Here is a 57,450-nt window from a genome sequence, read left to right as displayed (position 1 = left end):
GCGTGCAGGTCCAGCTGGTCGAGGAAGCTTCGCCGGAAGGCGCAGAATCCGTAGCAGAGATCGGTCAGGGACGCGTGGTAGAGCTGGTTGGCGGCGGCCACGAGCAGGCGGTTTCCCATCCGCCGGAAGCGGGTGATGTCCAGGGAGCCGCCGCCCTGTACGAATCTCGAGCCTTTGACGAAGTCGTAGCCGTTGTTCAGGAAGTGCAGGTAGTGCGGGATCTCGGCCGGTGACATGCTGCCGTCGGCGTCCATCATGACGATGTAGTCCCCGGTCGCGGCGAGGAAGCCGGTGCGCAGGGCGTTTCCCTTGCCGGGACCGCTCTGCCGGACGCTGCGCACGCTCGGCAGGCAGAGCACGGCCATGGAGACGGTCGCGTCGTGGGAGTCGCCGTCGACGAGGATCACCTCGTCCACGCAGTCCGGGATCTGCTCGAAGACCCAGGGGATGTTCCGCGCCTCGTTGCGGGCCGGGACGATCAGGCTGACGGTGGTGGGGGTGCTGCCGGTCTCCTGGCTTGTCTTGGTTCCCCGGTCGGTGTCGATCTTATGGGGGATGAATGGGTCGCTGTTCATGGGCACAGCCTCTGTTACGGCATACGTTTACGACATATACGTACACATTCAGCCGTTTTGGCCGCAAGGTCAAGACCGTGGGCGGTTCTTTCGGAAGGAGGCGTGTCCGGCCGCCTGTCCGGTGCGGGGTTCACTCCTGCCAGACCCTGACCCAGTCCACCGCCATCCGCGCCGAGTCCACCGAGGGCGGTGGCGACTGCGGTACCCCCACGGCCAGAGTGATCAGGACCTCCATGGGGACCTGGGGAACACGCTCCGCCCCCGTCACCTGGAACCGCTTGACGCCGTCCACATACCAGGTCAGCGCGTCGGGCTTCCACAGGAGGCCGAAGACGTGGTGCCCGGCAGGGAAGTCGACCGGACCGAAGCCGCCTGCCGCCAGCTGGTCGGAGCCGGCACGATCACGCCAGTGCGCGTACATCCTCACGCGCTGCGTGCTGCCGCGAAACTCCATGATGTCCACTTCGGGGGGCGTGTACCGCGATGCCGGCATCAGCCAGAAGTCCGTGAACATGCCTGTCTGCGAGGGGATGCGGACGGACGCCTCGAAGTAGCCGTAGGTGAAGGTCCGCCGGGGGCGGGCGTCCCAGTGGTCCCTGCCGGTGGAGATCATGCCGGAGACCCAGGGATAGGTCCTGCCGTCGCTGCCCCGTGCGGACCGCCGCTCGGCGTTCAGCGTCACGACGCCGTCGCGCACCGAGACCTGGCCGGGGAGGTACCACTGCTGCTCGTCGTTGCTGCTGTTGGTGCATCCCCTCTCGTTCCAGTCGTAGCAGGTGGTCCAGCGCCCGGAGTCCAGACGCGCACCGCGGAAGTCGTCGTGGAAGACCAACCCCCAGTCGCCCGGGGCGGGCGGGCTGGGCTCCTCCGTCCCGCTCGGGCCGCAGGATGCCGTAAGCACCAGCGCGATGGCGGCCAGCGCCCGCCCCGCACGCATGGCAGGCACCGCTACCACCGGTCCCCGGGCGTCGTCGGCGCCGGCTGACGCAGATCCGAAGCTCCCTCGCTGCCGAACGGGCCGTTCATCGCGGCGACCCGGTCGTCTCTGCCGGGCCGTGCGTGTGCGGCGCCGCGTTCCGGCGCCTTCTGCCGGGGCGCGGCGCGAGCGCCAGCACGGAGGTCACTGCCGCGAGGACAAGCACCGCACCGACGAGGGTGAAGGCCCCGGCCAGGAACAGGACCTCCGCCACCAGGACCGACAGGGTCAGGCTGAGCACCACGGCCAGCACACAGGACTCCAGTACGGCGACCCGCTGCGGGTCGCGCACCGCTGCTGGCGGCCGGGCCCATCGGACGGCCGCCAGGCCGGGGCAGACGACCAGGAAGACCGTGACCACGGCCACGCGCAGGAACAGGCCCGGCGGCAGCGCGGTGAACGCCGCGGCCACCCAGCCGGACAGGGCGAGCCCCACTCGGCGGAAGCTCATGACAGCTGCCTCCTCACCGGAGGGTCGTAGCGGTAGACCACCGCGTCACGGTTGCGGTAGGCGAGGGTGAAGCCGGGCGTCCTGGGAAGCACCGCCTGAAGCCTGCTGATGGTCCGGGCGGGCAGCAGTCCGTTGAGACGGTTGTCGGCGAGCGCAGCCCTGTTGAGGATGACGAAGGTCGGTTTGATCGTGCTGTTCCCGGTGATCTTCAGAAGAGCTGCTTGCAGATCCCCGGGCTGCTGCCGGTCCGTGATGAATCTTTGCAGGTCGATCTGGGTCCCGAGGTGATCGTCGTAGTGCATGTCGATGCCCGGACTCGATCCGCCGAGCGAGACGAACTGCGATCCTGACGGGGCGGTGGCGACCGCGTACCTGGCCGCGGCCAGCTCCTGGGGAGTGAAGGAGTAGATCGCCTCCTTGCCGTAGTAGGCGAAGACCAGACTCCCGGCCAGGGCCAGCAGCACGGGGTACACGGCGAGGGTGCGCAGGCGCGGTCGACCGGTCCGTCCGAAGAGCAGGGTGGCGACCAGGAAGGCGGCGGCAGGCAGGGCGAACAGATAGGCCCGGAAGAGCATCTCGCCGCCGTAGGCGTTCGCGGCGAGGAGCGGGAACGGCGAGAGCGCGACCAGGGGCAGCCCGGTCCGGCGGGTCCATGGAACGCGCAGCAGCGCGATCGCGGCCAGCAGCAGGACAGCCGCGGTCAGAGACCGGTCGACCCACGCCACGAAGACCTGCGCCGGGGGAGAGGTACCGAGTCGGTGAAGCCCCGAGGTGACATTGGTGTCCGGTGTGACCAGCGCCCGCAGCATGCCCGCGATGTTCTTCGACATGTAGGGCCGGGCCACGGTGGAGTCCCATACGGCCGTGATCGCGAGCGCTCCCGCCAGGACCGGCACGGTCACTCTCCGGTTGCGGCGCGGCAGTGAGAGGAACGCCAGCGCGGTGATCAGCATGATCGGGGTGAGCTGGTGCGACGAGGCGACCACGGCCACGATCAGCAGTACCGCGATCAGCCGGCCCCGCGGCCAGCTTCGGTCGTGCGGCTGTGGATGTGGCAGCGCGGACGTCGGCAACTGCCGCAGAACCAGGGCGATCACGGTCACGCAGAGCAGGAAGGCGAAGGCCTGGGGGGCGAAGTAGTCCTGTCCCACCCAGGAACAGACGTAGTAGATCCACACGCCTCCCCAGATCAGGCGGCGGTCACGGGTGACACTTCGGTAGAGCAGAAGCAGCGGACCGAGCAGCGCCACGTTGAAGACGGGCTGCGCCCACTGCGCGTAGCCGAGGCAGGATTCGAGACCGGTGGCGCGCAGGAACAGGACGTTGAGCTGGAAGAAGCCCGGCCACTGGTTGTAGATGTCGAACCCGGTCGGGTTCGGCACGTCGCCGTTGTGCCGCAGCATCGCGTCCACCACCGCCACGTGCTTCCAGGCCCAGGAGTAGCGCAGTTCCGGGTACAACAGCGACGGGGTGGCGTGGATCATCCCGATCAGCCCCAGCACGTAGGCCAGAAGCCGGCCGTTGCCGGTCCGCCTGTCGCCCAGTGACAGGCAGAAGCCGAGGGTGAGCAGCGCCAGAGCGACCCAGAACAGTACGGGAAGCACCTGCAACAGCCCCAGGTCGTCCATGCCGCGCAGGTTCACATGGCGCAACGCGAGCAGCCAGAGGACGATCGCTGTCGGCAACACGAGGTGGATCGCCCGGCGGCCGGGAAGCCGCCCGCCCGTGGCGCCCGTGCGCGACATGCCTGTTCTGGGCAGTAGGGAGGCGATGGCCCCGGAACGCGCAGGTTCCCCTGTCACCGTCGCGCGATCGCCCATCGGGCTGCCTCCTCACGTACCGATGCGGGCCCGCGTGGAGACCGCCGTACCCTCTTCAGCACCAGTCAGCGACCCGCCGCCAGCAAGAGCATGTGATGTCCGGTTCGTTCAAGATTAGGCGATTCATCCCGGTTTCTACTCGTCAGGGTTCGTGCACAACCGGGCCGCGACAACGGGTGGGTCGAGCGGTGCTGCCGCCAGATGGGCGCGCTGTCGGCGACGACCGGCGCGTAGCCGCTCGGCGTCTCATCCCCGCGCATCAGCCGCGTGCTGGTACCCGGGCAGCCAGTGCGCCCGACACCACCACAGCGTGGCGGCAACGGTGGTCTGCGCGACGAGCCACGCCGCGCCCACTCCGGCGATGCCCATGGGACCCAGCAGGACGTAGGACAAAACGGTGGCCAGCGTGCACACCGTGGCCAGGATGCCCATCAGCAGACGCAGCCGGCGCTGGGCCCGGCAGATACTGACGGCGGCGACCACCACCAGGTTCGGCAGGGCGGATACGGCGGTCAGCCGGAGCAGATCGGCGCCGTTCCTGGCGTACTCGGGACCGAAGATCCGCAGGATCAGCGGTGCCGCCGCGCACAGCGCGGTGGCAGCGCAGGCCAGCAGCACAAGGGTGTGCCTGAGCACCAGCCTGCAGTGGGCGGCCAGCTGGGAAGGATCGTGGGCCGCCTCGACGATGAGGGAGGCGCCCATGTTGCTGTTCAGCTGGTAGAGCGAGAAGGCGACCAGCCAGGCGAGGGAGAAGTAGGCGGCCTGGCTCGGACCGAGACGGTTGAGGACGATGATCGGCAGGGACGCGGTGGCGGCCAGCCAGAACAGGGCCGCCGTCCAGTCGGCGACCAGGTAGCGCCCGGTGGGCCCGCTGGTGTCCGCGCGGTCGTCGCGCACGGGATCCCCACGCCGGGGCAGGAACCGGGCGAACAGCAGGACGTTGGCCAGCGCGATGGCGACGACGACCGCGAGGGCCCAGGACCACAGGATGCCGGTGGCAGCGAGGGAGGCGAGTGCCACCACGAGCACGATCTTCACCAGCGCGAAGACGACGTTCTCCAGCACCACCCAGCCCGGCCTGCGCAGACCCGTCAGCACGCCGTCCTGCAGCACGAAGATCGCATAGCCGGCGGTCGCCACGACGAACCCGCAGGCGACCAGGGGATGGCGAAGGAACATCAGGCCCGGCGACAGGGCCGGGATCAGGAACACGAACGCTACGGCGAGGACGGTGGTGCTCCCACACGCGGCCAGGTAGGCCGTCGCAACCAGGCGGCGGCTCCTGAGCCCGGCGCCCGGAGTGAACCGGACCAACATGTTGGTCATGTTGAGCTGCCCCGCTCCGGCCAGCAGCATCATCGCCGCGACCGCCGAGTAGTTCCGGCCGACGGTGTCGTCACTGTAGGAGTGGGCGGCCAGCGCCCAGTACAGGGCGCCGAGGGCGGAGGTGAGCATCGAGCTGAAAGTCAGCACGTGCCCGTTGCGCAGCACCATCTCCAGCGACCAGAGCTCCACGGACCGCACCCGCGCGGGCGCGGTGCCCGCGCCCCGCTTCAGCAGACGGGAGACGAGCGCGGCCATCATCGTGACCGCCCCGTACGGCCCCGCCCGGCGGCCCGACGCCCGGGCGGGGCGGACGGCCACCCGGCCGCCGGCTCGGAGCCGGGCACGGTCACGGCCGCACGAGCTCGGGCGAGGCGGACGAGCCGGACGGGCATTCCGGCCCGGCCGGCCTCGGGCACGGCAAGCAGAGCCGTCAGGGCCGCGTCAGCGGGTGACAGTGCCGGCACGCGACACATCGTGCAGTGGCCCGGCGCGTGTCCGAGCAGCCGCGCCACCGCGTCGGCCAGCCCGGCCTGGTAGGGCCGCCGCAAGACCGTCACTCCCGCCGCCCGCACCTCGGGCGCGGCGTTACCCGGAGCGAAGCCGGCGTGGGCCCACCGCAGCAGCGGGATGTCGGTGGCGCTGTCGCCGACGGCCAGCACCGGGCGCACCCCCGCCGGGGCGCCGAGCAGGTCCAGCAGTGCCGCGAAGCCGGTCGCCTTGTCGACGCCCACAGGAACGAAGTCGGTCTGTGTCTCGCCCTGCACCGCGACGAAACCGGCGGCATGCGGACTGTCCGCCAGCTCTCGCACGGTCCGGGAGTCGAGCGCCACACGGCCCGCGCCCCACCCTCTGGACGCCCGCACGCAGTACCGGTACTGGGGGTCGACGCTCACGGACGGCAGCCCGGACAGCACCCGCACCAGCGCCGAGCGATCGGGACCGGTCACGAGCGGGACGCAACGGTCCCACCCGGCGTCGTACACCACAGCGCCGTACTCGGCGACGCCGCCGCGCAGCCCGTACGCCCGGCAGCGGTCGCGCAACTCCGGCACGGAACGCCCGGTTGCCAGCAGCACCCGGTATCCGTGCCCGCGCAGACCGCGCAGGGCCAGCATTCCGGCCGGCGAGGAGGCCGGGGCGCCGGCCAGGTCCGACTCCAGGACGCCGTCCACGTCCAGCGCACACCATTGCCCCGGTGACCGCGCGGTCCGGTCCATGTCCCCGGTCTCCCCGACGGTGTCGAGGTAGAGCCCGGCGAGGTACTCCTGCAGGGCCCGCGAACGCGCCCGTCTGGCCTCGGCCTCCCCAGGTTCCGCGGCCGCCCCCGAGTGGGCGAGACGCTCGGCGTTCCAACCGTGGGCGGCCCCGTACACACACCACCGTGCGGCCGGCACCCGGCTGCCGGTGAGGCGCTCGTAGTCGGCCAGCATCCGGTCCGCGTGCTCCGGATGACTCTGCGCGGCGCCCGCGAGGTCGAAAGCCGCGTCATACGCGGCCAGGTCCAGATGGCTGAAGTGCCCTTCGTCGAAGTCGGCCTTGCTCCATCCACCGGGGCCGGGCCACCAGCGCCCGCACATCATTTCCCCGTCCACCAGCGAAGCGGACGGGGTGTGCAGCAGGTCGCGGAGCAGCGGATCGATCAGCAGCGCCCGCAGCGGCACCGCCAGTCGGCCGCACCGGACGGCGAACACCCGCGCCGCGATCTCCCATGCCGGTTGACGTCCCGTCAGCAGCGGTCCCCGGTCGGTCGGCAGCGGCAGCCGGGAGCGGCGTTGGACGACATAGCGAACGACATCGTCGGCCGGGATCTGTCGTGTGGGGGCGAGGTCCGGCAGCAGATCCGGCTCCCCGGGACGGCGCACCCTCAGGAGCACTCCGTCATGGAACCCCTGGATGGGTGGCACCAGACCATCGAGCGCGTCGGCGACCGCCAGGGCATGGCGCCCGAAGTATCCGGTCCCCGCCCCCTGGGCGACCAGCTGCACATCTGTGTCGCCGGTGCCGGAGCGCAGCCGGGCGGTAAGGGGTACCTCGAGGTGCGACCAGCGAGACGGCAGGCTGGGCTCGTCCGCCGACACGGCGAGCACCTCCTGGTCCGGCAGCAGTGCCGCCAGCGTGCGGCGCAGTTCCCGGGCCCGCATGCGGTCACGGATGTGCCACTCCTGCGGCGGCAGCACAACGTGGGGGAAGTCGTGCACGAGTGCGGGAAGCGACCGGTCGCCGAAGGCGGCCGTGAGCAGGACCACCCGTTCGGTGGGAAAGCCGGCCCGCAACAGCCCTCGTGCCACCCTGACCAGACTGGCGCCGGTGATCGGCGGATCGTCGATCAGCAGGGCCAGCGTGTCGTCCCGCGCGGCGGAGCGCAGCTCGGCTGCGTCCGCGCGGAGGGACGGGCCCGCGGGCCGCGTCGTGCGGACCTGGACACGGGTGTATCCCTCGGCGCGCAGGAGGGCCCCGGCCAGCGGCGCCAGATAGGTGCCCGAGGTGCGCACCCCGATCACCAGGAGGGCGCGGCGGCGATCGGGGTACCGGCGTACGAAGCGGGTGACGAGCTCGGCGATGTCGCGGGGGTGCTGGTCGAAGCTGCGGAAGCAGGACGGCGGCCGCAGGACACAGCCGTCGAGCAGGGCCGCGACGGGCCTCGGCACCTCGCCACCCAGTCGCTCGAGCAGTACGGCGGCCCGTTCGCCGCATCCGCCCCGGTCGGTGTCGCCGTCGGGGAGCCGCGCCGTCACCTCGTCCGCCAGGGCGTCCGTGAGCTGCCACATCACTGACAGCCAGGCCCGCAGCCGACGGATGGCGAGCGTCAGCCCGGACGCCGTCACGGTGCCGTTCAGCGCGTGCCTCAGCACAGTCCCCGCACCCGTCCCGTCGAGGTGCACAGCGGCCCGGCTGAGCAGCCACGACGTGCCGGTCAAGCGGTCCTCGCAGACCTGCGTGATGCCTGCCGCGTAGAGGTAGGCGTCCAGCGGATCGCCGCGTCCGGCGGCATCGAGCAGCCCGCGGTGCAGTTCCGGCACATCGGCGTGGAGGTCGGGCACCGCCCGCCGGGGGAGGGCGTCAAGGGGATGGCTGCCTGGAATGGGGACCACTCCTCTCCTCCCCGCACCCGCGTGGGGCGAGCGCGGCGTGCGCGGCCCTCGCGCTGCCTCCGGTTGGCGCCCGGTGGGTGGGGAACGTCAGACGTCCTGGAAACGGATCACGCGCTTGACGGCTGTCCGCAGCCCGTGCTCGGCCCTTGAGACAGGAAGCCGTTCACGGAAGTAGCGCGGGGACGAGCAGGCGACGGCCCCGAACCCCGCCTTGAAGTGCGCCAGTGAGGAATCCGGGGTGGACTCTCCCATGTCGTAGCACCGGCAGCCTGCCTCGCAAGCCTCTTCGATCGCCAGCTGGTGCAGCAGGAAGTTGGCCCGAACCGGATGGGCCAGCTCCCGGTTCATGGCCCCGCGCCAGAACTTGGCCTGGCCGCCCTGCCGCAGTACGACGATCGCCGCTGCGGGTTCCCCGCCGTGCCAGGCCACCCAGATCGCGCAGGCTTCGCCGAACCTGGCGGCCACCGCGGCGAGCCGTTGGCCGGGAAACTCCCTCCTCCTGCGCCACCGGGCCAGCGCCAGCGGCTCGTGCTGCTGCCCGGCCCAGCGCTCGATCGACTGCTCGTACAGCTGGTGGAAGACCGGGACCAGCCGACCGGTGCGGTCCACCTGCACGTTCAGGGACACACGCTCGGCCCGGCGCACATCGCGCCGCGCACGGGTACGGAAACGCTGATCCCAGACGGTGCCGAAGCCGCCGTCGAGGCTCAGCACCTGTGTCATGTGGGGCTCCAGCCGGAACTCCGCCGGGACAGCCTTCTCCCACGTCTCCGCATCCCCCGGCCGGAAGCGCACGCCGACCCGGAGAGCGGGCCGGTCCGCCAGGTCGGCGAACAGCACCCGTGCCTTCCGCAGACCGACGCCGCCCGGGGTCACCGGCCCGCCGATTCCCCACCCGACCGGCCAAGACTCCACCGCGTCCAGCCGCTGGGGCCGCCGCGCCCGGCTCACCAGCGGAAGCACCATACGGCTGCCGTCCTCGAACGCGTAGAGCCGGCTGGAGTCCCGGTACGACCCCGTGGCGCACAGACAGTCGAGCCAGGCCGGTGTCTGGGTGGCGTGACTACCGCCGTCCTGTGCGGCCAGCTCCCACCAGATCTCCCGGGGCGCCGGCGTCGTCACACGCGCACTGCCGGCGGCGGTGTCGATCAGGAGTTCAGCGGGTGCGTTCACGACCTTCTCCTGCAGAAGGGGTGGTCCCGCAAGAAGGATGCTCACGGAGCGAAGACGCACCGACCTCCACGTTCAGATCCTAGATGAGGTGAATCGGGCAGGCATCCCAGGCGATCGCCACCCCGGCGCAGAGCCCGGACGGTGCGGACCCCCGCTCGCCCGCCGCGTTCACCGCCCCGACGCTCCCACCGCCCGGCCACGGAGTCCGCGCGCGGACGTCTCGTCCGCGGCCACCTCGGCCAGTACGGGCACGACGTTCTCACCGATCCAGCGGCGGCTGCGCCCGTACCGGCCCGACTTCGTCACGTTGCCCGCGACATGCCACAGCCAGGTCAGCAGCGTCATCGCGATCTCACCCTCGGCGTCCGCAACCAGTGCACCCGCCTCTTTGAGGAGACGCTGGTCGGCGGGCAGCAGGGAGCCGCGCCGCACCGTGTCGGCGACGATCCGCCCCAACTGCCGCCCGCCGAGCTGATGCCGAAGGGTCAGGACGAAGGTGTGGCAGTCGAGCGCCGCCGGACCATCGGGCAGGGCACCGGCCCAGTCGATCACCCCGCACAGAGTCCCCTGCGGCCCCGTCAGCAGCACGTTGCCGGGGTGAAAGTCGCCGTGCGTCCATGCCACCAGCAGCCGGCGGCCCTCCAGCGCGCGCACCAGGCGGTGGCGCAGCACCGTCACGCCGTCCGCGCCTCTGCCCCGGCGGCACCACCCCACTTCCGCGGTGAGGGCGGCCAACTGAGGATCAACCCAGTCACCCACCCGCCCCGTCACGTCCTCCGCCCGTCCGGTGGCCTGGTGCACCTCACCGATGGTGCCAAGCGCGGACACCGCGACCCGGCGGGCCAGTGCCGGGCGATACCGCAGCAGTCTGTCGCCCTCGACGCCGGGCAGAGCGCGCTCCACCACGAGGGGTAGCGGCCCTTCAAGGCGGCACTGGTCCACGACGGGCAGCAGCCGCCGCCATGCGCCAAGACGCTCGTCACCCAGCAGGCACCGGACGGCATCACATTCCCGCGTCAGCGACGTGACCGCGCGAGAACTGCGAGGATGCTTGACCACGACGGGCCCTACGCCGTCACCGTCCAGGCGGAACACCAGCAGGTCGGAGAACGTCCGTCGCGCACCCCTCGGATCCCCGTAGGCGACGCCGCCGACCCGGAGGGATGCCGTGAGCCGACGGGCGGTCAGAACATCGGCAGGGCGGGTCAGCAGCCCGACCGGGCGCAGCGGCAGGAGGCCGCGCAGCTCCGCTGAAAGGGTCATCCGGCCCTCCTTCCGGCCAGCCGACCGTAGAACCGCCAGGGCCCTGTCTTCATCGTCGCCGCTGCCCGCCCCAGGGGCGACTCGACAGCGAAAGGGCCCGCGAGCGCCGGCGTCACCGTTCCTGCGGACATCGGACGGCCTCCTGGCCACGGTGAACACGGGATGCGGTCCAACAATGTGCACGGCCTGGGCAGCAGGTCATGGCACATGACTCCGGAACCGACTCGGCACGACGCGCCAGCGATCGCTACGTCCTGCTGAGCCGGAAGCGCGTGCCGGCCGGCGCTCTGGACCGGGCCGCGACGGTGCGCATCGCCAGGACGCCGCTTGTGCAGTAGCCGGTCACGCGATCGGTCCGCCGCCGACCTCGGGCTGGGTGGTGAGCAACCTGAGTAGGCGCCGGCATCGCTCGGTTCACCTTCGGTCGCGGTGCCCGCGCCCCTGCGAGGCAGTGGGTCTGCGCCTTCTGCCGGCGCGGCCGTTGCGATTCAGGATGGGGCGGGCCACATGCAAGACCGCTGCCGCCGTCCACCGGGCATCCGGCAATCCGGCAATATGACCCCGTGACCCTCATCCACGGAACCGACAACGGTGGCATCGGCGCCGCCGCCGATCCGGCGCGGACCCGTCTGGCGGCGGTCGGCGCCATGGTGGTGACCGCTGGTGCGGGGCTGGGGCTCAGGGCAGTAGCGGCAGGAAGCGTGGCGAAGTTCGGCGGAGACGCGCTGTACACCGTCTTGATACAGGCTCTTGTCGTCCTGATAGTGCCACGGGTGAGGCCTGTGACGGCCGCCGGGAGCGCGCTGGTGGTCAGTTGGGTCGTCGAGTTCCTTCAGCTCAGCGAGGTGCCGGCGGAACTCTCCGAGCGCAGCTCCGTCGCTCGCCTCGTACTCGGTTCCACTTTCAATCCGCCCGACCTGTTCTGGTACGGAGTGGGCGCGGCGGCGGGCTGGCTCGTCCACACGGCGCTGAACTCCTTCCTGTCACGCCGACATACGGGGCGCGACTGAAGTCACGATCCCCACGACTTCTGATCCCGACGTGTCCCGCCTGCTCGAGCGTGCGTTCCAAGTCGGCTGCCGCATGATCGCTGCGGGAGGACGAAGGGAAGGTGAAGGGTAGAGGGTAGGCGGGCGTCAGGACTTGCGACGGGAGCAGTCGAGTGAGCGAGCAGCACAGGCGGAACTGGGTGCGTATGACACCGGACGACTTCGACCGGGACGCCCCACTGCGCCTGGATGTGCCCGTCGGGCCGACCGCCGTCCCGGCGGTGCCCGACGAGTGCGGCACGTCTCCACTGTTCGGCGATGAGATGTCAACACAGGGTGCGGCACGGCCAGGGCGGCGGCGTTCCGTAGCGTCCGCCGAGCAGCAAGAGCTGTTCTGAGCTGTGGTGTCGGTCGACGTTCTCGTCTCCACCGGCGCCAGGAATAGCGGCGGCGACGCCCCGCGTTCTGATGGCCATGACGACGAACGTGCCGCGACCCGAGGTCCTGCGATACACCGCCTTCTCCAGCGCCCCCGACGGCGGAAACCTCGCCGGCGTAGTCCTCGACGCCGCTGCCCTGGGCGACAGCGACATGCTGGCCATCGCCGCCGAGCTCGGATACTCGGAGTCCGCGTTCCTGACAGCGCCCCCGGCGGCCCTTGGCGGCCAGGAGGGACGGGCGTACAGCATCCGCTACTTCAGCCCCAAGGCCGAGGTGCCGTTCTGTGGGCACGCCACCGTCGCGGCCGCCGTTGCGCTCGCCGAGCGCATCGGCCCCGGAGAGCTGCTGTTCGCGACGCGCGCCGGCACGGTGCCCGTGGAGGTGGCCGAGGAGAGTGGCGCCGTCCGGGCCACCCTCACCAGTGTCGAGCCGTACATCGAGGAGGTCGCTGACGCCGACCTCGATGAGGCGCTCGCCGCGCTCGATTGGCCGGCCGCTGATCTCGACCCGGCCTTCTCGCCCCGTATCGCGTTCGCCGGCGCCCGCCACCTGGTTCTCGCGGCGGCAACCCGGGCTCGCCTCGCGGACCTCGCGTACGACTTCCCGCGCCTCGAAGCTCTCATGCACCGCTTGGACCTGACCACGGTTCAGTTGGTGTGGCGGGAGTCGGCCACCGTCTTCCATGTCCGTGACCCGTTCCCCGTCGGAGGCGTCGTCGAGGACCCGGCGACCGGGGCCGCTGCCGCCGCGTTCGGTGCGTACGCCCGTGAACTGGGCCTCGTTCCCGACGACGCCGTCCTCTTCCTGCACCAGGGCGAAGACCTGGGCCGCCCCGGCGAACTGACGGTGACGCTGCGCGCAGGTGATCAGCGCGTCCGTGTGAGCGGTGCAGGAGCTCGCATCGGCTGAACGGCTACCGCAGCTACGTCAGCTCGGTACGGTCCCGGCGGCCGGTCGCGGCGGCACTGCCGTCGCCGTCGCGCCGGCCCCGGGGGCGCACGCAAGGCGCATTCCTTCCTGCGGTCTGCGGATTCGGCCCGACGGAACACCCACCAGTCGTGGTCGGAGGACCCACCGGCGGCCCGTCCTGGTGAACTCAACCGGGCCGGAGGCCTTGGCGCACCCGTATCGCCCCTGCTCGGCGTCCGTCGCGCCGCCGCCACGAGTCGAAAATGCCGCTCACCGCAATTGGGCAACCTTGCACGGCAGTTACGAGTCTAGCCATCACGCCTCGTCGTGACGAGACGGCGAGCAACGACCCCGAAGGAGGATGCCATGCGTATCCGTCCTGTCGTCACTGTCGTGTGCCTTGCGACTGCCCTTTCCGCTTCTGCATCGATTCCGGCAGCCGCCCAGGCGGCGGACCGGTCCGCCGCGCCCAGCGACACGACGTTCTCGAACGTCGTCGTCAACGGCGGCGAGGACATCGTGCTCGGCCTGACCACCAGGAAGACCATCACCATCACGTGGACAGCGACGGACCCGGACGGCGTCGCCGCGTCGTGGGCCTACCTGTGGCACGGCCCCAACACCGACGACGCCGACGGCGTACTGCCGTACTACGCACCGGCAGGCACGTGCACCGTGTCGCCCACCGACCCCACCACGTCCGCCTGCACGGTGAGCTTCGGCGTGGACGCCGCGCGGAGCTTCGGCCACAACGGCCTCGCCGGCACCTGGAAGGTGCTCGCCGGAGCGCAGGATGCCAGCGACGACTGGACAGAGATCGACGCCGCCGGCACGGCGCAGTTCAAGCGGTACGCCAAGCTGACAGTCAACGCCTCACCCGAGCCGGTACAGAAGGGCAAGACCATCACGGTCACCGGCAAGCTGACCCGCGCGAACTGGGAGAGCGGCACCTACACCGGCTACCAGGGCCGATCGGTCAACCTGCAGTTCCGCAAGAAGGGCAGCACCACCTACACCACCCTGAAGACCATCACCAGCGGCAGCGGAGGCGCGCTGAAGACCACCACGAAGGCCAGGACCGACGGCTATTTCCGTTTCGCCTTCCCTGGCACCGTCACCACCGGCTCGTCAACGGCAGCCGGTGACTTCGTCGACGTCAGGTGAGGTGCTGGGTGGGTCTGTCAAGCGAACCGCTCTGTCATGCTGGGTCGAGCGACCGCGATCCCCGTCGTACTCCTCGCGGCAGATGGGCTCGGCGGCCTGGGACGGTGGCCGAGCGTCTGGCGACTGTCGGGTGGCGAGGTGTCAGCTGCAGGTCCGGTAGTCGTAGCCGGCGAGCCGGGCGTTGCCGTCGCCGTCGTAGAAGTTGTACCGGCCCTCACTGTCACGGGTCATGTTGATGTGGTACGTGGAGCCGTTGTAGTGGTCGACGGCACCACTCTGATCATTATCCGCCACGTTGTACGACGCGAACCTGAAGGTGTCCTTGCCAACCACCCCGTCAACCGGCTGGCTCCGCTCTCTCTGCCAGGTCTCGGTCGCGGTCTTGGTGCCGGCACCGAAGACGCCGTCGATGGCCGAGGAGGAGAGGAGACCGTCTGCCCACAGGATCTTCTGCCACAGGCAGGTGGCATTGGAGGACGTGTTCGAGCTGGTCGACAGGATTCCTTCGTCGTTCCAGTCGTCGGGGTCCAGGCCGCCGCGCCGTAGACGTAGGCACGGCCGTTGTAGGAATTGCTCGCGGAGGCGGGTGAGGCGCTCAGCACGAGCGTGAAGGCGGCGAGCGCGCCGATGGTGCCGGCGGCCAGCTGGGCTTGCTTCGTACGTACACTCACGGATGTCTCCTCTTTCGGTGACTGTGCACGGGCCCCGGCCCAGCGGGGTTCAGGAAACCGCGCCCGTTACCCGACGCGATGTTGGCCTGGGGTGCGTGGAACGCTAGTCGCAAGTGCTGCTCCCTTACGCCCAACTGTGGGTTGAACTGCTCCTGCAACCAGGGTGGTTGCCCGCCTACCCCCAGGGGTGTACCTGCGGGTGAAAGCGAGGTGCCGGCCACACCGTGCGCGGACGGACATACGGGTCTGCCGGACGGCTGGGGTTGACCCTCGACTTGGTGGAGGGCTCAGGGTCTTGGGTGTGGAGAGCGAGATGCGCGGTATTGGTGAGATGGCCCGGGACAGTGGACTGAGCGTGAGCGCCCTGCGGTTCTACGACGGTGCCGGCGTGCTGGTCCCGGCCTGGGTGGATCCGGTGAGCGGCTATCGCTGGTACGGCTCACAGCAGCTCGAAGAGGCCCGCCTGCTGGCCCGGTTGCGCCGGGCCGGTATGCCGTTGGCGGACATCCGGCTGGTGCTGGCCGGATCGTCCGGTGAGGACACCGACCTGGTGCGGAAGCTGCTTCAGACGCATCTGCGCCGTCTCGAACTGGGGCTGTCCGATGCCCGCATCGAGTTCTCCGCGGTCCGAGCGCTACTCGAACGCAGGGAGAATCCCATGACTTTGCTCCGCACCGCCAGTACTGTCCGATTGGCCGTCTCTACGGCTGAGTTGGCCGCCGCATTGGACGCCGTCCGCTTCGCCGCCAGTACCGACCCGGAGCTGCCGATGCTCGGCGGCGTCCTGTTCGACATCGAGGACGAGACGCTCCATGTCGTGGCCACCGACCGGTACCGGATGGCGATCGCACAAGCAGGTGTCACCGGGCATGGCGGGCCCCGTACGCAGGTGATCGTGCCGTCTCCGCTCGCCGACGCGATGCGAGCGCTGCTCAGTGACGACGCAGCCGTCCAGTTCACTGTGGATGGCGATCGGGTGGCCTTGGAGGCAGGGGACCGTCAGGCGGCCGGTCAGGTTCTCGATCACGACTTCCCTGACTACCGTCGCCTCATCCGCCTGCCGGCAGGGCACCGTGCGCTCGTGGATGTCCGTGCTTTCAGGACGGCGGTGGAAACCGGCCCCGTCCGCGTCAGTGAGGTGCGCGAGCAGGACGGCGTGGCCTGTGAGCTCAGCGTGCTCAAGATCGCGGGTGACGGGACGGTGTGCGTCTGTGAAGACGGCGACGACGGCCAGGGCAACATCGCCGTCAATCGCGAGTTCTTGCTGCATGCCCTCGCCGCCGGGGCTCGGGACCAGCTGATTCTGGAGGTCGGCGCCCCCACAGCACCCCTGGCGATCCGCCGGACCGATGCCGAGGACACCTTCTCGATACTGATGCCTGTCCGCCTGGAAAACTGACTGGCCGGCTCGTTGCCGGATCCGCTCGCGCAACGGCCGCCGCTCCGCGGTCAGTCCGCCACCTGTGCGTTCCGCCCAGCACGGGCCTACCGCAGGAACCAGCACACGTCACCCACACTGGAGTGGGCTGCCAGGCTCGCTGCCGCGTGCCGCTGTGCGCAGGAGGTCCGGGAGATCATGCCCGATCCGGCCGTCTGATCGTTGAGTCGAGCGTCCCCTTCGCCCGCTCGGCCCCTCCCGGTCCGGGCCGGCCGCGGCCTGCCCGGACCGGGGCGGTTTGTCATGAGGAGGCGTCGTCCACCGGGCAGGTGTAGCTGTCGTCGGGGCCCCAGTGGGTGACGGATTGTGCGCCGTCGGCCAGGATTCCGCAGGTCAGGTCGGTGATCTTGGTGCCTGTGGGGGTGATCTCGCGGATGTGGATCTCCTTGTTCGGGGGGTAGTTGTGGCTGCCGTCCAGGGTGATGACCCCGGACTCTCCGACGTACTCGGGGACGCCGGGATCCTGCAGGTAGGTGACGAGTGCGCTGGGGGAGAAGGAGCGGTCCGTGGTGAAGATGGCGTCCATGGCCTCGGAGAGGATGTTGACGGCGTCGTGGCCGACCGCGGAGTCGTTCTCGGCGGACAGGCCGAAGGCCTCGCGGAAGGTCTTGGCGAACGGGCCGTCGGGGGCCGGCAGGCTGAACTGGTTGTAGAAGAGCGTCAGGGCGCCGTACTTCTGCGGCATCAGGCTCGGATGCAGGACCAGGTCCGGGGCGGGGCTCTCCGCCAGTACCGCCACACCTCCCCGGTGGGCGCGGCATTGCCGGTTGTGCTGCATGTAGAGGAACAGGTCCTCCATGACGCTGGAGCGGGCCGCGTAGAAGACGAATCCGTTGGTGCGCTGGACCAGGGTGCAGACGGTGTCGGCGACGGCTCGTGTGCGGCGGCCGTCGTCCACCTCGCCGTAGGGCACCAGACGCACGAGCCCGGTGGAGCGGTAGGCGGACTGGAAGCGGTGGGCGAGGTCGGCGCTGAAGTACGTGTCCTGCGGGTCGAAGACGACGACTGCGGCCGGTCCGAGGGCTCCGGGGGCGGGTGCGGCCATGGGCTGCAGCCGGGGCGAGTGGCGGGCGAAGGCGGCCACCACCGCCGCGATGCGTGAGTCGGGTGGTGAGAGCTGGAAGTACGACACGGGTGAGGCGCCCTGGACCATGCGCTGCCCGGAGACGCCGGTGCCGAGGACGGTGATGCCTCGGGCCCCGAGTTCGATGGCGGCCTGCTGGGATTCCGGGCGGCTCTGGGTGAGGCCGATGACGGCCGCGATGTGGTCCCGTTCCGCCCGGTCGATGATGATCTGCGCGACGTCCACGCCGGAGTGGCCGCCGTCGGCGGTGGTGCCGGCTGCGGTGCGTGAGCCGTAGCGGAAGTATTCGCCGGCGTTGGCGATGAGCAGCCGCACGGGCACCTGCGACTTGCGGTGGCCGTCGTTGACCTGCTTCTGGGCGAGCAGAGCGCCGCGCAGCATCTGGAAACCGGTGGGCACGGTGCGTTTGGACTCCGAGCCCACGCTCAGCGGCGCGAAGAAGACGAGACTGCGATACGGCCGGCTGGTGTCCACCTGTGCGTTCTGGTGGCCGAGGGTCTGCTCCAGCTTCCTCAGGTCCGGTGCGTACAGGCCGTGGGCGAGGTCGCAGCCGTCGGTGCCGTCGGTGAGACCGACCACCTCCCCGCTCGGCACGTGCCGGCAGGAGGAAGAAGCGGCGACAGGACGGGGGGCGGGGGAGTGTGCGCCGAAGAAGTGCTCCACCAGTGCCCGGGACAGGAGGAAGCCGCCGGTGCACAGCAGCGCCGCGGCGGTGACGGCGGCCACCGGACGCGCCCAGTCCAGGGCGCGGGGGCGCTGGGACTTCACGGCGCGGTGGACGGCCAGCCAGTCCTTGGCCGTGCCGTCGTCGTCGGTGCGCGGCAGGGCCAGCACCTGCACGGCCTCGGTGGCCCGGCCCGCGACCACCGCCGCGAACAGTGCGGCCAGTGCCCCTTCGGCGCGGCGGGCGTCGGGGATGGCGCGCTGCTGCGCCGGCAGGACCGGGCGGAGCGGCCCGGCGGCGTAGGAGGGGAGTTCGGCGGTGGCGGCGCCCAGCACGAGCAGGGGGCTGGTGCCGGTGTCGCGGACGACGGCGGCGTAGGTGTCCAGGAACTTGCGGCAGGCCGATCCCTCACCGCCCACGGTCGGCAGGAGCAGAACGAAGGCCCACCGCCGCCTGGGGCGGCGCCGGCTCCACACCCGGGGCCGTGCCGCTTTGACCAGGTCCCGGATCAGCGCGGTGAGCAGGATCTGGCGGACCACCGCCTCGTCGCGGACAGCCAGGGCCGCCGCCTCCGGGTGACCGGGCTCCGCCGGGTCCTGGGCGAGCGTGTGCTGGTGTGCCGCGCGCAGGGCCGACGCCGCGTTGAGGAAGCTGCGTCCGGCCTGGTTCAGCATGCGGCCCACCCACGGGTGATGCCGGTCGACCCGCATGCCGTACCACTTACGCCACAGCCAGCCGGCCGGTACGACGGTCAGCAGCCGGAGCAGCGCTCCCCATCTCCCGCCGACGGCGTCGCCGAGCCGCGCCGCGTTGGGGGGAGCCTGGAATCTCTGGGTGAACCGGTCGCAGAGCACGCTCTGCAGGGCCTGGCGTTCCTCTTCCGCGCCGGGCGGGAGGACGGCGCGCAGGACTGCCAGGCAGGTGTCGAACTCGGGCAGCCGCAAGGGTCCGGCTCCCTCGGGCATGGAGGCGCGGAGTTGGAATGCCACGTCCTCCAGCAGCCGCACGTGCGGGGCGCCCGCGGGGTCCTCCTGCGGGCCGGTGCGTGCGAGCCGTGCGTCGTCGACGACCGCGTGCGGCGCGAGGCTGGCCAGATACCGGTCCGGCTCGTTTGCGGAGGACACCAGGCGTTGCCGGTAGGCCAGTACGAGTGGGGTGAGTGCTGGATCCGGCCCGGCGGCGGCGGTGCCTGCCGCCGTTGTGCCGTCCGGTTCGCGGGCGAGCAGGAGGGCCGGCAGCCGGTGCCCGCGGGACTGTGCCAGGCGCGGCCTGCCGGTCTGCCGGTCGGCGACGTAGCGGTCGATGGCCTGGACGACCTTGTCGAAGCCGGCCGGCAGGACGAGCTGTTGCTCGTCTCCGGGGGGTGGGTGCAGCACGCAGTACCTCCACGTCGCATAGGTCCGTGGAGTGTTCCGCGCGGCTGGGAAGCGCATGGGCGATGCGAGGATTTTGTCGCTATTCGATGGCTGATGAAGTGATGTGGCCGCCGTGCGCCCGCATGGCGGCCGTTCGCACCTCGTTCCTCAGCCGTTTCCGCGCGTCACCGTGAATGTCGACGCCTTGGCGGAGTAGGTCGTGTCGCCGTCCTTCGCGGTGACCAGGACCGCCATGTTCCAGGTTCCGGTGGGCACGGTGGTGGATTCCTTGCTCGGCTCGATCGGCAAGCTGTAGGTGCACACCGAGGTCTTCTTCGAGGTCGCCTCGCAGCTGGCGCTCTCCACGTCCTTCATCTCGGCCGCCTTCGGGTCGAGCTTCGAACTCTTCGGCCAGGCAAGCACCTTCACGCTCTTGATGCCGGAGTCGTCGCTCGCGGTCGCGGTGAACGTGAAGCTCTCGGTGCTGTCGGCCCCCAGTACCACCGAGGTGGCCGTGGCCTTGTCGATCGTCGGACGTGCGGCGGCGGCATCGGCCGTGCCGACCAGGGCGACGGTGGCGGCGGCCACACCGCCCAGAACGGCGACACCCGCGAGTGAAGAAAGAACCAGACGTGCGGACATGTGAATCCCCCAAGGACGAATCAGCGTGAAAGTGAGAGCGGGTGGGAAGCCGGGCCTGCGCTTGCCCCCTGCGTGCTGTGTCCATGGTGTGGCACGCGGCCATCCCCGGGCATGAGTACATCTACTCACCCACTACTCGAACAGACGCTTTGAGTACGGGAGTTACGCGGTAGACATCCCGCCCGGCCCGACCGGTCCGCTCTCACACGCCAGGATCGTCGAAGGGCGGCCCGGCCCCGCGCGGTCACGAAGGCGCGGTGACAGTGCTGCCCCGGGTGAACTCCGGCTTGATGGAGGCATGTTGAGGATGTGAAGAATTGACGGGAGCTGTGAAGACCGGCGAGAATCCGCTCTACTTCGCTGCGCCTGGAGCGAGCGGAGTGACACGAGTGGCGTCATGGGCACATCGCGGTGCGCTTCCCGTCGATTTGGCCGCCTCCACTCGTCGAAGCCACCTCCCACACTTCGATCCGCCAGAGGTCAACCTTGTCGCGTTTGCGCCAACCAAGAATCGCTGCGGTATTCACCGCAACCGCTTTCACCGCCGCCGTGCCTGTGCTCACCGCGGGCAGCGCTCATGCCACCGAGGGCGGGGCATGCGAGTCCGCCACAGTCCAGTACCGCATCGTCGACGCCGACGGCAAGACCGTGGGCGCGGACTGGACCTCGCAGGGGGGATTCCACAGCTGGGACACCATGCCCGGAACCGTTGAGGTCCGACTGGCCCCCGGCCAGAGCGTCGGCGACAGCTGCAAATACCCCGTCTCGCTGGCCGAATACACCACCGAAGGCCCGAACTGGTACACCTCGGGCCACCAGACCCTCACCGACAAGAGCACCGTGTACCTCACCGCCGCCGATGTCGCCGGCGCAGGCGACGAGAAGCGCACCTGGCAGAAACTGGGGGTGAAGACACCGGACTGCTACGGCCAGATCGACCTCTACGGCGACGACGTCACCTACGACGGCGGCACGGGAGAAGGCCACGGCCCCGCCCCCTACCAGCCAGACAACGTCGTCACGCCGTTCCACCTCATCGCGGCGTGGAACGGCGGCGAGAAGCCCTGCGCTCCGACGCAGCCGAGCTCGCCCGCGGCGCCCCCGTCGGAGTCGACCCCCGCCACGCCCTCGACGCCCACGACTCCCGCGAGCAGTGAACCCCCGGCCGGGCAGTCGAAGCCCCCCACGAGCCCCGGCACATCCACCACGCCCCCCACCGACTCGGACGTACCGCCGCAGGAGTCGACCCCACCCACGACTCCGACACCCTCGCCGAGCGAGAGCACACCGCCGCTCGCGGAGACGGGAGCGAGCGCACCGGTCGGGCTGATCGCCGGAGCCGCCGCCGTAGTGGTCGCCGCAGGAGCGGGAACACTGTACGCCGCCGGCCGACGCCGCCGCTCCTGAAAGCCGTGGGGAGCGCTCGGAACTCCGACCACTCCCCACCGGGTCACGGGACATGACCGACGGCTCCGCCGTGGACACCGGTACCTCGGTGCCCGTCCGGCGGAGCCGCCGTTCGCTGTTCCCGATCGTTGCGCACCTGATCGCCGAAGAGGTCGGTGACCGCATCCGCGCCAGGTTCGGACCGGACGAGCCCGGTCACATTCGCACGGTCTGTTCTCGCGGGTGTCTGACGCTGTACAACCATCGGCCGCCGCAATCGGTCGTCTCTGGGAACATGGCTACGGGGGGAGTTGGCATGCGGCGGATGCGATGGATGGCGTTGTCGGCGGGCGTGGCGTTGATCGCCGGGTGCTCCGGTACGGGCACCGCGCAGCCCGCCCCCTCCACGGCGCACACCTCGGTGGCCGTCGACGGTCCGTGGCGGGCATGGACGAAGTCCATCACCCGCCAGGAGGCGTCCGGATTCTGTGGCGCCACGAGCCACCAGGTCGTGTGCAGCACCGCCCCCGACGGCCTCGTCGGGGTCTCCCGGGCCACCGGCGCGATCACCTGGACGGTCGCCACCGGTGGCGGCGGAAAGAACGGCGGGCTCGTCCTCGACGCAGCCGACGAACGTGCCGCCACCAGCGGCGGTCACACGCTGCGCGCCGCGAATCTGCGCACGGGAAAGGAGGCCTGGACCCACCGGCTGCCCTCCACCCGTTCCTACCTCGGCATGGCCGCGGCGGACGGCGTCGTCTACGCCCTCGACGCCAAGAGCGACGCCGTGCGGACCAAGGGCTACACGAACATCGCCCTCGGCGCCTTCCGGGCGTCCGACGGTACGACGCTGTGGCACAGGGCCGTCGACGCGACCCCGTACGAAGGCATCGCCGCGTTCGGCAGCCGGGTCTACAGCACCGACGGCACGAAGGTCACCGCCCGCGAGGCCCCTACCGGCAGGCGCGTCGCGACCAGCCCGCCGGGCACCGAGTGCCCGCACCTGATCTCCGGCGGCGGCTACCTGGTGTGCACCGGTAGCCCTTCTTCCGCCGGCGACGTCTTCCCGCCCCTCCGCCGTCTCGACCCGGCCACGCTCGCACCGCTCAGGACCGCCGAGGACACGGGCATGAAGCCCGAACGCGGTGTGATCTCGCCAGACGGTGTGCTGGTGCTGTTCGAGGACAGTGCGGAGGATCCGGGTGCCGGTACCTGGAGCGCCTACGATCTCAACCGTCCCCGCAGGCTGTGGGGTTACGAGACCACCACGGAGGAAGCCGAGTTGTCCGGTGGGCGGTTCGTGACGTTCACCCCCGACAACGACGACACCAGGGGACGGGTGATCACGATCGACCTGCACGCCGGCCCGGACGGGACCGGAGCCGCCGCGGCGCGCATGTCCCCGCCGTACCCGCAGTCCAGGGGCGGCGAACACCCCGCGCTCGTCGCGCCGGGAGGCCGCTCGGGCCATGGTGTCGTCGAGCCGAGGGCCCAGCCCGCCCTGCGCTCGATCCCGCTTCCCTGAGCTGCCCGTCGTGGCCGTCACGTGGGCATCGTCCGCGGCTCCGTTCCCAAGGGGCGGAGCGAGTTTTGGCTATCCGCAATGTGAGACCTGGCCGGAACTCATTGACCGGCGAGGTCGGCATCTGCTGAACTCACGTTCATGAACCCGCGCGTGGATTTGACTCGGAGGCGCCACATCGATCTGGCGCATGTCTCCAGCGCGTTCTGTTGTCGTTGATCCAAAAGGCGTGTAGCCGATCCGTCCAGCGGGCCTCGACAGCGACTGGTGTGCGCCGAAGGCGTACTTCCCCGTCGTATCCGCCGCGCGGCTGCCCTCTTCCGTAGCTCGCCTCTGCGCTCCTGCTCTCCCTCTGGGGGAGAGGTGTGCGCGGCACGAGTCGAGCCCTGCGAGGGGATGTGCCGTCGGCTGCGGGCGAAGGCCTGTCACGCAAGTGACGCAATCGCGGCGGAACTTGCGTAGGACACCTCGGCCGGCGTGCGTTGACCGGTGCGGTCGCACGACCTTCTCCGCACAGCTTGACCTTCGCCCGGCACTCCTCGCGTAGTCGTCGGACACGCCTCACGGCCGGACGGGGTGCCGGCTTCGTGATGCCTCACCTCTGCCCCGCTCACTCGTTCACTCCGACTCTCAGCACCGGCAGTGCGCCCAATTCCTCGAGAGGGACCTTTTCATGCCTCCGACCATTCGCAAGCTCACGAGCCGTATCGGCGCGCTCGTCGAGGGCGTCGACTTCTCTGCGCACCCCGATCCCTCGACGATCACGACGCTCCGTCATGCTCTCAACGAGCACAAGGCGATCGTGTTCGGCGACGTGAATCTCGACAACGCCGCTCAGGAGCGTGTGGCCGGGTGGTTCGGCGACCTGACAACCGCGCACCCCAATGTCCCGGCCGCCGACGGCACGACGAACGTACTCGCCGTCGACAGTGAGACATCGAAGGCGAACGAGTGGCACACGGATGTCACCTTCGTGCTCAATCCACCGCAGCTGACGACGCTCCGGTCCATCGTGACCGCGCCGTACGGCGGCGAGACGCTCATCGCGAACGCGGCAGCGGCCTACCATGACCTGCCCGAGCCGCTCCGCGCCCTCGCGGACTCACTGCGCGTCGTACACACCAACCAGTACGACTACGCGCGCCCTTCGGCCACGACGGCATCGCGTGAGGAGTACGACCGGGCCTTCGTCTCGACGCCGTACGAAACGGAGCACCCCGTCGTAAGGGTCCACCCGCTGACCGGCGAACGCGGGCTTTTCATCGGCGGGTTCGCCAAGCGGATCGTCGGTCTGTCGAGCAGCGACTCGGCGGATCTGCTGCGCATCCTTCAGTCGTACGTGACCCGCCCGGAGAACATCCTGCGCTGGACCTGGGCCCCCGGCCAGCTGCTGATCTTCGACAACAGGATCACCCAGCACTACGGGGTGGACAACTACGACGACCACCCGCGCCGCCTCAATCGTGTGACGGTTGCCGGAGACGTGCCGGCCGGTGTCGACGGCCGCCGCAGCGAGCAACTCGTCGGTGACGCCTCGCACTACAGCAAGGTGCTGGAGGTGGCGGCATGACCGAGGTCAGCCTCAGGAGGCCGGCCGTCGGCTCGCCGGTCGCCGAGACGACGAGTGCGCCCGCGCGCGAGGTCTTCCTGCCGCGCGACGCCCGCCGCCGGACCCTGTTCCGCACCCTTCGCGAGCGCCTGCGCTGGCCCTTGGGCATCTACACCACTCCGGTCGTGATCCTGTTCGCCTGGGAGACCCTGGCCAGGGCCGGCGTGCTGAAGAAGACCTACGCTCCGGCGCCGACCTCGATCGTCAAGTCCGCCGTCGACCTGTGGCGACAGGGCGTCCTCGGGCCGGACTTGGCCATCTCACTGCAACGGGCCGGCATCGGTCTCGCGATCGGTCTGACGGTGGGCATCGTCGCCGGGGTACTGGGCGGGCTGCTGCGCAGCGGCGAGTACCTGTTCAACGGCGTTGTGCAGATCCTGAACACGATCCCGCTGCTGGCGGTGCTGCCACTGATGATCGTGTGGTTCGGCATCGACGAACTCACGAAGGTGCTGCTGATCTCCTTCGGCGCCGGTGTCCCGATGTACGTCAACCTCTTCGCCGCGATCCGCGGTGTCGACCAGCGTCTGATCGAGATGACGCGGACGACGGGTGCGGGCACCTGGCGCCTCGTGACGCGGGTGCTGGTGCCCGGAGCCGTGCCGGGGTTCCTGGTCGGGCTCCGCTTCTCCCTCGCCTACAGCGTCCTGGGTCTCGTGGCCGCCGAGACGGTCAACGCCGACAAGGGTCTCGGCTTCCTCATCACCCAGGGGCAGACGTACCTACAGACCGGCCAGGTGTTCGTGGGGCTCGTCATCTACTCGCTCCTCGGCCTGCTCGCCGACCAGTTCGTCCGGGTTCTCGAACGGGTGCTGCTGCGGTGGCGCCCCAGTTATGAGGCAGCATGAGCACCACGGTCGCTCCCCACGGCACACGGCCCCGCCGACAGACCGGCGCCGTCGCCGAACAGGTCGTCCGCCGGTTCGGGGACAGGATCGTCCTCGACCACCTGGACCTGACCATCGCCGACGAGGAACTGGTGGTCCTTCTGGGCCCCTCCGGCTGCGGCAAGAGCACCCTCCTCAGGTTGCTGGCCGGGCTGGACCGGCCCGACGGCGGGCGGGTGGAGGTCCCGGCCAGGCGGGCGATCGTGTTCCAGGCCGACCGGCTGCTGCCCTGGCAGCGGGTGCTGCGCAACGTCACCCTCGGCCTGCACGGACCGGACGCCGACCGGCGGGCCCTCGACGTGCTCGCCGAGGTCGGACTCTCGGGCCGCGAGAAGGCATGGCCCAAGGAGCTCTCCGGCGGTGAGGCCCAGCGTGTGTCGCTGGCGCGCGCGCTCGTCTCGGAGCCCGAACTCGTGCTGCTGGACGAACCGTTCGCGGCGCTCGACGCGATCACGCGGCTGCGTATGCACGACCTCGTACGAGCGCTGCGGAGCAGGCACCACGCGGCCATGCTGCTCGTCACCCACGACGTCGACGAGGCGATCGCGCTGGCCGACCGCGTCGTCGTCATGAGCAACGGACGCATCGGCACCTCCCACCTCGTCGAGCTGTCGGCCGCCGACCGCGAGGCCAGCATCGCGCGGGAGGAGCTGCGCTCCGCGCTCCTGGAAGACCTCGGTCTGGCCAACCAGCACTGACGTCCCACACCACACCCCCCGACTTCTCATACGACAGCACAGAAAGCACGTGAGAACCCATGTCCAGAAGATCCTCCCGAATCGTCGCCGCCCTCGGCCTGCTCGCCCTCGGGAGCACCCTCGTGGCCTGCGCATCGACGTCGGAGGCCGCCGCGCCCCTGAGCAGCGCCGGCGGATCGGGTGCCGGCAGTCACCCCGAGTGGAAGAAGTACACCTTCACCATCGGGGACAACGGCGGTGACGGCAGCCAGGAACTGGCGAAGATCACCGGTGTGTTCGACAACGCGCCCTACAAGGTGAAGTTCGCCCGCTTCACCTACGGCCCGCCGCTCGTGCAGGCGGCCGCGTCGGGTGACATCGACCTGGGCAGCGTCGGCGACGTACCGCCGATCACCGGCGCCGCCAAGGAGTACGGCTTCAAGGTCGTCGCCGTCAACCGTTCCCTCAGGCCCACCCAGGCGAACGAGAACATCATCGTGCCGAAGGGCTCGACCCTGAAGACACTCGCGGACCTCAAGGGCAAGAAGCTCGCTGTGCCGCAGGGCAGTTCGGCTCACGGTCTGGCACTCAACGCGCTCAAGAGCGCGGGCCTCACCCCCAAGGACGTGAAGCTGGTCTTCCTCGACCCGGCAGCCGCCGCCACGGCGTTCAACACCGGCAAGGTGGACGCCTGGTCGATCTGGAACCCCCAGTCGGCGATCGCGGTGAAGAACGGCGCACGGATCCTGGCGAAGGGTCTTCCCCCGATCGACCAGACGAGCAGCTACTACGTCGCGAGTGAGAGTTCGCTGAACGACAAGACCAAGCGGGCGGCTCTCACCGATGTCCTGAAGCGGCTGGCCCACGAGTTCGCGTGGGCGATCAAGCACGAGGACAAGTACGCGGAGGCGATCTCCAAGGAGGAGGGCATCCCCTTGGACGATGCCAAGACGTCCCTGGAGACCTTCGAGACCCGGGTGACCCCGGTGGAGAAGTCGGACATCGCGGCGGAGCAGAAGCTCGCCGACGCCTTCCTGGAGGCGGGCCAGATCACCAAGAAGGTCGACGTCTCGTCGATCACCGACAACCTCCTCCCGGCCGGCTACGACAGCTCGAAGCTGTCGGTCGGCTGAGCCGGCGCACCACGAAGGAACGGAAAAGCAGTCATGACCGATCAGAGAAGACGCCGGCTCCACCTCAACGCCTTCCTCATGGAGGCCGGCCACCACGAAGCGGCCTGGCGGCTGCCGCACAGCAACCCGCGGGCCGACTTCGACCTTCAGCACTGGATCAGGCTCGCCCAGCTGGCCGAGAGCGCCAAGTTCGACTCGCTGTTCCTCGCGGACGGCCCGGCCCTCATCGGCACCGGCGAGTTCCGGCCGCCGGGCCAGCTCGAGCCGCTGACGCTGCTGACCGCACTCTCCCAGGCGACCAGCAGGATCGGCCTCATCGCGACCGTGTCGTCGACGTACAACGAGCCCTACAACCTCGCCCGCCGCCTCGCGTCGGTCGACCACGTCAGCGGCGGCCGCGCCGGCTGGAACATCGTCACCTCGGCAGGCGCCGACGAGGCCGCCAACTTCGGCCTCGTCAACCGTCCCGACCACGCAGAACGGTACGCCCGGGCCGACGAGTTCCTGCGCCTCGCCAAGACACTGTGGGACAGCTGGGAGGCCGAAGCCGTCGTGGCCGACAAGGCCACAGGGCGCTACGCCGACCCCGCCCGGCTCCACAAGCCCGACCACCGGGGCACATACTTCTCGGTGGCCGGCCCGCTCAACGTGGAGCGCCCGCCGCAGGGTTACCCCCTGCTCGTGCAGGCCGGTTCCTCCGAGGACGGCAAGGACTTCGCGGCACGCCACGCCGAGGCGATCTTCACCGCCCACCAGACCTACGAGCGCGCAGCCGCCTTCTACGCCGACATCAAGGCCAGGACCATCACCGCGGGGCGTGACCCGGACGGCGTGATCGTGCTGCCGGGCATCGTCCCGTACATCGGGTCGACCGAGGCGGAGGCCCGGGCGCTGGCGAAGCAGTTCGACGAGCTGCGCGTACCCGAGTACGGACTCCGTCAGCTGGCCGCGGTCTTCGAGACCGAGCCGTCGGTCTTCGAACTCGACGAGCCACTACCGGACTTCATCCTCGCCCGACCGAAGCTGGAGGGCACCCAGAGCCGCTCCGACCTGATCATCGAACTCGCCGTACGCGAAAAACTGACGGTCCGCCAGATCATCTCGCGGCTGGGTGGCGGCCGCGGCCACTTCGAGTTCATCGGCACGCCCGAACAGGTGGCGGACACGATCCTCACCTGGTTCGAGGACGGCGCGGCGGACGGGTTCAACATCATGGCACCGTCCCTGCCGTCCGGCCTGGAAAGCTTCATCGAGCACGTCCTGCCGATCCTTCGCGGCAAGGGCCTGTTCCGTGAGGAGTACAAAGGTACGACCCTTCGCGAGCACTACGGTCTCCCGGTGCCGGCCAACCAGTTCCACCCGGAAGCCACCCATGTGTCCGGCCACTGACAGCAAGCCGCCGGCTCTGCTCGTCCAGGGGCTCAGCAAGACCTACGCGGACGGCTTCACCGCCGTCGCCGGACTGGATCTGGAGATTCCCGACGGGGCCTTCTTCGGGTTGCTGGGCCCCAACGGGGCGGGCAAGACCACGCTGATCGGCTCGGTCTGCAACATCGTCCGTCCCACCACCGGCACGCTCACCGTCTTCGGCCACGACCACCGAAGCCGTGCGGCCCGACGCCTGCTGGGTCTGGCCGAGCAGGAGATCAACGTCGACCGTTTCCTGTCGATCCGGCAAATCCTGATCTACCACGCCGGGTACCACGGCATCGGCCGGAAGGCGGCTGTCCGGCGCGCGGACGAGTTGCTGGAGGTGTTCCGCCTCGACAGCAAGGCCACCGCGCGCGCCTACGAACTGTCCGGCGGGATGCAGCGGCGTCTCGTTCTCGCCCGGGCGCTCATGCACCGTCCCCGTCTGCTCATCCTCGACGAGCCGACCGCCGGCGTCGATGTCGAGCTGCGCTCGGAGATCTGGCGGCTCGTCAAAGGCCTCAACGCGGCAGGCACCACAGTCCTGCTGACGACGCACTACCTGGAGGAGGCGGAGACCTTGTGCGACGAGATCGCGCTGCTGCGCGCGGGCCGGATCGTCGACCGCGGCTCCGCGGCCCTGCTGCGGGACCGCTACGCGGCGCGGGACATCTCCGAGGTCTACGACCGGGTGATCACCGGGGAGGAGGTGGCGTGACCAGCAGCACCGACTCCCCGCCGGCTCTCCCGTCGTACGACGAGCCCTTCACGCCCGAACGGTCGCCGTTCCTGTGGCTCTTCGAACGCGAGTGCCTGCGGTTCCTGACCATCTGGCGCTACAGCGTCGTCGGTCCCGTGCTGTCGACCGTACTGTTCGTCGTCGTCTTCGGATCTGCTCTCGGACAGCACGTCGACACGGTCGACGGCGTCTCCTACGGCAGGTTCATCGTGCCCGGTCTGTTCGCCCAGGCGATCGTCAACGTCGGCTTCTTCAACGGGACGACCAGCCTGTTCGAGGCCCGGCGCGACCGGTACATCCACGACGTGTTCGCCAGTCCGCTGCGCTGGTGGGAGATCAACGCGGCACTGGTGAGCGGTGGCGTCGTCCGAGGCGCCGTCGTGGGCACAGGAGTGCTCGCGGTGGCTCTCCCGCTCACCGGCGGCGGGAGCGTAGCCCGCCCCCTCGTCCTGCTGTTCGGCACCCTCGGCGTGCTCCTGGTCGCCGCAGGTGGGCGTGATCGCGGGCAGCCTCGCCAAGTCCCTCGACCACGTCTACTCCATCCTTTGATCTTCGCAGGGAATCCCGGCCTTCAGGCCGGGCGGGAGTGTGGTCCTCGGTGCGGAGGGGCGAAGCGCCGGAGGTCACTGCGTTTGCGTGGTGGCGGTCAGGCGGGGCGTTTTTGGTGTCGATGTAGTCCTTGACGATGCTCAGCGGTGCGCCGCCGCAGGATGCTGCGAAGTAGGACGGGGACCAGAACACCGCGCCCGTCCCGATCTGGTTGATCCGGCCGGTGTACTCCGCGCGCAGGTAGCGGGAACTGACGCCCTTGAGGGAGTTGACGAGCTTGGACAGGGCGATTTTCGGCGGGTAGTGCACGAGCAGGTGGACGTGATCGCCTTCGCCGTTGAACTCTTGCAGCTGGGCGCCGAAGCTCTCGCACACGTCCCGCATGATCGTCTCGCAGCGCGTCAGCATCTCGTCGTTGAAGATCTCACGCCGGTACTTCGTGACAAACACCAAGTGTGCGTGGAGGTTGAAGACGACATGATTTCCTCGTCGGACATCGGGATCTGGTTGCCAGCGTGGTGACATACGCCAAGGGTAGTAGGATCAGGTGAACTCGACCGGATGGGGTGGGCTGGATGATCCGTGCGTACAAGTTCCTCCTGCGGCCCACCGTCCGCCAGGCCCAGGCGCTCGCCGAGATGCTGCGCGACCACTGCTCCCTCTACAACGGGGCCTTGCAGGAACGGCGCGACGCCTGGCGGCACGTCTCCAAGACCAGCGTTACGTACGGCATGCAGTCCGCTCAGCTCAAAGAGATCCGGGCGTTCGACCCGGAGCGGCAGGGCCGCTGGTCGTTCTCCTCACAGCAGGCCACCCTGCGCCGCCTGGACAAGGCGTTCGCCGCGTTCTTCCGCCGGGTCAGGTCCCGCGAGACGCCCGGCTATCCGCGCTTTCGCGGCGTGAACTGGTTCGACACGGTGGACTTCCCGAAGGACGGCGACGGCTGCCGGTGGAATGCCACCCCGCACGACCCCGTCACCCGCGTCCGCTTCCAGGGCGTCGGGCATGTGAAGGTCAACCAGCACCGGCCGGTGGCCGGCCGGGTCAAGACCGTCTCCGTCAAGCGTGAGGGACGTCGGTGGTTCGTCGTACTGACCGCCGAACACGAGCAGCCCGAGCCGCTGCCCGCGACCGGCAGCATGGTCGGCATCGACCTGGGCATCGCCAACTTCCTCGCCGACTCCAACGGCGAGTTCGTACCCAACCCGCGCCACGGGCGTACGGCCGCCGCGAAACTGCAAGCAGCGCAGCAGGCCCTGTCCCGGTTCCCGCGCCGCAAGGCCACAGACCGCACCGCAGGCCACCAGCGCGCCGTGGACAAGGTTGCCCAACTCCACGGCAAGGTACGCCGCCAGCGGCTCGACCACGCACACAAGACCGCCCTTAGCCTCAATACCAGTGACTTAGTGGACCTAGCTTCGTCGGGCTTTGGTTGGCGGGTTGATCGGGGCGGTGCGCCAGTGCGGGGCGATGGTCACGGCGTCTGCTGGGTCCCGGGTGGGCTGAGGCCAGGTGTAGTGCTCGTCGCGTTTGACGCCGAAGTTGGACATCTTGCGTTTGACCACGCGCGGGTTGGAGCGTCTGCGGCGGGTGGATAACAGGCGCGCAGTGATCTCGCGGAGTCCGTCGGTGAGGGCGGCGGTCAGACGGTCAGGGGAAAAGGCCGCCTGCGCGGTGACCTGGCGGCGTGCGAGGCGGATGCTCCGGGTGAAGGAGAGCCGGTCGGGGTCGAGGCCGGCCTGCTCGGCGGCGTCGTGCATCAGGGTGCGGATGGCGTGGTGGACCAGCAGGTGTGCCCAGACCTCCTGCTCGACGCCTTCAGGCGAGCGGGAGCGCAGGACCTGGGCAGGTCCGCGTTGATGGGTCTTCAGCTCGTCCAGCGTGTTCTCGAACTCCCACCGCTGGTGGTAGAGGGCGGCCAGCTCGGTGGCCGGGGCGGCATCGGGATCGAGGACCGTGGTGATCAGCCGGTAAGGGGCGTCCTGCCCGGGATCGTCCAGGGTGTACTCGATCACCCGCACCATTTCCGGGTCGGCACGCTTGCGGTGGTCTCTGGCCGCGACGATCTCTGACAGGTACGAGCCGTCGGGCAGCTCTTCGCGGACCGGCAGCACCTGGTGGGAACGAATGCGCCACAGCAGGTCCGCACCGCCGGCCGAGGCCGCCCGCCACAGCTCCAGGCCGGTGAAGCCGCGGTCGGCCAGCAGCAGATCGTCCTCGCCCAGGTGGCCGAACAGCTCGCGGGCCAGCACGGGTTCGGACGTGGTGCATGGGCCGAGAGCCGCCGTGGTGATGGCATGGGTGCCGCACTCGGCCAGCGCGACCACCCGCACCTGCGGATACGCACACCGCTGGGTGCGGTGGGTCTTCGGGCGCCCGAAGTGCGCCACGTTCTCCTGGCTGTCCGGAACGTCGAAGACTGTGCCGTCGATGGCCATCAGCCGCCACCGGCCGTAGAAGGCACCCGGTGTCGCTTCCGTGGCCAACGGCCGGGCCACCGAGGCGAACAGGGCCTTCAGCGGTTCTGGACCGAGTCTCGCGCGTGCCCTCGAGATCGCCCCCGTGGTCGGCACCTGCCACGACCCCGACCAGCGCTTCGCCCAGGTCAGCCCATGCGTCAGCAGCCGAGCGACCTCTTCGTAGCCCTGGCCGGAGAACAAGCACATCGCCAGCACGAAGTAGACCACCACGCGCGGCGGCAGCAGCCGGTTACGCTGCCCGGACCTCCCGCACTGGGCCACCACCCGATCCACCAGCTCCGGCGGGAACGACCGCGTCAACAGCCCGACCGCGATGCGATCCGACAACCGCTCGTCCGTCTCCGGCTTCACCTGACCCGGCCGTGGCATCCCGGCACCTCCCCGCCACGCACCCTACCAGCCACCACCCTAAGTCACTGGTATTGCCCTTAGCCTGGTCCGCGCACACGACGTCATCGCGCACGAAGACCTCCAGATCCGCAACATGAGCAAGACGCCCGCGCCGAAACCCGACCCCGAGCAGGCAGGCGCGTTCCTGCCCAACGGGGCAGCGGCGAAGGCCGGGCTCAACACGTCGATCCACGACGCCGGTTGGGGGGTGTTTTTGACGATCCTGCACGCTAAGGCTGAAAGCGCCGGACGGGAAGTGATCGCCGTCAACCCCCGCAACACCTCCCGCACCTGCCCCGAGTGCGGACACACCGCGAAGGAGAACCGGCCCACACAGGAAACATTTCACTGCCTGGCCTGCGGCCACCACGCGCACGCCGACACAGTCGCAGCCACCAACGTTCTACGGGCCGGGCTGGTCCGTCGCAACGCCAACCCGGCATAGCGAGAAGCCCCCGGCATCAGCCGGGGGAGGAGTCACGGAGTCGATCGTTCTGCTGCCGCTGGGCTTCCTCGGCGGCGTCTTCTACTCGGTCCGCGAGCTCCCGCCGGTCTGGGATGTCCTGAGCCACCTCGACCCGGTCTTCTGGCTGGTCCAGGTCGAGCGGATCGGCTTCCTCGGGCGGGGCGACGTCGGCGCGGGATGGGCCCTGCTCGTGGTCTGGTCCCTCGCCGCAGCGCTCTCGGCGTGGTCCGCCGGGATGTTCGCCTCCGGCCGCCTCAAGCCCTGATGTCTGCGGACTCGTCCAGGCCACTCACGGCGGTTGCGTGAACGGTTCAGCCGGTCCTGGCGGTTGTTCCTGCGGAAGACGTGTCGTCACGGTTGTCCGTACGTGCGCAGTGCCAGGCGGTTGCGCAGCGCCGTGAGGCGGTCGATCTCGGTGTCGAGGGCCGTGAGTCTGCGGTCGACCACGTGGGAGCCGGGGACGTCGGAGTCGGGTTGCCCGCACTTCCGTTGGGGATTCTCCACCAGCAGGCCGATCCGGTCGGCGATGCTGCGCAGATCCTCGACGGTGAGCCCGAGCGCCAGCAACTCACGGATGACGCGGACTCTCGCCACCTCGTCGGGCCCGTACTCACGTTGCCCGGTGGTGGTGCGCCGCGGTGGTGGCAGCAGACCCCGTTCCTCGTAGAACCGCAGTGCCCGCGGGGTCGTCCCCGCCGCTGCCGCCGCATCTCCGATCCGCATGTCCGACCTCGCGCCTCAGCCCAGGTCGCCGCGACAGGGCGCGACGACGCGTCACCGTGGCGGCACCTCCACGACGACGGTTCCGAAGTGCCGCCCCTCGAACAGTTCCTGCAACGCCTGCGGCGCGTGATCCATGCCCGGGATCCGTACATGCGGAAACGTGATCTCCCCGGAACGCAGCCAGCCCCCGAAGCGCTTGGTCCATTCCTCCGTCACCTCCGGATGGTCCTGGCCGCTGTAGCCGTGCAGCGAGACGCCTTGGTTGACGAGCCGGAAGGTGTCGATCTCCGCGGGTGCGCTGCCACCGTCGCGGCACGGCGACAACTGTCCGGACAGCGCCCCGACGAGTGCGAAGCGGGCGCCCCGGCGCGCCGCGCGAACGGCCGCGGCGAGCTGTTCACCGCCGACGGTGTCCAGCAGCACGTCGACACCGTCCGGTGCCGCCGTGGCGAGCTGCTCGTCGATCGGCCGGGACCCCGGCACCAGGACCGCGTCGTAGCCCAGTTCGGCCCGCAGCCGCTCGGCCTTGTCCGGCGACCGGGTGCTCCCGATGACCCTCCCGGCGCCCAGCAGCCGGGCGAGGGGGCCCGCCAGCGTTCCCACTGCTCCCGCCGCACCCGTGACCAACACGGTGTCGCCGGGGCGGACTTCGGCGAGTCGGGTCAGCGCCCCGTAGGCGGCCGACCCGGACGACAAGTGGGCCACCGCATCGGGCAGGACATCGCCCAGCGGAGTGCAGTCGGCCGCCGCCACCAGCGCGTGCTCACGCCACCCGAGCAGATGCGTGACCGCGTCCCCCGGGCGCAACGGGCCGCCCGGCGCGGCCGCGACGACCTCACCGACAGCGGGGCCGAACAGTGTCTCGCCCGGGTGGATGCGGGGTAGCGGTACGCCGTCGGCCTGGCCACCGATCAGAGTGCGCAGCCCGGGGAACACGAGGAAGTACCGGTTGCGGACGACGACTTGTCCTGGGCCGGGGAGGGGGACCGGCTTCTGCGTGATCGTGAAGTTCTCAGGCTTGGGCAGCCCGGCGGGCAGGCCGGCCAGCAGGATCTCGCGGGATGTGGAGGGCAGATCAGCGGACATGTCCAAACTCCTGAGCGGGTTCGAGAGTGAGCGCGGGCGCCGACAGCCGGACTGGTCCGGCCGTCGGCGTGCCCAGACGCTAATCCCTGACGCGTGCGTCAAAGGCAACACCGTTGCGGCCGCCCCGGGCCGGGGACAGCAACTCCAGTGCGGTCGCGCCACGTTCGCTCACCCGATGCCAGGCCGGTACGCACCGCCGCGAACGCTTCGTTGACACCTTCCGCCCCACGTGCTTGCATCCCGCCATGCCGTTGTCGGAGTTTCTGACCCGCCGCCGCGCCGTGGACCTTGTCCGGGTGGCCGCCGCGCTGTGTCGGACGACCGGCTGATCATCCGCTTCCTCGCATCTCCTGTCCTTCAACAGGACGGTTGAACAAGCCGGTTGCCCGAGCCCTGGGTTCCGCCCACGGACGCCTGTGCCCCATCCCGCGCCGGTCTCTCTCGTTCTTCTCGCCCCATCATGAGGAGGTCCCGCCATGCCTTCACCCACCCCCGCCGGTCACCGCTACGAAACCGACTACGACCGTCGCAGACTGCGCCAGTGGCTCGCCGGTGAGGCCCGGGCCGACGGGGTCACCCGCCGTCGGCTGCTCACCCTGCTCGCCGCGACCGCCGCCGGGACCGCACTCGGCGCCACGCGGCCCGCCCACGCTGCCGACGGACCGATCGTCAAGCCCCTGCCGCCCGAGTGGTTCATCGAGCGCGGCACCAACGCCGAGACCCGCTGGGAGGCGCTGCGCGGAACCGGCCACCACACCCCCAACGAACGGTTCTTCGTGCGCAACCACACCGCCACCCCTGTCCTGGAGGCCGACGAGTGGCGGCTGCGGCTGTGGGGGAGCGGGCTGCGCGGCGCCCCCGGTGAGGACCGGCCGGTGGAGTTCGGATACGACGATCTGCGAGCCCTGCCGGCCGTCACCCGTTCCGCCTTCGTCGAGTGCGCAGGAAACGGTCGCTCCTACTACACGACGCAGCAGAGCGAAACGGTCACCGGCACCCCGTGGACCCTGGGGGCGATCGGCGTCGGACGCTGGCGCGGGGTGCGCCTGGCCGACGTGCTGCGAAGGGCCGGGCTGTCCCCGCACGCCGTGGACGTGCAGCCGCGCGGTCTGGACGCCGAGTACGTCAGCGGCGGCGAGAGCCTGGGCCGGGTACGCCGTCCGCTGCCACTGGCCAAGGCGCTGGACGACGTACTCCTCGCGTACGAGATGAACGGTGAGCGGCTTCCCTACGACCACGGGTATCCGGTGCGGGTGCTGGTGCCCTCCTGGGTGGGGATCGCGTCGATCAAATGGGTCGGCGACATCGAGGTGTCCGCGCAGCCGCTCTACTCGCCCTGGAACACCACCTTCTACCGTCTGTTCGGCGACTCCTTCCCGGAGGGCGGCAGCGCGCCGCTCACCCGGCAGGCCACGAAGAGCGCCTTCGAGCTGGCGAGCGAGGCCACCTTCACGGCAGGTCAAAGGCATGTACTGCATGGACGGTCGTGGTCGGGTGCGGGCGCCGTCGCCCGGGTCGACGTCAGCACGGACGGCGGGGCCAACTGGCGACCCGCCCGCCTGCACGACCGGCCTCGCGCCGGTACCTGGACCCGCTGGTCCCTCAACTGGCACCCCGACGCACCAGGCGCCACCCACCTGCTGGCCCGCGCCACGGACACGGCCGGCCGTACCCAGCCGGACGTCGCCGTGCCCAACACACAGGGCTACCTGTTCGACGCGGTGGTGCGGCACCCGGTGAGCGTGGTGTGACGGACGGCCGTGTCGCGGAACTGGTGCCGACGGCGCGCGGGGCGACGGCCGCGGCGATCCGCTGCGACGGGACAGCCGTCGGCCGAAAGGGTGACCCGCTCGTCCTTGTCGCACTCGATGCCGACTACCTCGCCACCGGGTGGACGAAAATCTGTGTTGGCTGAAGTAGACATTGGGTGATCGTGCGGCTATGGTTTCTCTCGTAGCCGAGATCGAGAAGGGCCCGGCAGAGATGAACTGCCGGGCAGCAGTACGCAGTTGCAGTGCGCAAGACGGTACGGCGGTGGAGTTCCGAAGCCAGCGTGGTCTTAGGACGGCGACGGGACTGACGGCCGGACCGGGTGGCCCGCAGTGATCAGGGGCCGCCGTAGCGGTACCGCAGTACCAGCAGCACGGTTTTCGAGTGGTTCCCCGGTGAAGGCGTCTGGCTGCGGGCGCGCGCACCGGGAGGTTCGGCAGCGGGGTTCCAAGCCAGAGCAGGTGCAGGACGGGCGACGGGGCTGGCTGTCGAAACGTGGCGCTGTTGAAGGCCACCAGCAGTACGCAGTACCGGTTTGGCAAGTGATTGATTCAGAGGGAAGAACGGAGGGGTTGAGCGCCATCAGGATCGCCCGGGCGGAATGCATGGGCCCGGGTACCGCAGGACATCGATAGTGAGGTGGTCTCCGGTCACGCATTCGCGATCCCCGCACTCCCGGCAGCGTTCAGGCCGGGGCCGCGGAAACAGAAGGCCGGCGCAGGATGAGGGCCGGCAGATGGTGTGACAGTTCCTTCGGGGCCCTGGTGCCGGTACGGCACCGGGGCCCCTCGTGCTCGTCGACCACGGGCTTCCCGTCGAGGCCGCCTGCCGCATCGTCATCCTCGAGGACCAGCTCGAAGAAGCCCAGCGTCTCGACGCCGCCCGCGCCGGCATAGGCCGGGCGGCCGATCCACCGACCGCCCCCTCCCGCCGGGCTGCACCCCCACGGCCACCGTGCCACAGACAGCGCGGCAACAAGGGCGAACAAGGACGCGATCAGCGGGCCGCCGCCGTCAGGGGCCCGGGACAGGGACATCGTCCACGTGGACGGGGCCGGCCCTGCGGCCCGGGCACGACGTCGCGATCGTTCGCCGCGTTCGCGTTCGGCCGACGCCGCCACCTGGTGGCGCCGGCCGGTGCTGCTGTCGGTGGACTGGGCTACGGCCGCCCTCGCGTCAGCCACACGTCCTGTTTGGGGGTGTGTTGTGTGGCGGTTGTCCGCCGGGAACAGCCACACACCACACCGGCGAGGGCGAAGTGGTTCCTTGGGAACCTGAGCTGGTTCAGTCCGGGAGCGATTGGCGTCTCGTCTTTTGGGATGATCCGTCCCGCCTCTTTCGTCTCACTTCCACCACGAGCATGATGTGGCACGACGCTATGGCAACGTTGTCATTCCTCCGTATGCACTTCCTTGGGAGACACCATGTACGGCAGAGTCGTCCCTGTCCGGTTCAGAGCGCAGGCCGTGTTATCTCGGGGGATACGGCCGCAGCCGACGCCGCCGGCCCGGGCTGTCCTCATACTCATCGCCCTGCTGGCCGCGCTCATCCCGCCGCTCGGCACTGCGAACCTGGCGTCCGCAGCCCAGGCCGACCCCTCTGCCGGGTCGAACGTGGACCAGGTCAACCCGTTCATCGGGACGACCGGCAGCAGTAGCACCGAGTACGGGGGAATGCTGCCGACCACCGCACCGCCCTTCGGGATGACGCGGTGGTCGCCGATGACGCGCGAGAACTACGTCAGCCGCCTGCCGTACCACCTCGGCGATCCGAAGATCACGGGCTTCATCGGCACCCATCAGCCGGCGATCTGGATGGGCGACTCCGGCTACGTGGTCGGGATGCCCGGAGTTGGCGCCGTCAAGACCGCGGAAACGGACCGTGGTCTGCCTTACAGCCACAGCGATGAGACGGCCTCGCCCGAGCTGTACACGGTGAACATGCACCCCGCGGCCGGACAGACGCTCCGCGCCGAGCTGACCGCGACCTCCCGGGTCGGCGTTCAGCGACTGACCTACCCTCAGGACACGGCGACGCATTACGTGGTGCAGGCGACCCGCTCCGGTGTCACCGGCAACGTGCACATCGATCCGGCTCGGCGGGAGATCAGTGGTTACAACCCCGACCGCCAGGACAGCAACCTCGGGCCCTTCAACGCCCCCGGTTTCAAGGGCTACTTCGTAGCGCGCTTCGACACCTCCTTCGCCGGCTACGGCACGGCGACCGGTGCTGCACAGCACGACCAGCAGAGCGACCGCACAGACCAGAACGTCTCGGGCTACGTGCGGTTCCCGGCCGGCACCGTGCGTGTCGCCGTGAGGATCGCGACCTCGTTCCTCTCGGTCGACCAGGCGCGGGCCAACCTCGACAAGGAGGTACCCGACCGGCAGGCCTTCGGCACCACGGTGGCCAGAACCAAGGCGGCCTGGGCCGACAAGCTCGACCGGGTCGACATCGACGGCGCGACCCACGGCCAACGGGCCATCTTCTACACCGCGATGTACCACGCCCTCCAGTACCCCTCGGAGATGTCCGAGTACGGCCGCTACTACAGCGCGTACGACGACAAGGTGCACAAGGGGGTCAGCTACACCGGATATTCGCTGTGGGACACCTTCCGCGCGGAGAACGCCTTCCTCACCCTCTTCGCGCCGGAACGCATCAACGGCATGGTGACCTCCATGCTCCAGGACTACCAGCAGGGCGGCTGGCTCCCGTTGTGGAAGAACCTCACCGAGACCAACATCATGGAGGGCACGAACGCCGACTCGGTGATCGCCGAGGACATCGCCAAGGGCTTCCACGGCTTCGACCTGAAACTCGCCTACCAGGCCGTCCGCAAGGATGCGATGACACCGCCGGACGACGACACCACGCTCTGGTACGGCGACCGCCAGCAAGGCACACCGGTCGAGGCCCGGGCGGGCCTGACGACCTACCTGAAGAACGGCTGGGTCGCGGCGGACCGCACAGCCGAAGCGGGCGCCCGCACCCTGGACTTCGCCTACGAGGACTGGGCCGTCGCGCAGGTCGCCAGAGCAGCGGGCAAGACCTCCGACGCCGCGTACTTCCTCAGGCGCAGCAAGAACTACCGGAACCAGTACAACGCCGCGACCGGTTTCATGCAGGCCCGCAACCTCGACGGCTCCTGGGCCGACGGCGCCTGGACCGAGGGTGACCAGTGGGTCTACACGAACGACGTCCTGCACGACGTCCCCGGCCTGATCGCCCTCAAGGGAGGGGACACCGCGTTCGCCTCCTGGCTCGACACCTACTTCGCCGGGGGACACAACAATCAGACCAACGAGCCCAGCCACCACATCCCCTACCTGTACGACTACGCCGGCCGCCCGTGGCGGACCCAGCAACTGGTACGGCAGATCGCCGACGCCAACTACCACAACACCCCCGACGGACTCACCGGCAACGAGGACGCCGGCCAGATGCCGGCCTGGTACCTGTTGTCCGCCATGGGCTTCTACCCGGTGAACCCGGCCTCGGGACAATACGCCGTGGGCAGTCCCTTCTTCGACAAGGTCACCCTCAAGCTCCCCGGGGCACAGCGCCCGCTGGTCATCTCGTCCCCGCACGCGGCGTCCCGCCCGTACGTGCAGGCACTCAGCCTGAACGGCAAGAGCATCACCAAGCCCTTCCTCAGCCAGGCGGACCTGACGGGCGGCGGCCACCTCGACTTCACCATGAACGCCGCACCGCAGGCCTGGAGCGCTTCGACGACGCCGCCCCCGGCGGCGTCGAACCTCGCACAGTCCAAGCCGGCCGAGATGATCAACGGGACCCCGGCGGTCGACTGGGGCAAACCCACCGCGTACGCCGTCGACGGTGACCCCTCGACCGAGGCGCAGTCGACCAGCGGCGCGCCGTGGAGCCTACGGGTGGACCTGGGCACCGCCACCACCGTGGGACGCGTGGTGGTCAATCCCGACTGGGAGAACTACCCCGTGAACTACGCCATCAAGGTCTCCGACGACGGCACCACCTGGACCACGGCGGCCACGGAAACCGCCGCAGGCGGCACTGCCACCTGCTCTGCCTACGGCGTGACGACGTGCGGTCAACTGCACACGTACACCTTCACGCCGACGAGGGCCCGCTATGTGCTGCTGAGCGTCAACAACTGGGCCTACGCCAAGACGGGCGCGCCGGCCGGCGGGTACGGCTGGGCACTCAGAGAGTTCGAGGTCTACCCCCGCTGACGCACACCCCTCCGGTTACCGCCGAACCTCCGAGTCGGCTATCGGGTCGGAGGCCACGCGGTGATGGCGACGGCCGGCGGGGTCCAGCGGCGGGCGCGAGGCACCGCGTCGGAGACGCCGAAGTCCTTCTTCATGTCTTCGGGAATGGCGTAGTGCATGACGCGTCCGCGGGTCAGGGAGGACAGCTCGAGGACGGTGGTGAGGTGGCCGAGGCGGTCAAGGGCCCAAGCGCCGAGGGGGGAGCGGTCCTCGATGGTCTCCAGGACCCCCAGGAGATGGGGGACGGTTTTGACGACTGTGTCCCACGCGGTACGGGGGACTTCCAGCCAGTCGGAGCAGGAGTCGCCGATGAGGTGCCGGATGAGGGCGGAAACGATCGGGTCGAAGAACGTGCCGGGGACGACTTCCTCGTAGAGGTCGATGAGCTGCCGGGTCAGGTGGGCGCCCTCCTCGGAGGGACCCATGTGCCGGACCATGTACAGGTCCAGGAACTGCCGAGCTTCCTCAAGGGACTTGGGTACGGCGTCCTGGTCGACTCCAAGCATGGCGCCGACCACACGCCAGGCGTAGAAGTAGGCTTCGGCGCCCTCCACGGACATGTGGATGCCGAGGCGGTGCAGGCTGTCGAGGACGAGCAGTGAGAAGAACATCTGCCCGCCGATCATGTCCTCCTGGCAGATCGGCGTACCCAACGACGTGATGTCCCACCGGTTTTCCCGCGCCAGGTGGTGGCGGATGGAGGCGTGCAGCAGGCGCACCTTCTGCGCGGCGGGGATGAAGCGGCTGCCGGCCTCGAACGCATCGGGCTGCATGAGGTGGACGGTGAACTGTCCGGTCTCCGCCATGCGCTTGGAGGGATACTCCAGCGAGTGTGTCGACGACAGTAGCTTCGCCACGTGAGGCACCACATAGCAGGCGGGCATGGCGGCGAACGACAGGGCGGTGGAGATGTGCACGTTGTTGTCGATGAAGAACAGCCGGGCCTTCTCCATCTCGCCCCAATCCACCCAGGCCGGCGGCACACTGGTCGCCTCGAGATAGTCGCGCGCCACGTCCGGCAGCCCGTCGGGCAGCGGAGCGCCCGCTGTGGAGACGTACCGCATCAGCGCGTTGAACTTGCCCACTTCCCCGCGTTGAAACAGGGTGGCGACGGTGGCATCGGCGAGTTCGTCGCCCACCTGCCGCAAGCCGTCCATCGACGCCTCGGTATAAGTCATGGCAATGGCTCCCTTGGTCTGTGACGGCCTGCCGGGTCAGTACTGGCGGTGCGCGGCCGAGTGCGCCAGGGCATGCAGAGCCGTGGCGGCGGGTTTGGGCAGGGGCAGGTCATCCAGCGCGCTGAGCGCCTCGTCGATGCGCTGGGAGATCATGGTCTCGACGCGGTCCGGCGCCTTCAGGCGACGCATCAGCTCCCGCGCCTCCCGCAGCAACCGCCCGTCCGGATCCGGGCGGCCCACAATGGCGCGCAACCGCTTGCGTTCCGCGCCATCGGCACGGTTCCACGTCTCGGCGAGCAGGGCGGTGGGGCGGTGACCGCGCAGATCGTCGCTGCTCTCCTTGCCCGTGACGTGCGGATCGCCGAACAGGCCGAGCAGGTCGTCGCGCAGCTGGAACGCCTCCCCGAGAGGCAGGCCGTAGGCGCTGTAGCCCGCGCGCAGGGACTCGCCGGCCCCGGCGAGGACGCCGCCGATCAGCAGGGGCTGCTCGACGGTGTACTTGGCGGTCTTGTAGCGGACCACTTTCAGCGAGGCCGTCGTGTCCGGGGCGCCGGCGGTGTGCAGGATCTCCAGACACTCACCCGCGATCAGCTCCCTGGCCAGGGCTCCCCACAAGGGGCGCGCCCGGCTGAGGTAGGCGGCCGGCAGGCCGCTGGTGGCGAACAGTTGTCCCGCCAGCGACATCAACAGATCCCCGACCAGCATCGCCAGCGACCGCGCCGCATGGCCGACGCGACCGCCGCCGCACACCGCCGAGCGCAAGGCGAGGTGAACGGTTGGCCGGCCGTGCCGCAGCGGACTGTCGTCGATGAGGTCGTCATGGACCACCGCCGCGGCGTGTACCAGCTCCATCGATGCCGCCGCCCGCACCATCGCGTCGCTGTCCGGCTGGCCGACCGCTCGCCAGCCCCAATAGCAGAATGCCGCCCGCAGTCGTTTGCCCTCCGCCACCACCGACTCCAGCTGCCCGGCGACCGAGCCGAGCGCCGGATCGATCGCCGTCAGCTGATCGGCCTCCGCGCTCACGAACTCACGCAGCACCTCATCGACGCGCGCCTTGAACGCCGTCGCATCCCACCACTCAGACACCATCGCCTGCCTGCCGGGCCAGGACGTGCTGGGCCAGGACCTCCAGATGGGCAGGCGGCACTGTCGCGTACCGGTCCAGCGTCAGGCGGCCACGGGCCAGCAGATCCTGCTCCGCGTCTGACGCCAGCTGTGCGGCGTCCGACCGGCGCAACAGCCCGCGCACCGTCCCCAGGGCCGACCCCAGTGTGCTCACCGCCAGGTCGGCGAGACCTGCCACCAGCAACACGGCCTGCTCGTCCAGGCCCTCACGGCGTTCAGCACCATGCGTCACGTCTTCCCCCTCGTGGAATCTCCCGGGCGATGCCGGTTGCGGCGCATGCAACAGCGTTGCGATCCAACTGCCGGGAAAGGAGGCGAACTCACCAACGGGTGATCACTTCGCATGGACGTACGTGTTGATGCCTCCGTTCGCTTCGGCGCGCGCCCCCACTGCTCCGAGGCCAGCGTCAGCACTGTCCGGAGCGTCCGGGCCGCGCACGCGGACCCGTCACGCCGCCGCACCGAAGCCCTGTCAGACGGAACGCGACTCCGAAGCCGTGCGTAGGGCCCTCGCCGCCCAACCGGTGCTGTCCGATGCCCCCGACGGCGCCTCGGACCCTGCCGACTACCGCGGCGCGGGCGTCTCCACCGGCTGCGACGATGACAGCGTGGGTGCGGCGTGGCTGCACGCGGACCGTGTCTACGCCGTCACCCGCACCCGTCAGGCGGTCATCGACCACTACGCCCGCACCGCCGCCGCGGCGGGCTGGCGCCGCGATCCCCGCGGCGGCCACCACCGGCGGTCAGGGCACATGTTGGACCAAGACCGCCCACGGCGGTCATCTGGTGCTCGCCGTCGACTTCCGACTCGGTGGCTGGTCGCCTGCCCCCGACCCCGGTTCGGGCATCACCTATGAGGTCTCGGTCGGCGCGAATGCCGACGGCGGCGCCGAGGACGCCGACTGCTGGAACGACATCGAGGTGTCCCGGGGGAGCCGTCCCGGCCGCCACCTCTCCTCGGTCGACTCCCGCGTCTTCACCGGCCTTTGGCTCACCGTGGCGTCGCCTCGACCGATCCCGTCGACCTTGTGGGCACGCCGTGGAAAAGGGATTGAGTGAGGCGGCGCCCCGCTGCTACCTTCGCGCTGGACCGTGAATTCGTCGTATGGAGGTGAGCCCCGTGAACACAGTTACCCAGGGGTGCTCCCTCAACCCGTCACGGTCCGGCGGCTGACGTTCGGTGTCGCCAGGAGCGCCTGAGATCGAGGCACTCTTGAAGGAGACTCCGATGGACATGAAGCCTTTCACAGCTGGCCTGAGCGAGAACGCGGTGATGATCACGCGCGTCGCGGACAGGCAATGGCATGCACTGGATGACGACCTGGTGGTCGGCCGCGGGCACGCGGCACACCGGCCCGACGGACGCTTGTTCGTCAGCATCGACGCCTGGCACGACGCCACCTTCGACCGGCTCGCCGAGGCGATGGTGGCGGAGCTGCCGGCGCCGCTGTACACGGTGGTCGACGAAGCCGACGTCGAGCTGGCGGCCGGCTGGCGGCGGGCCGGTTTCACGATCCGGCGCCGCGAGTGGGAGTACGTCGTGCCGACCGACCCGCGCGTCACAGGACTCGAAGCAGTCCTGCCGCCCTCGGGCGTGACGATCGTGCCCGCCGGTCAGGCGGACGAGAGTCTGCTGCGGGCGGTGGACCGCGCGATCCGTGACGAAGTCGAGGCGAACGTCGGGTGGCAGTCGATGCCCGCGGAGGTGATTCCCCGCCCCGAAGGCGACACCATCGTCGACCCGTCGAAGTACGCGGTGGCCGCTGCGCCGGACCGCTACCTGGGTCTGATCCGGGTGGTGAGGGTGAACCGGCCGCGCATCGGGCTGGTCGCCGTCCGAGCCGGCGAGCAGCGCCGCGGCATCGCGCGGGCGCTGCTGGCCCACGCGCTGGGGACGCTGCACCGCTCCGGGTACGCCGCGGCCTGGACCGAGGTCCAGGAGTCCAACCAAGCAGCCTCGGCGCTGTTCGACGGCATCGGCGCCCGGCCGATGAGCAGCAACCTGGAGCTGGTGCGATGACAAAGAACAAGAACGTCATCGAAGTCGAGGGCAAGGTCGTCGAGTGCCTGCGCAGCGCCATGTTCACCGTGGAGCTCGGGAACGGCCACCAGGTGCTCGCGCACATCAGCGGGAAGATCCGCAAGAACTACATCAAGATCATGCTGGAGGACCGGGTGCTGGTGGAGCTCCCGCCGTACGACCTGACGCGCGGCCGGATCGTGTTCCGGTACCGGAACTAGCGGCGGTCGGCACCTTCCGCAGTAGCTGATCCTGGGCCCCGGTCACGGCGTTTCCGTGACCGGGGCTCCGATGATCGCTCGCACTGCCACGGCGGCCACCGCTTCAGCCGCCGCCGGGTTGGTGTGACCACCCGGCCGTGGATTGTGGACGCAGACCTGTGGGCGCTGATCGCGCCGCTGCTGCCGTCCTGGCCCGAGAAGGGTCCTGGCCGGCGACCGGTGCCGGACCGGCTGTGCCTGCGGGCATCCCGCAGGTGCTGCACCGACATCGCCCGGTGACTATGACCCGCCTCTGCGCCGGCACCGGCAACAACGGCTCGATCAACGACCACGGTTCATGGTGCGTCTTGGTCCGCTGTGGCGAAGGCGTGCTTTCGCGTGAGGGTGATCACGGTCAGGCTGACGGCTCCGAGCGCTGCCGCGGCGATGGCGTCGGCGGCGATGTCGACGCGTTGCAGGAGTATGCCGCCGATGATGCCGCCGAGTGCCATGGCCGCGTTCCACAAGGTGACAAGGATGGCTTGCGCGGTGTCGGCGATGGCTGGGCTGCGTCGCATCCCGGCATGACCGGCGGCGGTCTGAAGGAGCGTGGGTGTACCGCCCCATCCCAGGCCCCACGCGAGGGCTGCGACCCAGATGCCGGCCTGTGCCGTGGTGGCGGCGAAGGTGGCCGTGGCGACAGTGAACAGCGTTGCGGCGGTCAGCGCGAGTCGACGAAGGTGTCTGTCTATGTGGCTGCCGGTGTACCAGATGCTGACCAGGCATGCGATGCCGAAGGCCAGCAGGATCGCGTCCACTTGGGTGGCGAGGCCGGCCTGCCGCAGGTACGGCGCGATGTACGCGTAGATGATCGTGTGACCAAGGACGAAGGTCACGACGACGGTCATGATGGTGGTGACCCCAGGGACCCGGAGCGTTTGCCGGGTGGTCGGCTTCGGCTCTGCGGCCGATGCCGTCGGTTGGCTGATGGCGGGAACGCTGAACGTGATCCACCCGACGACGGCGAGGGAGACCACTGAGACGGCAGCGAAGGACGCTCGCCACCCGATCTGTTGCCCGATCAGCGTTCCGGCGGGAACACCTAGCGACAGCGCCAGGGGGATCCCGGTCATCGCGATCGCGATGGCACGGCCTTCCTGGCCGGCAGGCGCGATTCGCCGCGCGTTTCCGGCAAGGATGGCCCACGCGAGTCCGGCGGCGACGCCGGCGAGGAACCGTGCGACCAGCATTACCGCGTAGCCGGGCGCGGCAGCGGTGAGCGTGTTCGCGACCAGGAAGACGGTCATGGCGGCCAGCAGCAACGGCTTGCGCCGCATGCCCGTCGTGGCTGCGGCCAACGGTATGGCGGTCAGGGCAGTCCCGGCGGCGTACACGGTGACGGCCTGGCCCGCCGCACCGGAGCTGACTCCGAGAGAGGAGGACATCGGCGGGAGGACGCCCGCCGGGAGGGTCTCGGTCAGGCTGGTGATGAAGACCGCGGTGCCCAGTGCCAGAAGAGCGGACCAGGGCAGGACGTCACGTCGTGTCGGAGAGGCTGTTGTGGTCGTCATGCACTGATCGTGAAACCCTCACATTGATGTGATGGTCAAGTTCGGACCGCGCGGCTATTCTCGAGTGTGTGCGCATCGGTGAACTGGCCCGTCTGACGGGCGTGTCCCGGCGCCTGCTGCGGTACTACGAGGAGCAGGGGCTGATCGTGCCGGATCGGTCGACGAACGGATACCGGACCTACGATGAGCGGTATGTGGACCGCGTGAAGCAGATACGCGGTCTGCTGGCGGCCGGGTTGCCGACGCGGATCATCAAGCAGATCCTGCCGTGCCTGGACAAGCCCAGGTCCATTCACTTTCCGGACGCGACCCCGGAGATGCTGGCATTGCTGACCACGGAGCGGGACAAGCTCAGTGATCGGATCGAGATGCTCACCCGTAACAGGAACGCGATGACCGAGTACTTGACCGAGGTGGAGCAACATCGCGCCCCGATCGCACCCGGTCAACTGCGCAGTACCTGAAGGCCGTTCCTCACCAGACCAACTTCTGGATAATCCTGTCGGCGTCGTCCGGAAGCACCGCGGGGCGCAGCCGGACCCCGGTCAGGCCGAACTGCTCACGCCAGCGGGCGAGTTCATGAGTGAGGCGGTCCGCGGTTCCCACGAAGACGTGCGTGTCCGGTACCCAGACGAAACCGGCGGCATCGTTCAGCCGGGCCAGCCTGGACTCCGCGTGTTCGTCCGTGTCGCCCAGGACAACCGCCACGTCCGCGTACACCTCGGTCCCGGTGGCGTCCGGCGTCAGCTTCTCGATTTCTCGAAACGCCGCCAGGAGCACGGGAATCGGATGCTCGTCGGACGGAGTCACGAAGACTCTGTCAGCGACGGCGGCAGCGAGTCGATACGGCTCCAGGGCATGGTGCGCGAGCACCGCGACCTTCGGGGTGCTCGCCACCGGGACGGTCAGCGGGCCGGCCGCCGGGTACCTTTCCCTCCCGGTGAGCCGCGACGGCGCGACCATGTCCCGGTGCAGGAACGTGTCCCCGGAGCTCAGGCTCTCGGCGGGAAACGTCCTCCACAGCTCGCGCACTGTTCGCACGTAGTCCTCAGCGTCACGAAAGAGATCCCGGAGCCGTCGCGCGATGCGAGTCGGGACGTACACGTCCTCGGCCTGCAGCTGAGGCGTCGCCGGTCCACCGACCACCGTGGCATCGCGTGCGTCGGCGGAAACCTGCGGCCGCCACACCACCCGGCCCGGCCCGATTGCCGCCAAGGACGCCAGCTGGGCGGCGACATGGAACGGGTTGGTGTGCGTCACGTTGCGCGAAACCACCACCTCGCTGATGTCTGTCGTCGCCAGCAGGACCGCTGCGGTGACAACAGGATCCAGTCTGCCGCGCACCCGGTCATGGGCCTGGTCGGCGGTGCCGAAGCGATCGGTTTGCAGGCTCAGGCCGTCCTCCAGCGTGACGAAGTCGATGCCGGCTGACGCGGCCGCGCGCCCCCAGTTCGTCCAGTAGCCGCCCGTGAAGACTTCCTCGGCGTCGGTCACCGACGACAAGAGCCACGAGGCAGGGTGCCAACCCGTGCCCTCCAACGCCAGGCCGAGCCGAAACGAGCCGGGGCTCATCGAGTCTCTTTTCATGCCTCGATTGCACAACCGTCACACTGGTGTGAAGGTCAACCCGTCAATAATCTCAGTGACGCGTCTCGGAGCCTTGAGGCGGTGGCGCGGCTCGCAGCGGAAGGGCGCGTCCTGTGCCCTCGCCCACCAGGCGGAGCACCGCTGCGACCTCAGGTGTACTGGTGGCTGGCCGTCTCGGCCGCCTGTGAGGCCTCGTGGCGGGCGCCGGGTCGCTCGGGCAGCCCCACGAGCAGCAAGGACATGGCCGCCGGCACCGGCCGACCACGCCCACGGCCGGCTCGTTGCGATGCGGCCTCAGCCGGCCGCGCTCGCGCGTGAGCCTGTACCGCACGGTACGGACTGAAGGACACCGCCTCGGGGAGAAGCTGGACAATCTTCGTGTGGAAACACCGTGGCCGGATACCTGCAGATCATGAGTGTGTGGGCGGGAATGCGTGAGGTGGACGGGGTGCTGACGCGGCGGGTCGCGTCCCGTATTTCGCCGGGTGTGGGTAAGGCGTTGTCGGTGGTGGAGGAGGCTGCGGAGAGCACGAAGCTGTGGTGCGGCGCTGCCGTGGTGATGGCGACGACCGGGGGCTGGCGGGGTAGGAAGGCGGCGGCCGGGGGACTGGCGGCTTTGGCGGTGGCGCAGCTGGTGTGCAACGGGTTGTGCAAGCAGGTCGCCTGCCGTGAGCGGCCGCCCAAGGAATGGTTTGCGCATGACGAGGTGGACGATCGTCCCGGGTCGTCCTCGTTTCCCTCCGGGCACACCGCCGCAGCGGTCGCTTTCACCGCGGCTGTGGCACCGATGTGGCCGGCCGCCGGTGCGGTGTGTGCTGTGCCTGCGGCGATGGTGGCCCTGGAGCGTGTGCAGTCCGGCGCCCACTACCCCAGCGACGTGGCCGCCGGCGCCGTGATCGGCCAGGCCGCCGCTGTCCTGGTGCGCCGCGTGCCGCGGCTTGTTCTTCGCTGGTGGCGCTGACGAGCAGGCCTCGGCTGCGCGGTGTGGATCGGCGGCCTGCTCGGCGGTGCGTCGATCGCGTCGAAGTGCATGCAGGGGACGCTGCAGCGGTCAGGTACGCAAGGGTGGCGGCCTGCCGGGCCCTCGCCCACCTGCCGGCGGCCTCGGAGGGCCGGCCGGTGACGGTCCCGGACGGTGTGATCGCGGAGGTGTTCCAGCGCCCTCGACGGCCTGCTGTCCGCAGGTCCGCCGGCACGGCGCGCCGTCATGGCCGCCCAGGACGGCCCGCCCCCGACACGGACGCCGACATCCACCTCGACCGGATCGGGGAACGCCTCGCCGTGGTGGAGGTGCAGCAGGATCGGTCAGCCGCCGTCGAAGCCGCCGAGGTCCATGTCGGCGCTGTCTCCCCAGTCGGGCCCGCCCAGCGGCCCGGCCGTTTCGTGGAGCCGTTTGCTCGCCTCGGCGGAGAGGGCCGTCCCGGTGATCCCGCCTGCTACGCAGGCCATCATGAGGGCCATCCCCGAGAAGAAGCGGGCGGCCCTTGGTGGGCTGTCGGTGTCCACGTCGGGGCGCAAGAGAGGCACGGAGGGCCGCGCCGTAGCAGGCGGAATAGCCGGAAGCCACATGTGGATGAGCGAATCCACGGCTCTCACCCCCTCTACTGCCTGAGTCCCCGCTCTGATCACCGCCTGAGTCCCCGCTCTGATCACCAAAAATCACTCAAGCGGTCGAGTTGGTGTGTAGTGGAGGGTCGCGAGCCGAGGCGGGCGGTGTGCCCAGGTGCCGAGGGCGCCGACGAACGGTAGAACGTAAGGGTGAGGGACGAGAGCAGCCCTGATGAGGATGCTCGGCCGCAGCATGTGACGAGGCCGGGGATCGACTACCAGGCGCTGTTCGCGGTCACCCCCAGCCCCTGCATGGTCTTGGACCCGGATCTGGTGCTCGCCGACGTCAACGAGGCGGCCTGTCGGGTGACCGGCCGTACGCGGGAGGATCTGCTCGGACGCTACCTCTTCGATGCCTTCCCTGAGAATCCGGCGGACCCGGATGCCGACGGGGTGCGGAATCTGCATGCCTCCCTGCACCGGGTCCTGCGCTCGAGAGAGCCGGACACGATGGCGCCGATGAAGTACGACATTCCCGTGGCCGACCGGCCCGGCGAGTTCGAGGAACGGTGGTGGTCCGCGATCAACACCCCGGTGCTCGGACGGGATGGGCAGCTGGAGTGGATCATCCACCGAGGTGAGGACGTGACCTCGTTCATCCTCTCCCACCCTCGCCTGCGAGGAGGCGCGGCGCTCAGCGACGTGGAGGCGATGGAAGTCGAACTGTACGCGCGGACGCGCGAGCTCAAACGACTGAACGAGGAACTGCGCCAAGCCCACGGCCGGGAACGCCAGATCGCCGTCACCTTGCAGGAGGCCATGCTCCACTCGCCCCACCTTGCCCGCCACCAGGACATCGCGGTGCGCTACTTGCCCGCCGCCGGATCACTGAACGTGTGCGGCGACTGGTACGAAGTGGTCGACCTCCCCGAGAACAGATTCGCCGTCGCTGTCGGCGATGTCGTCGGCCACGGCCTGGAGGCCGCCGCCGTCATGGGCATGCTCCGCAGCGCGCTGTCCGCCGTCGTCCGGGCCGTCGAACGGCCCGCGAGTGCCCTGGACGTCCTGGGTCTGTACGCACGTGACGTGGAGGGTGCGCTGGCCACCACCGTCGTCCAAGCCGTCGTGGACCTCCACGCTCGCCGCATCGTGTACAGCTGTGCCGGCCACCCGCCCCCCGTCCTGCTCCACCCAGATGGCACGTGCCAGCTTCTCGACCAGGCCACCGACCCTCCGCTGGGGGCCCGTCCCGAACCCGTCCCCCGCCTCCAGTCCGACTTGCCCTACACTCCCGGCGACACCTTCGTGCTCTACACCGACGGCCTCATCGAACGGCGCGGTGAGGACATCGACGCCGGCCTACGACGCCTCACCGACGCGCTCGCCTGCCTTGCCCGCCACAACCCCGAACGTCTCGCCGACGCCTTGCTCGCGCACCTCGGTGTCAGCAGCGGCGCCCGCGACGACATCGCCCTGATCGTGCTCCGCCTATGACCGGCGCACCGCCAGTTGAACGCCACAGATGGCTACGGCCCTCCACCTCGACTCGCGGCGCACTACCGATCTCGCAGGGTTCCCTGAGTTCACGGTGCAAGCGGCGCAACTGCTGGACATGGCAGCGCTGGATAGTGGTACGGCCTGCGGAAATCTCAACCTTCCGCGACTGAGATCGATAGGGTGCTCGATCTTTGCGGTCGAGGGAAACAGGGCTGCGTCGGATCGTGGAGCCGGGCAGCATGGCGGTGTGGCTGACCTTTTGTGGGATGACGTGAGCAGTTTCTTCACCCCGGATCTGATGGGGACGTTGCCAGACCTGCATGTCCCTGAGGTTTCGGTCGAGGACTGGCAGGCGGTCCTTCAACTCGTCGCGGCGCAGGGCTGGGAGAGCGAGTACTCCGAAGGTGAGACAGCGCTGCCGCTGCCTCGGGCGGAGATCGTGCTGTCCCGCCCGGCGGACGCGGACCTGGTTGGCGCTCAGCCTGTGCGCCTTGACGCACCGGGCTGTTGCAGGGGCAGGAGCGATGGCGCTCCGGGGAACGATGCGACATGACCCGCAGTTTGCCGAGTCGGGTGGATGGCGGGACGGTCGTCTCGCTGGACTGGTCAGCCCGTTCGTCCCGCCGCCCGCAGTTCGCGGGCAAGGCGGCCCGAGCTGCCCTCGGAGGGCGCGCCCCGGATCACCTGCGTGGCAGCTGACCGCGGGCGGCTGTTCCACCCTGGCCAAGTCCGCTCCATGGGGCCACACATCCCTGGTTGGCCGGGATGAAAGCGCGGTGGTGTACTTCGGTCGTTTCTCAGCTCTCTTCCTGTCGGTCAGGCGCTGGTTCACCTCACGGGACAGTTCTTCCAGCCGCTCCGCCACCGCGTGTTTTAGAGTGACTGTCACCTTTTCCAGCTATGTAGGCACTGTGAGGGAACGCGACCATGCCGACCGAAATGTTTGAGTTCCAAGTAGAGGCCCGTCAGCTGCTCCAGCTGATGATCCACTCGGTCTACTCGAACAAGGATGTCTTCCTTCGGGAGCTCGTCTCCAATGCCTCGGACGCGCTCGACAAGCTGCGTCTGGAGGCGCTGCGGGACGACAGCCTCGACGCCGACACGTCCGACCTGCACATCGAGATCGAACTCGACCAGGACGGCCGTACGCTCACCGTGCGGGACAACGGCATCGGAATGTCGTACGAGGAGGTCGGCAAGCTCATCGGCACCATCGCCAACTCGGGCACGGCCGCCTTCCTCCAGGAGCTGAAAGAGGCTCAGGACGCTGCCGGGGCGGAGGGGCTGATCGGGCAATTCGGCGTCGGCTTCTACTCCGGTTTCATGGTGGCCGACGAGATGACCCTGGTGACCCGGCGCACCGGGGAGAGCAGCGGCACCCGGTGGTCGTCGCGCGGCGAGGGCACGTACACCCTGGAGACTGTCGACGAGGCTCCCCAGGGAACGGCCGTCACGCTCCACCTCAAGCCGGCCGATCCCGACAACCAGCTGCACGACTACACCGCCGTCTGGACAATCAAGGAGATCGTCAAGCGGTACTCGGACTTCATCACCTGGCCGATCCGGCTCGTCCCGGAGGCGGGCGACGGAGAGGCCACGCCCGAAGTCGAGACGCTGAACTCGATGAAGGCCCTGTGGGCGCGCTCGCGCGACGAGGTCTCCGACGACGAGTACCACGAGCTGTACAAGCACGTCAGCCACGACTGGCGCGACCCGCTCGAGACGATCCGCCTCCAGGCCGAGGGCACCTTCGAGTACCAGGCCCTGCTGTTCCTGCCGGCGCACGCCCCGCACGATCTGTTCACCCGGGACTTCCGGCGCGGCCTCCAGCTGTACGTCAAGCGTGTGCTGATCATGGACGACTGCGAAGCGCTGCTGCCGCCGTACCTGCGCTTCGTCAAGGGCGTCGTCGACGCGCAGGACCTCTCCCTCAACGTCTCCCGCGAGATCCTCCAGCAGGACCGGCACATCCGGATGATCCAGCGCCGGCTGACCAAGAAGGTCCTGTCCTCGGTCAAGGACATGAAGGCCAAGGACCCCGACAAGTACGCCACGTTCTGGCAGGAGTTCGGCGCCGTACTCAAAGAGGGACTGCTCAGCGACTCCGACAACCGTGACGCCCTGCTCGCTGTCGCGTCCTTCGCCAGCACCCACGCCGAGGATGAGCCGACCACGCTCCAGCAGTACGTGGAGCGGATGAAGGACGGGCAGGACGACATCTACTACATGACCGGCGAGTCCCGGCAGAGCATCGAGAACTCCCCGCACATGGAGGCGTTCGCAGCCCGGGGCATCGAGGTCCTGCTGCTCACCGACCCTGTCGACGAGGTGTGGGTCGATGCCGTGGGCGACTTCAAGGGCAAGCGGCTGAGGTCCGTCGCCAAGGGCGAGATCGACCTCGACGCCGAGGGTGACGAACCGTCCGACGATAGCCGCGACAAGCAAGCCGGGGCGTACGCCGCTCTGCTGAACTGGATGAAGGAGGAGCTGGGGGAGGAGGTGAAGGACGTCCGCCTGTCGACGCGGCTCACCGTCTCCCCGGCCTGCGTCGTCTCCGACGCGCATGACCTCACTCCGGCGCTGGAGAACATGTACCGGGCGATGGGCCAGGAGATCCCCCCGACCAAGCGCATCCTCGAACTGAACCCCGCGCATCCGCTCGTGCGGGGCTTGAACGAGGCGTACCAGCAGCGCGAGGACCGCGCTGAACTCGTCGAGACCGCCGAGCTGCTGCACGGCCTGGCGGTACTCGCGGAGGGCGGCCAGCCCAAGGAGCCCGCGCGGTTCGTGAAACTGGTGGCGCAGCGGCTGGAGCGCACCCTTCACTGATGGGGCAGGGGCGCCCGCGGATCGGCAGCCCGACGGGCACCCCGCCACAGGCCGTCGGACACCTTCGCTGAGGGGCCGGGCGACGCTGCGGAGTGAGCGGTCCGGTGTCTGGACGGAGGAGTCCACCCCAGCAGCCAGCCGGGCGCTACCTCCAAGCCCAGCCCTTCAGGACTTTGTTGGCGGATTCGCTTGCTCAGGCGATCAGTTCGAGGCCGAGGCGGGCGAATCGACTGATGTGGGTGGTGCGGATGGGGGTGCCGGTCCACCAGGCGTCGAGGCGGTGGAGGTTGAGTCCGGCGGCGATCAGGGCGTGACCGAGGTGGGTCTTGCGCAGCCCGCGGTAGGGGGTGGTGCGTGTCCGTGTCACCCGGACGGCCTGGGAGATGGTGCCCTCGACTCCGGCGCGGGTGCCGTAGGCGGCCTGCCACTCGTCGGTCTTCTGCTCGCGTCGGCGTTGGTCGAGAGCTTGCTGCTGGGGCTGGGTGAGCAAGGTCAGGCTGCGGCCCCACTTGCTCTTGGCACTGGTGCACGCCGCGCGCACCGGGCAGGCGTCGCAGTCGGTCTTGGCGAAGTGGACCCGGATGATCTCGGTGCCGGTGGGCTTGCGCTGAGCGGACCAGCTGATACTGCGCTGCCCGCGGGGACAGGTGACGGTGCGGGCCGGCCAGTCGACGGTGAAGGCGTCCTGCCCCAGGCCGCCCCCGGCCCGGCCCTGGGCCGCGGTATCGCCGCGGACCGGCCCCATCAGCTCGATGTTCTGCCCAGCGGCGGCCACCAGCAGCGCGGCGGAGGTATAGCCGGAGTCGACCAGATGGACAGCGGGCAGCAGGCGGCGTGCGGCCAGCGCGTCGTGGACGGGCGCCGTGATCTCCACGTCGGGAACGGTGGCGTCGGTGGTGACCACGTTCGTGATCAGATGCGGGGCGTCCGGCTCGCACGTCTCGGTGAAGTGAACCTTGTAGCCGTCCCAGCCCGCGCCGCGCTTGACGCTGTAGCGGGTGTCGATGTCGTAGGGGCTGGACAGCCTCAGCCTGCCCGGCGGGAGGTCCTTGCCCTCCCGCCAGCGCACCCCCTTCTCGTCGCGGTGATACTGCTGCACCCACGCGGTCCGCAGGACCTGCACCGCCTCGACGTGCCGCAGCCAGGCTGGTGTGTCAGGCGCGTAGAGGGCCTGAAGCAGCGTAAATCCGTCCTCTCCCACGGTCAGCGCCCACCGCTGGCGGGCGTCGGCTCCCTTGGGGAAGCGGAAGGAGTCGATGCGCTTGCCGTAGCGTTCGAACCACTCCGGCGCGACGGTCTGTCGCAGCCAGGCAGGCGCTGCGACGGCCAGCGTCTCCAAGGCGGCGCGCAGGGTCTCGCCCACGAACTCCATCCGGTTCAGCGTCCGCACCTGGGCCAGCACATGCGTGGAGTCGGTGCGTTGGCGGCCTCCCGCCCGCAGCAGACCTAACTCATCGACCCGTTCCAGCACCCGGTTAAGGACCAGCTTCTCCAGGCCGTGCGCGATCAGCCGGTCCCGGAACTCGCTGAGCACCGAGAAGTCGAACCCGGGGTCATCCAGCTCCAGCCCCAGCGCGTACTTGACGTCGATCCGCCCGCGCACCGCGTCCGCGGCCTGCCGGTCCGTCAGCCCCTCTGCGAACTGCAGCACGCTGACCATCGCCAGCTGCCCCGGCGACCACGCCGGCCCACCCCTGCGCGGAAACGCCCGGGCGAACTGCTCGTCCTCGAACAACGGACCGAGCTCATCCCGGATCCGCATGGCCAGACAGCCCTTGCGGAACGCTGCCCGCGCCACCCGCGCGGTGGCCTCCGGGACGGACGGAGCAGGCACAGGGCGCAGCGACATCGCAGCCCCTCCTTGCCTCCCCGCGCGATGGAACCGAACCCCACCAGACTGCCCGACCAAACAAGATCACCAAGCGCAGTCACCGGATCCGCCAACAAAGTCCTTCAGAGCCGGGGTAAGTTGACGAGAGCAGTTCGTATCCAGCGGCGTAGACAGTAGGCAGCGATCGAGTGGAGGTCAGGTGGCGAGGGTGGCCACCGGCTTCAGGCCGTAGGTGCGGGCGTAGCCGTTCTCGGTGCCCACCAGTAGGTCGACGACCTCGAAGTAGCGGTCCCAGAAGGGGGTCTCGCGCAGCGCGTCGATCAGTAGCCGGTAGGCGTCGTGGTCGTCGGCCTCCCAGACCCATATGTCGGTGACCCGCGCCGAGTAGAACTCCGTGTCGTAGAAGCGGGAGCGGACGCCGCGAGTGCGGGCCTCGATCACCGGCAGGACTTGGGTGGTGAAGGCCTGGACGCGTTCGGCCACCGTCATCGCCAGCCACTCGGGCGTGGTCTTGACCAGCATGAACGCGGTGACCGGCGGTTCGGTTCGGTCAGTGGGCATCGGCTGCCTCCGGTGTGGCGAGGACGGCGGGCTTGAGAGTCTGCGCGCACCACTGCGCGAATCCGGTGGCCGGGCCCGTCCGCGGCGAGCGGTCGACGCCCGAGTCCAGGCCCTGGTCCTTGGCGCGCTTCATGTCGACCATTGCCTCGACGAACGCCTCGTTGAGGCCGTGGCCGAGCAGGGTGGAGCGCAGTTCGTCGAGCGGCTGGCGCTGGTAGCGGACCGGACGGCCCAGCTCCCGGGTCATGATGCGGGCCAGGTCGTTGGGTGACAGGTCCTGCGGGCCGAGTACCGGAACGCTGCCGGCGCCGGTCCAGGAGCGGTCCAGCAGCAGCCCGGCCGCCGTCGCGGCGATGTCAGCGGCGGCCACCAGCGGGGCCGGACGGTC

At 69.5% G+C, this 57,450-nt stretch carries 46 protein-coding genes and 5 pseudogenes (2 of these 51 only partly in view); 27 read left to right on the top strand and 24 right to left on the bottom strand.

Annotation, left to right across the window (positions count from 1 at the left end):
* From OG985_RS05635 to OG985_RS05600, 8 genes are all read right to left on the bottom strand, one after another.
* A protein-coding gene (locus tag OG985_RS05635; protein ID WP_371667096.1) for a glycosyltransferase family 2 protein crosses the window boundary here: on the bottom strand, positions 1-575 show its 5' portion. 208 nt of this gene lie to the left of the window's left edge; only the first 575 of its 783 coding nucleotides appear in the window; the start codon lies at positions 573-575; its stop codon lies off the left edge, out of view.
* A gap of 130 nt (positions 576-705) precedes the next feature.
* Positions 706-1,512: a family 16 glycosylhydrolase gene (locus tag OG985_RS05630; protein ID WP_371674268.1), complete on the bottom strand. Its 807-nt coding sequence runs from the start codon at positions 1,510-1,512 to the stop codon at positions 706-708.
* An 85-nt stretch (positions 1,513-1,597) separates the two neighbouring features.
* On the bottom strand, positions 1,598-2,002 hold the full coding sequence (locus OG985_RS05625; protein ID WP_371667095.1) for a hypothetical protein: 405 nt from the start codon (positions 2,000-2,002) through the stop codon (positions 1,598-1,600).
* Positions 1,999-3,747 (bottom strand): glycosyltransferase, encoded by a 1,749-nt coding sequence (locus tag OG985_RS05620; protein WP_371667094.1) that lies wholly within the window; start codon positions 3,745-3,747, stop codon positions 1,999-2,001. The genes OG985_RS05625 and OG985_RS05620 overlap by 4 nt, the downstream gene beginning before the upstream one ends.
* Before the next feature lie 321 nt (positions 3,748-4,068).
* Positions 4,069-5,406 carry a lipopolysaccharide biosynthesis protein gene (locus OG985_RS05615; RefSeq protein ID WP_371667093.1) on the bottom strand — a complete coding sequence of 446 codons (1,338 nt, stop codon included), beginning with the start codon at positions 5,404-5,406 and terminating at the stop codon, positions 4,069-4,071.
* Positions 5,403-8,240 (bottom strand): HAD hydrolase family protein, encoded by a 2,838-nt coding sequence (locus tag OG985_RS05610; RefSeq protein WP_371667092.1) that lies wholly within the window; start codon positions 8,238-8,240, stop codon positions 5,403-5,405. Before OG985_RS05610 ends, OG985_RS05615 begins: the two co-directional genes overlap by 4 nt.
* Before the next feature lie 87 nt (positions 8,241-8,327).
* Positions 8,328-9,413, bottom strand: a complete 1,086-nt coding sequence (locus tag OG985_RS05605; protein WP_371667091.1) for a GNAT family N-acetyltransferase — start codon at positions 9,411-9,413, stop codon at positions 8,328-8,330.
* A 168-nt stretch (positions 9,414-9,581) separates the two neighbouring features.
* A complete protein-coding gene (locus OG985_RS05600) occupies positions 9,582-10,676 on the bottom strand; it encodes a phosphotransferase family protein (RefSeq protein ID WP_371667090.1) in 1,095 nt (364 codons plus the stop codon).
* Positions 10,677-11,248: 572 nt separating this feature from the next.
* Between OG985_RS05600 and OG985_RS05595 the strand changes: the two genes are divergently transcribed.
* The 3 genes from OG985_RS05595 (at position 11,249) to OG985_RS05585 (ending at position 14,179) form a co-directional block, all read left to right on the top strand.
* Positions 11,249-11,686, top strand: coding sequence for a DUF2809 domain-containing protein (locus OG985_RS05595; RefSeq protein WP_371674267.1), 438 nt, complete (start codon positions 11,249-11,251; stop codon positions 11,684-11,686).
* Between the two features lie 453 nt (positions 11,687-12,139).
* Positions 12,140-13,015 (top strand): PhzF family phenazine biosynthesis isomerase, encoded by an 876-nt coding sequence (locus OG985_RS05590; protein WP_371667089.1) that lies wholly within the window; start codon positions 12,140-12,142, stop codon positions 13,013-13,015.
* A gap of 366 nt (positions 13,016-13,381) precedes the next feature.
* Entirely contained in the window at positions 13,382-14,179 is a 798-nt protein-coding gene (locus OG985_RS05585; protein ID WP_371667088.1) for a hypothetical protein, read from the top strand.
* A gap of 141 nt (positions 14,180-14,320) precedes the next feature.
* On the opposite strand, the gene OG985_RS05580 is transcribed toward OG985_RS05585, so the two are convergent.
* Positions 14,321-14,512 (bottom strand): hypothetical protein, encoded by a 192-nt coding sequence (locus tag OG985_RS05580; RefSeq protein WP_371667087.1) that lies wholly within the window; start codon positions 14,510-14,512, stop codon positions 14,321-14,323.
* A gap of 639 nt (positions 14,513-15,151) precedes the next feature.
* Between OG985_RS05580 and OG985_RS05575 the strand changes: the two genes are divergently transcribed.
* Entirely contained in the window at positions 15,152-16,249 is a 1,098-nt protein-coding gene (locus tag OG985_RS05575; protein WP_371667086.1) for a MerR family transcriptional regulator, read from the top strand.
* A 280-nt stretch (positions 16,250-16,529) separates the two neighbouring features.
* Here OG985_RS05575 and OG985_RS05570 read toward each other — a convergent pair whose 3' ends face one another.
* Positions 16,530-19,412 (bottom strand): hypothetical protein, encoded by a 2,883-nt coding sequence (locus OG985_RS05570; protein ID WP_371667085.1) that lies wholly within the window; start codon positions 19,410-19,412, stop codon positions 16,530-16,532.
* 147 nt (positions 19,413-19,559) lie between these two features.
* Positions 19,560-20,033, bottom strand: a complete 474-nt coding sequence (locus OG985_RS05565; RefSeq protein ID WP_371667084.1) for a DUF5707 domain-containing protein — start codon at positions 20,031-20,033, stop codon at positions 19,560-19,562.
* 549 nt (positions 20,034-20,582) lie between these two features.
* On the opposite strand from OG985_RS05565, the gene OG985_RS05560 reads away from it, so the two are divergent.
* From OG985_RS05560 to OG985_RS05520, 9 genes are all read left to right on the top strand, one after another.
* On the top strand, positions 20,583-21,440 hold the full coding sequence (locus OG985_RS05560; RefSeq protein WP_371667083.1) for a hypothetical protein: 858 nt from the start codon (positions 20,583-20,585) through the stop codon (positions 21,438-21,440).
* Positions 21,441-21,735: 295 nt separating this feature from the next.
* A complete protein-coding gene (locus OG985_RS05555; RefSeq protein ID WP_371667082.1) occupies positions 21,736-22,944 on the top strand; it encodes a PQQ-binding-like beta-propeller repeat protein in 1,209 nt (402 codons plus the stop codon).
* Between the two features lie 670 nt (positions 22,945-23,614).
* Entirely contained in the window at positions 23,615-24,511 is an 897-nt protein-coding gene (locus OG985_RS05550; protein ID WP_371667081.1) for a TauD/TfdA dioxygenase family protein, read from the top strand.
* The gene (locus OG985_RS05545) at positions 24,508-25,398 is read left to right on the top strand and encodes an ABC transporter permease (RefSeq protein ID WP_371667080.1); all 891 of its coding nucleotides are present in this window, start codon (positions 24,508-24,510) and stop codon (positions 25,396-25,398) included. The genes OG985_RS05550 and OG985_RS05545 overlap by 4 nt, the downstream gene beginning before the upstream one ends.
* Positions 25,395-26,135, top strand: a complete 741-nt coding sequence (locus tag OG985_RS05540) for an ABC transporter ATP-binding protein (RefSeq protein ID WP_371667079.1) — start codon at positions 25,395-25,397, stop codon at positions 26,133-26,135. The genes OG985_RS05545 and OG985_RS05540 overlap by 4 nt, the downstream gene beginning before the upstream one ends.
* Before the next feature lie 59 nt (positions 26,136-26,194).
* Entirely contained in the window at positions 26,195-27,247 is a 1,053-nt protein-coding gene (locus OG985_RS05535; RefSeq protein ID WP_371667078.1) for an aliphatic sulfonate ABC transporter substrate-binding protein, read from the top strand.
* A 33-nt stretch (positions 27,248-27,280) separates the two neighbouring features.
* Positions 27,281-28,636: an LLM class flavin-dependent oxidoreductase gene (locus OG985_RS05530; protein ID WP_371667077.1), complete on the top strand. Its 1,356-nt coding sequence runs from the start codon at positions 27,281-27,283 to the stop codon at positions 28,634-28,636.
* The gene (locus OG985_RS05525; protein WP_371667076.1) at positions 28,620-29,375 is read left to right on the top strand and encodes an ABC transporter ATP-binding protein; all 756 of its coding nucleotides are present in this window, start codon (positions 28,620-28,622) and stop codon (positions 29,373-29,375) included. Before OG985_RS05530 ends, OG985_RS05525 begins: the two co-directional genes overlap by 17 nt.
* On the top strand, positions 29,372-30,079 hold the full coding sequence (locus tag OG985_RS05520; RefSeq protein WP_371667075.1) for an ABC transporter permease: 708 nt from the start codon (positions 29,372-29,374) through the stop codon (positions 30,077-30,079). The genes OG985_RS05525 and OG985_RS05520 overlap by 4 nt, the downstream gene beginning before the upstream one ends.
* On the opposite strand, the pseudogene tnpA reads toward OG985_RS05520, so the two are convergent.
* A pseudogene (gene tnpA, locus OG985_RS05515) lies at positions 30,048-30,470 on the bottom strand (IS200/IS605 family transposase); the annotation flags it as partial. The gene OG985_RS05520 and the pseudogene tnpA sit on opposite strands and share 32 nt — an antisense overlap.
* Positions 30,471-30,520: 50 nt before the next feature.
* Here tnpA and OG985_RS05510 point away from each other — a divergent pair.
* Positions 30,521-31,543, top strand: a complete 1,023-nt coding sequence (locus OG985_RS05510; protein ID WP_371667074.1) for an RNA-guided endonuclease InsQ/TnpB family protein — start codon at positions 30,521-30,523, stop codon at positions 31,541-31,543.
* 54 nt (positions 31,544-31,597) lie between these two features.
* On the opposite strand, the pseudogene OG985_RS05505 reads toward OG985_RS05510, so the two are convergent.
* Positions 31,598-32,794: pseudogene (locus OG985_RS05505) on the bottom strand (IS4 family transposase); the annotation flags it as partial.
* A gap of 55 nt (positions 32,795-32,849) precedes the next feature.
* On the opposite strand from OG985_RS05505, the pseudogene OG985_RS05500 reads away from it, so the two are divergent.
* Positions 32,850-33,260 (top strand): annotated as a pseudogene (locus OG985_RS05500) (RNA-guided endonuclease InsQ/TnpB family protein); the annotation flags it as partial.
* A 372-nt stretch (positions 33,261-33,632) separates the two neighbouring features.
* Here OG985_RS05500 and OG985_RS05495 read toward each other — a convergent pair.
* Both OG985_RS05495 and OG985_RS05490 read right to left on the bottom strand, forming a co-directional pair.
* Positions 33,633-34,004, bottom strand: a complete 372-nt coding sequence (locus OG985_RS05495) for a MerR family transcriptional regulator (protein WP_371667073.1) — start codon at positions 34,002-34,004, stop codon at positions 33,633-33,635.
* A 51-nt stretch (positions 34,005-34,055) separates the two neighbouring features.
* On the bottom strand, positions 34,056-35,090 hold the full coding sequence (locus OG985_RS05490) for an NADP-dependent oxidoreductase (RefSeq protein ID WP_371667072.1): 1,035 nt from the start codon (positions 35,088-35,090) through the stop codon (positions 34,056-34,058).
* A gap of 245 nt (positions 35,091-35,335) precedes the next feature.
* Here OG985_RS05490 and OG985_RS05485 point away from each other — a divergent pair, with 245 nt between their 5' ends.
* The 4 genes and pseudogenes from OG985_RS05485 to OG985_RS05470 all read left to right on the top strand — a co-directional run bounded on the left by OG985_RS05485 (position 35,336) and on the right by OG985_RS05470 (position 41,073).
* The gene (locus tag OG985_RS05485) at positions 35,336-35,419 is read left to right on the top strand and encodes a putative leader peptide (RefSeq protein ID WP_371674266.1); all 84 of its coding nucleotides are present in this window, start codon (positions 35,336-35,338) and stop codon (positions 35,417-35,419) included.
* Positions 35,420-35,566: 147 nt separating this feature from the next.
* Positions 35,567-36,841, top strand: a complete 1,275-nt coding sequence (locus OG985_RS05480; protein ID WP_371667071.1) for a sulfite oxidase — start codon at positions 35,567-35,569, stop codon at positions 36,839-36,841.
* An 812-nt stretch (positions 36,842-37,653) separates the two neighbouring features.
* Positions 37,654-37,782: pseudogene (locus OG985_RS05475) on the top strand (MerR family transcriptional regulator); the annotation flags it as partial.
* Positions 37,783-38,325: 543 nt separating this feature from the next.
* A complete protein-coding gene (locus OG985_RS05470; RefSeq protein WP_371667070.1) occupies positions 38,326-41,073 on the top strand; it encodes a GH92 family glycosyl hydrolase in 2,748 nt (915 codons plus the stop codon).
* Between the two features lie 38 nt (positions 41,074-41,111).
* On the opposite strand, the gene OG985_RS05465 is transcribed toward OG985_RS05470, so the two are convergent.
* The 3 genes from OG985_RS05465 to OG985_RS05455 are packed head-to-tail and all read right to left on the bottom strand — an operon-like array spanning position 41,112 to position 43,650.
* Complete coding sequence (locus OG985_RS05465) at positions 41,112-42,290, bottom strand: oxygenase MpaB family protein (RefSeq protein ID WP_371667069.1); 1,179 nt, start codon at positions 42,288-42,290, stop codon at positions 41,112-41,114.
* 36 nt (positions 42,291-42,326) lie between these two features.
* The gene (locus tag OG985_RS05460; RefSeq protein ID WP_371667068.1) at positions 42,327-43,382 is read right to left on the bottom strand and encodes a polyprenyl synthetase family protein; all 1,056 of its coding nucleotides are present in this window, start codon (positions 43,380-43,382) and stop codon (positions 42,327-42,329) included.
* A complete protein-coding gene (locus tag OG985_RS05455; RefSeq protein ID WP_371667067.1) occupies positions 43,372-43,650 on the bottom strand; it encodes a polyprenyl synthetase in 279 nt (92 codons plus the stop codon). The genes OG985_RS05460 and OG985_RS05455 overlap by 11 nt, the downstream gene beginning before the upstream one ends.
* 554 nt (positions 43,651-44,204) lie before the next feature.
* Here OG985_RS05455 and OG985_RS05450 point away from each other — a divergent pair.
* The 3 genes from OG985_RS05450 to infA all read left to right on the top strand — a co-directional run bounded on the left by OG985_RS05450 (position 44,205) and on the right by infA (position 45,659).
* A complete protein-coding gene (locus OG985_RS05450) occupies positions 44,205-44,477 on the top strand; it encodes a hypothetical protein (protein ID WP_371667066.1) in 273 nt (90 codons plus the stop codon).
* Between the two features lie 169 nt (positions 44,478-44,646).
* Positions 44,647-45,438 carry a GNAT family N-acetyltransferase gene (locus OG985_RS05445; protein ID WP_371667065.1) on the top strand — a complete coding sequence of 264 codons (792 nt, stop codon included), beginning with the start codon at positions 44,647-44,649 and terminating at the stop codon, positions 45,436-45,438.
* Positions 45,435-45,659, top strand: coding sequence for a translation initiation factor IF-1 (gene infA, locus OG985_RS05440; protein ID WP_371667064.1), 225 nt, complete (start codon positions 45,435-45,437; stop codon positions 45,657-45,659). Before OG985_RS05445 ends, infA begins: the two co-directional genes overlap by 4 nt.
* Before the next feature lie 335 nt (positions 45,660-45,994).
* Here infA and OG985_RS05435 read toward each other — a convergent pair whose 3' ends face one another.
* Complete coding sequence (locus OG985_RS05435; RefSeq protein ID WP_371667063.1) at positions 45,995-47,209, bottom strand: MFS transporter; 1,215 nt, start codon at positions 47,207-47,209, stop codon at positions 45,995-45,997.
* A gap of 68 nt (positions 47,210-47,277) precedes the next feature.
* Here OG985_RS05435 and OG985_RS05430 point away from each other — a divergent pair, with 68 nt between their 5' ends.
* A complete protein-coding gene (locus OG985_RS05430) occupies positions 47,278-47,673 on the top strand; it encodes a MerR family transcriptional regulator (RefSeq protein ID WP_371667062.1) in 396 nt (131 codons plus the stop codon).
* Between the two features lie 10 nt (positions 47,674-47,683).
* Here OG985_RS05430 and OG985_RS05425 read toward each other — a convergent pair whose 3' ends face one another.
* Positions 47,684-48,796: an LLM class flavin-dependent oxidoreductase gene (locus tag OG985_RS05425; RefSeq protein ID WP_371667061.1), complete on the bottom strand. Its 1,113-nt coding sequence runs from the start codon at positions 48,794-48,796 to the stop codon at positions 47,684-47,686.
* A 412-nt stretch (positions 48,797-49,208) separates the two neighbouring features.
* On the opposite strand from OG985_RS05425, the gene OG985_RS05420 reads away from it, so the two are divergent.
* Positions 49,209-49,757 (top strand): phosphatase PAP2 family protein, encoded by a 549-nt coding sequence (locus OG985_RS05420; RefSeq protein WP_371674265.1) that lies wholly within the window; start codon positions 49,209-49,211, stop codon positions 49,755-49,757.
* Positions 49,758-50,101: 344 nt separating this feature from the next.
* On the opposite strand, the gene OG985_RS05415 is transcribed toward OG985_RS05420, so the two are convergent.
* Positions 50,102-50,314 (bottom strand): hypothetical protein, encoded by a 213-nt coding sequence (locus OG985_RS05415; RefSeq protein ID WP_371667060.1) that lies wholly within the window; start codon positions 50,312-50,314, stop codon positions 50,102-50,104.
* A 342-nt stretch (positions 50,315-50,656) separates the two neighbouring features.
* On the opposite strand from OG985_RS05415, the gene OG985_RS05410 reads away from it, so the two are divergent.
* The 3 genes and pseudogenes from OG985_RS05410 to htpG all read left to right on the top strand — a co-directional run bounded on the left by OG985_RS05410 (position 50,657) and on the right by htpG (position 54,670).
* Positions 50,657-51,838, top strand: a complete 1,182-nt coding sequence (locus OG985_RS05410) for a PP2C family protein-serine/threonine phosphatase (RefSeq protein WP_371674264.1) — start codon at positions 50,657-50,659, stop codon at positions 51,836-51,838.
* Positions 51,839-52,088: 250 nt separating this feature from the next.
* Positions 52,089-52,307, top strand: a pseudogene (locus OG985_RS05405) (hypothetical protein); the annotation flags it as partial.
* A 461-nt stretch (positions 52,308-52,768) separates the two neighbouring features.
* A complete protein-coding gene (gene htpG / locus OG985_RS05400; protein WP_371667059.1) occupies positions 52,769-54,670 on the top strand; it encodes a molecular chaperone HtpG in 1,902 nt (633 codons plus the stop codon).
* Positions 54,671-54,863: 193 nt separating this feature from the next.
* Here the strand turns inward: htpG and OG985_RS05395 are convergent, their stop codons facing one another.
* The 3 genes from OG985_RS05395 to OG985_RS05385 form a co-directional block, all read right to left on the bottom strand.
* Positions 54,864-56,519 carry an IS1182 family transposase gene (locus OG985_RS05395; protein WP_371667058.1) on the bottom strand — a complete coding sequence of 552 codons (1,656 nt, stop codon included), beginning with the start codon at positions 56,517-56,519 and terminating at the stop codon, positions 54,864-54,866.
* A 177-nt stretch (positions 56,520-56,696) separates the two neighbouring features.
* Positions 56,697-57,062 (bottom strand): darcynin family protein, encoded by a 366-nt coding sequence (locus OG985_RS05390; RefSeq protein WP_371667057.1) that lies wholly within the window; start codon positions 57,060-57,062, stop codon positions 56,697-56,699.
* Positions 57,052-57,450 carry the 3' end of an NAD(P)H-binding protein gene (locus tag OG985_RS05385; protein ID WP_371667056.1) on the bottom strand. It continues 519 nt past the right edge of the window, so the window shows 399 of its 918 coding nt (coding positions 520-918); its start codon lies off the right edge, out of view; it ends in the stop codon at positions 57,052-57,054. Before OG985_RS05385 ends, OG985_RS05390 begins: the two co-directional genes overlap by 11 nt.

Source organism: Streptomyces sp. NBC_00289 (assembly GCF_041435115.1).
Classification (GTDB): Bacteria; Actinomycetota; Actinomycetes; order Streptomycetales; family Streptomycetaceae; genus Streptomyces.
This window is presented reverse-complemented; position numbering and strand designations above follow the sequence as displayed.

What these genes read in the sequence shown, in the direction of transcription:
- OG985_RS05630 (WP_371674268.1), bottom strand. Translation starts at nt 1,512, where the DNA reads ATGCGTGCGGGGCGGGCGCTGGCCGCCATCGCGCTGGTGCTTACGGCA.
- OG985_RS05625 (WP_371667095.1), bottom strand. Translation starts at nt 2,002, where the DNA reads ATGAGCTTCCGCCGAGTGGGGCTCGCCCTGTCCGGCTGGGTGGCCGCG.
- OG985_RS05620 (WP_371667094.1), bottom strand. Translation starts at nt 3,747, where the DNA reads ATGTCGCGCACGGGCGCCACGGGCGGGCGGCTTCCCGGCCGCCGGGCG.
- OG985_RS05615 (WP_371667093.1), bottom strand. Translation starts at nt 5,406, where the DNA reads ATGATGGCCGCGCTCGTCTCCCGTCTGCTGAAGCGGGGCGCGGGCACC.
- OG985_RS05600 (WP_371667090.1), bottom strand. Translation starts at nt 10,676, where the DNA reads ATGACCCTTTCAGCGGAGCTGCGCGGCCTCCTGCCGCTGCGCCCGGTC.
- OG985_RS05590 (WP_371667089.1), top strand. Translation starts at nt 12,140, where the DNA reads ATGACGACGAACGTGCCGCGACCCGAGGTCCTGCGATACACCGCCTTC.
- OG985_RS05585 (WP_371667088.1), top strand. Translation starts at nt 13,382, where the DNA reads ATGCGTATCCGTCCTGTCGTCACTGTCGTGTGCCTTGCGACTGCCCTT.
- OG985_RS05565 (WP_371667084.1), bottom strand. Translation starts at nt 20,033, where the DNA reads ATGTCCGCACGTCTGGTTCTTTCTTCACTCGCGGGTGTCGCCGTTCTG.
- OG985_RS05555 (WP_371667082.1), top strand. Translation starts at nt 21,736, where the DNA reads ATGCGGCGGATGCGATGGATGGCGTTGTCGGCGGGCGTGGCGTTGATC.
- OG985_RS05550 (WP_371667081.1), top strand. Translation starts at nt 23,615, where the DNA reads ATGCCTCCGACCATTCGCAAGCTCACGAGCCGTATCGGCGCGCTCGTC.
- OG985_RS05545 (WP_371667080.1), top strand. Translation starts at nt 24,508, where the DNA reads ATGACCGAGGTCAGCCTCAGGAGGCCGGCCGTCGGCTCGCCGGTCGCC.
- OG985_RS05540 (WP_371667079.1), top strand. Translation starts at nt 25,395, where the DNA reads ATGAGCACCACGGTCGCTCCCCACGGCACACGGCCCCGCCGACAGACC.
- OG985_RS05535 (WP_371667078.1), top strand. Translation starts at nt 26,195, where the DNA reads ATGTCCAGAAGATCCTCCCGAATCGTCGCCGCCCTCGGCCTGCTCGCC.
- OG985_RS05530 (WP_371667077.1), top strand. Translation starts at nt 27,281, where the DNA reads ATGACCGATCAGAGAAGACGCCGGCTCCACCTCAACGCCTTCCTCATG.
- OG985_RS05525 (WP_371667076.1), top strand. Translation starts at nt 28,620, where the DNA reads ATGTGTCCGGCCACTGACAGCAAGCCGCCGGCTCTGCTCGTCCAGGGG.
- OG985_RS05510 (WP_371667074.1), top strand. Translation starts at nt 30,521, where the DNA reads ATGATCCGTGCGTACAAGTTCCTCCTGCGGCCCACCGTCCGCCAGGCC.
- OG985_RS05495 (WP_371667073.1), bottom strand. Translation starts at nt 34,004, where the DNA reads ATGCGGATCGGAGATGCGGCGGCAGCGGCGGGGACGACCCCGCGGGCA.
- OG985_RS05490 (WP_371667072.1), bottom strand. Translation starts at nt 35,090, where the DNA reads ATGTCCGCTGATCTGCCCTCCACATCCCGCGAGATCCTGCTGGCCGGC.
- OG985_RS05485 (WP_371674266.1), top strand. Translation starts at nt 35,336, where the DNA reads ATGCCGTTGTCGGAGTTTCTGACCCGCCGCCGCGCCGTGGACCTTGTC.
- OG985_RS05480 (WP_371667071.1), top strand. Translation starts at nt 35,567, where the DNA reads ATGCCTTCACCCACCCCCGCCGGTCACCGCTACGAAACCGACTACGAC.
- OG985_RS05465 (WP_371667069.1), bottom strand. Translation starts at nt 42,290, where the DNA reads ATGACTTATACCGAGGCGTCGATGGACGGCTTGCGGCAGGTGGGCGAC.
- OG985_RS05460 (WP_371667068.1), bottom strand. Translation starts at nt 43,382, where the DNA reads ATGGTGTCTGAGTGGTGGGATGCGACGGCGTTCAAGGCGCGCGTCGAT.
- OG985_RS05445 (WP_371667065.1), top strand. Translation starts at nt 44,647, where the DNA reads ATGGACATGAAGCCTTTCACAGCTGGCCTGAGCGAGAACGCGGTGATG.
- infA (WP_371667064.1), top strand. Translation starts at nt 45,435, where the DNA reads ATGACAAAGAACAAGAACGTCATCGAAGTCGAGGGCAAGGTCGTCGAG.
- OG985_RS05435 (WP_371667063.1), bottom strand. Translation starts at nt 47,209, where the DNA reads ATGACGACCACAACAGCCTCTCCGACACGACGTGACGTCCTGCCCTGG.
- OG985_RS05425 (WP_371667061.1), bottom strand. Translation starts at nt 48,796, where the DNA reads ATGAAAAGAGACTCGATGAGCCCCGGCTCGTTTCGGCTCGGCCTGGCG.
- OG985_RS05420 (WP_371674265.1), top strand. Translation starts at nt 49,209, where the DNA reads ATGAGTGTGTGGGCGGGAATGCGTGAGGTGGACGGGGTGCTGACGCGG.
- OG985_RS05410 (WP_371674264.1), top strand. Translation starts at nt 50,657, where the DNA reads ATGGTCTTGGACCCGGATCTGGTGCTCGCCGACGTCAACGAGGCGGCC.
- htpG (WP_371667059.1), top strand. Translation starts at nt 52,769, where the DNA reads ATGCCGACCGAAATGTTTGAGTTCCAAGTAGAGGCCCGTCAGCTGCTC.
- OG985_RS05395 (WP_371667058.1), bottom strand. Translation starts at nt 56,519, where the DNA reads ATGTCGCTGCGCCCTGTGCCTGCTCCGTCCGTCCCGGAGGCCACCGCG.
- OG985_RS05390 (WP_371667057.1), bottom strand. Translation starts at nt 57,062, where the DNA reads ATGCCCACTGACCGAACCGAACCGCCGGTCACCGCGTTCATGCTGGTC.